The sequence below is a fragment of the Gleimia europaea ACS-120-V-Col10b genome (assembly GCF_000411155.1).
Taxonomy (GTDB): domain Bacteria; phylum Actinomycetota; class Actinomycetes; order Actinomycetales; family Actinomycetaceae; genus Gleimia; species Gleimia europaea_B.
The window spans coordinates 57,672-115,342 of sequence record NZ_KE150267.1 but is presented as its reverse complement, the minus strand read 5'-3'; the positions used below and the strand labels follow the sequence as shown (position 1 = coordinate 115,342).

52 protein-coding genes, 1 tRNA gene and 1 pseudogene (2 of these 54 cut by a window edge) are annotated in these 57,671 nt (G+C 54.1%); 18 read left to right on the top strand and 36 right to left on the bottom strand.

Features of this window, described 5'->3' with window-relative positions; translation table 11 throughout:
- Both dapC and fdxA read right to left on the bottom strand, forming a co-directional pair.
- A protein-coding gene (gene dapC / locus HMPREF9238_RS07585; protein ID WP_016444875.1) for a succinyldiaminopimelate transaminase crosses the window boundary here: on the bottom strand, positions 1 to 805 show its 5' portion. Its footprint begins 428 nt before the window's first position; only the first 805 of its 1,233 coding nucleotides appear in the window; it begins with the start codon at positions 803 to 805; the stop codon falls past the left edge of the window.
- 192 nt (positions 806 to 997) lie between these two features.
- Positions 998 to 1,321, bottom strand: coding sequence for a ferredoxin (gene fdxA / locus HMPREF9238_RS07580; RefSeq protein WP_016444874.1), 324 nt, complete (start codon positions 1,319 to 1,321; stop codon positions 998 to 1,000).
- Positions 1,322 to 1,412: 91 nt separating this feature from the next.
- Between fdxA and HMPREF9238_RS07575 the strand changes: the two genes are divergently transcribed.
- Positions 1,413 to 1,658, top strand: coding sequence for a putative acetyltransferase (locus HMPREF9238_RS07575; RefSeq protein ID WP_016444873.1), 246 nt, complete (start codon positions 1,413 to 1,415; stop codon positions 1,656 to 1,658).
- A gap of 166 nt (positions 1,659 to 1,824) precedes the next feature.
- Here HMPREF9238_RS07575 and typA read toward each other — a convergent pair whose 3' ends face one another.
- Positions 1,825 to 3,744, bottom strand: a complete 1,920-nt coding sequence (gene typA, locus HMPREF9238_RS07570) for a translational GTPase TypA (RefSeq protein WP_016444872.1) — start codon at positions 3,742 to 3,744, stop codon at positions 1,825 to 1,827.
- A 156-nt stretch (positions 3,745 to 3,900) separates the two neighbouring features.
- On the opposite strand from typA, the gene HMPREF9238_RS07565 reads away from it, so the two are divergent.
- Positions 3,901 to 4,479: a PH domain-containing protein gene (locus HMPREF9238_RS07565; RefSeq protein WP_016444871.1), complete on the top strand. Its 579-nt coding sequence runs from the start codon at positions 3,901 to 3,903 to the stop codon at positions 4,477 to 4,479.
- A gap of 596 nt (positions 4,480 to 5,075) precedes the next feature.
- On the opposite strand, the gene HMPREF9238_RS07560 is transcribed toward HMPREF9238_RS07565, so the two are convergent.
- The 4 genes from HMPREF9238_RS07560 to HMPREF9238_RS07545 form a co-directional block, all read right to left on the bottom strand.
- On the bottom strand, positions 5,076 to 6,752 hold the full coding sequence (locus tag HMPREF9238_RS07560) for an ABC transporter family substrate-binding protein (protein WP_016444870.1): 1,677 nt from the start codon (positions 6,750 to 6,752) through the stop codon (positions 5,076 to 5,078).
- Positions 6,753 to 7,146: 394 nt separating this feature from the next.
- Entirely contained in the window at positions 7,147 to 9,282 is a 2,136-nt protein-coding gene (locus HMPREF9238_RS07555) for an ABC transporter ATP-binding protein (RefSeq protein ID WP_016444869.1), read from the bottom strand.
- Entirely contained in the window at positions 9,279 to 10,286 is a 1,008-nt protein-coding gene (locus HMPREF9238_RS07550; RefSeq protein WP_016444868.1) for an ABC transporter permease, read from the bottom strand. Before HMPREF9238_RS07550 ends, HMPREF9238_RS07555 begins: the two co-directional genes overlap by 4 nt.
- 1 nt (position 10,287) lies before the next feature.
- Positions 10,288 to 11,271, bottom strand: coding sequence for an ABC transporter permease (locus tag HMPREF9238_RS07545; RefSeq protein ID WP_016444867.1), 984 nt, complete (start codon positions 11,269 to 11,271; stop codon positions 10,288 to 10,290).
- A gap of 658 nt (positions 11,272 to 11,929) precedes the next feature.
- Between HMPREF9238_RS07545 and HMPREF9238_RS07540 the strand changes: the two genes are divergently transcribed.
- From HMPREF9238_RS07540 to HMPREF9238_RS07515, 6 genes are all read left to right on the top strand, one after another.
- Positions 11,930 to 13,435 carry a xylulokinase gene (locus HMPREF9238_RS07540; protein WP_016444866.1) on the top strand — a complete coding sequence of 502 codons (1,506 nt, stop codon included), beginning with the start codon at positions 11,930 to 11,932 and terminating at the stop codon, positions 13,433 to 13,435.
- Between the two features lie 8 nt (positions 13,436 to 13,443).
- Positions 13,444 to 14,505, top strand: a complete 1,062-nt coding sequence (locus tag HMPREF9238_RS07535) for an NAD(P)H-dependent glycerol-3-phosphate dehydrogenase (protein ID WP_016444865.1) — start codon at positions 13,444 to 13,446, stop codon at positions 14,503 to 14,505.
- 295 nt (positions 14,506 to 14,800) lie between these two features.
- Positions 14,801 to 15,862: a galactitol-1-phosphate 5-dehydrogenase gene (locus tag HMPREF9238_RS07530; RefSeq protein ID WP_016444864.1), complete on the top strand. Its 1,062-nt coding sequence runs from the start codon at positions 14,801 to 14,803 to the stop codon at positions 15,860 to 15,862.
- Positions 15,863 to 15,865: 3 nt separating this feature from the next.
- Positions 15,866 to 16,822 (top strand): sugar-binding transcriptional regulator, encoded by a 957-nt coding sequence (locus HMPREF9238_RS07525; RefSeq protein WP_016444863.1) that lies wholly within the window; start codon positions 15,866 to 15,868, stop codon positions 16,820 to 16,822.
- 2 nt (positions 16,823 to 16,824) lie between these two features.
- Positions 16,825 to 17,469, top strand: a complete 645-nt coding sequence (gene deoC / locus HMPREF9238_RS07520; RefSeq protein ID WP_016444862.1) for a deoxyribose-phosphate aldolase — start codon at positions 16,825 to 16,827, stop codon at positions 17,467 to 17,469.
- 90 nt (positions 17,470 to 17,559) lie between these two features.
- Positions 17,560 to 19,224, top strand: a complete 1,665-nt coding sequence (locus HMPREF9238_RS07515; RefSeq protein ID WP_016444861.1) for a ribulokinase — start codon at positions 17,560 to 17,562, stop codon at positions 19,222 to 19,224.
- Between the two features lie 104 nt (positions 19,225 to 19,328).
- Here the strand turns inward: HMPREF9238_RS07515 and HMPREF9238_RS07510 are convergent, their stop codons facing one another.
- From HMPREF9238_RS07510 to HMPREF9238_RS07450, 13 genes are all read right to left on the bottom strand, one after another.
- On the bottom strand, positions 19,329 to 19,892 hold the full coding sequence (locus HMPREF9238_RS07510; RefSeq protein WP_016444860.1) for an NADPH-dependent FMN reductase: 564 nt from the start codon (positions 19,890 to 19,892) through the stop codon (positions 19,329 to 19,331).
- A gap of 147 nt (positions 19,893 to 20,039) precedes the next feature.
- Positions 20,040 to 20,618, bottom strand: coding sequence for a class I SAM-dependent methyltransferase (locus tag HMPREF9238_RS07505; protein ID WP_016444859.1), 579 nt, complete (start codon positions 20,616 to 20,618; stop codon positions 20,040 to 20,042).
- Positions 20,619 to 20,864: 246 nt separating this feature from the next.
- Positions 20,865 to 21,551 carry an ABC transporter ATP-binding protein gene (locus HMPREF9238_RS07500; protein ID WP_016444858.1) on the bottom strand — a complete coding sequence of 229 codons (687 nt, stop codon included), beginning with the start codon at positions 21,549 to 21,551 and terminating at the stop codon, positions 20,865 to 20,867.
- Between the two features lie 11 nt (positions 21,552 to 21,562).
- Positions 21,563 to 22,783 carry an ABC transporter permease gene (locus HMPREF9238_RS07495; RefSeq protein WP_016444857.1) on the bottom strand — a complete coding sequence of 407 codons (1,221 nt, stop codon included), beginning with the start codon at positions 22,781 to 22,783 and terminating at the stop codon, positions 21,563 to 21,565.
- Positions 22,784 to 22,827: 44 nt separating this feature from the next.
- Positions 22,828 to 23,235, bottom strand: a complete 408-nt coding sequence (locus tag HMPREF9238_RS09200) for a DUF4418 family protein (protein ID WP_016444856.1) — start codon at positions 23,233 to 23,235, stop codon at positions 22,828 to 22,830.
- 683 nt (positions 23,236 to 23,918) lie between these two features.
- Positions 23,919 to 24,905 carry an FAD:protein FMN transferase gene (locus tag HMPREF9238_RS07485; protein WP_016444854.1) on the bottom strand — a complete coding sequence of 329 codons (987 nt, stop codon included), beginning with the start codon at positions 24,903 to 24,905 and terminating at the stop codon, positions 23,919 to 23,921.
- 48 nt (positions 24,906 to 24,953) lie between these two features.
- Complete coding sequence (locus HMPREF9238_RS07480) at positions 24,954 to 25,397, bottom strand: FMN-binding protein (RefSeq protein WP_016444853.1); 444 nt, start codon at positions 25,395 to 25,397, stop codon at positions 24,954 to 24,956.
- A 60-nt stretch (positions 25,398 to 25,457) separates the two neighbouring features.
- Positions 25,458 to 26,171 (bottom strand): ABC transporter ATP-binding protein, encoded by a 714-nt coding sequence (locus HMPREF9238_RS07475; RefSeq protein WP_016444852.1) that lies wholly within the window; start codon positions 26,169 to 26,171, stop codon positions 25,458 to 25,460.
- Entirely contained in the window at positions 26,171 to 27,301 is a 1,131-nt protein-coding gene (locus tag HMPREF9238_RS07470; protein WP_016444851.1) for an ABC transporter permease, read from the bottom strand. The genes HMPREF9238_RS07475 and HMPREF9238_RS07470 overlap by 1 nt, the downstream gene beginning before the upstream one ends.
- Positions 27,302 to 27,303: 2 nt before the next feature.
- A complete protein-coding gene (locus tag HMPREF9238_RS07465) occupies positions 27,304 to 28,578 on the bottom strand; it encodes an ABC transporter permease (RefSeq protein ID WP_016444850.1) in 1,275 nt (424 codons plus the stop codon).
- 1 nt (position 28,579) lies between these two features.
- A complete protein-coding gene (locus HMPREF9238_RS07460) occupies positions 28,580 to 29,842 on the bottom strand; it encodes a DUF2318 domain-containing protein (RefSeq protein WP_016444849.1) in 1,263 nt (420 codons plus the stop codon).
- A gap of 122 nt (positions 29,843 to 29,964) precedes the next feature.
- The gene (locus tag HMPREF9238_RS07455) at positions 29,965 to 30,618 is read right to left on the bottom strand and encodes an iron transporter (protein WP_016444848.1); all 654 of its coding nucleotides are present in this window, start codon (positions 30,616 to 30,618) and stop codon (positions 29,965 to 29,967) included.
- A gap of 72 nt (positions 30,619 to 30,690) precedes the next feature.
- Entirely contained in the window at positions 30,691 to 32,325 is a 1,635-nt protein-coding gene (locus tag HMPREF9238_RS07450) for an FTR1 family iron permease (protein WP_016444847.1), read from the bottom strand.
- 197 nt (positions 32,326 to 32,522) lie between these two features.
- Here HMPREF9238_RS07450 and HMPREF9238_RS09195 point away from each other — a divergent pair.
- Positions 32,523 to 32,985 (top strand): annotated as a pseudogene (locus HMPREF9238_RS09195) (DNA methyltransferase).
- A 22-nt stretch (positions 32,986 to 33,007) separates the two neighbouring features.
- Entirely contained in the window at positions 33,008 to 33,289 is a 282-nt protein-coding gene (locus HMPREF9238_RS09190; RefSeq protein WP_016444846.1) for a type IIL restriction-modification enzyme MmeI, read from the top strand.
- A gap of 20 nt (positions 33,290 to 33,309) precedes the next feature.
- Here HMPREF9238_RS09190 and ychF read toward each other — a convergent pair whose 3' ends face one another.
- On the bottom strand, positions 33,310 to 34,395 hold the full coding sequence (gene ychF, locus HMPREF9238_RS07445) for a redox-regulated ATPase YchF (protein WP_040316838.1): 1,086 nt from the start codon (positions 34,393 to 34,395) through the stop codon (positions 33,310 to 33,312).
- Positions 34,396 to 34,483: 88 nt separating this feature from the next.
- Between ychF and HMPREF9238_RS07440 the strand changes: the two genes are divergently transcribed.
- A complete protein-coding gene (locus tag HMPREF9238_RS07440) occupies positions 34,484 to 35,524 on the top strand; it encodes a DNA recombination protein RmuC (protein WP_051109828.1) in 1,041 nt (346 codons plus the stop codon).
- A gap of 33 nt (positions 35,525 to 35,557) precedes the next feature.
- On the opposite strand, the gene HMPREF9238_RS07435 is transcribed toward HMPREF9238_RS07440, so the two are convergent.
- Positions 35,558 to 36,574: a 4-hydroxy-3-methylbut-2-enyl diphosphate reductase gene (locus HMPREF9238_RS07435; RefSeq protein WP_232217641.1), complete on the bottom strand. Its 1,017-nt coding sequence runs from the start codon at positions 36,572 to 36,574 to the stop codon at positions 35,558 to 35,560.
- A gap of 128 nt (positions 36,575 to 36,702) precedes the next feature.
- Between HMPREF9238_RS07435 and xseA the strand changes: the two genes are divergently transcribed.
- Genes xseA through HMPREF9238_RS07420 form a run of 3 tightly spaced genes read left to right on the top strand, consistent with a single transcriptional unit; the run spans position 36,703 to position 39,244 of the window.
- Entirely contained in the window at positions 36,703 to 38,010 is a 1,308-nt protein-coding gene (gene xseA, locus HMPREF9238_RS07430; RefSeq protein ID WP_016444842.1) for an exodeoxyribonuclease VII large subunit, read from the top strand.
- A gap of 48 nt (positions 38,011 to 38,058) precedes the next feature.
- On the top strand, positions 38,059 to 38,295 hold the full coding sequence (locus HMPREF9238_RS07425) for an exodeoxyribonuclease VII small subunit (RefSeq protein ID WP_016444841.1): 237 nt from the start codon (positions 38,059 to 38,061) through the stop codon (positions 38,293 to 38,295).
- A gap of 34 nt (positions 38,296 to 38,329) precedes the next feature.
- Positions 38,330 to 39,244 carry a carbohydrate kinase family protein gene (locus tag HMPREF9238_RS07420; protein ID WP_016444840.1) on the top strand — a complete coding sequence of 305 codons (915 nt, stop codon included), beginning with the start codon at positions 38,330 to 38,332 and terminating at the stop codon, positions 39,242 to 39,244.
- A 111-nt stretch (positions 39,245 to 39,355) separates the two neighbouring features.
- On the opposite strand, the gene pflA is transcribed toward HMPREF9238_RS07420, so the two are convergent.
- The 4 genes from pflA to HMPREF9238_RS07400 form a co-directional block, all read right to left on the bottom strand.
- Positions 39,356 to 40,270, bottom strand: coding sequence for a pyruvate formate-lyase-activating protein (gene pflA, locus HMPREF9238_RS07415; protein WP_016444839.1), 915 nt, complete (start codon positions 40,268 to 40,270; stop codon positions 39,356 to 39,358).
- A gap of 5 nt (positions 40,271 to 40,275) precedes the next feature.
- Complete coding sequence (gene grcA2, locus HMPREF9238_RS09155; RefSeq protein WP_016444838.1) at positions 40,276 to 40,527, bottom strand: autonomous glycyl radical cofactor GrcA2; 252 nt, start codon at positions 40,525 to 40,527, stop codon at positions 40,276 to 40,278.
- A gap of 4 nt (positions 40,528 to 40,531) precedes the next feature.
- Complete coding sequence (gene pflB, locus HMPREF9238_RS07405) at positions 40,532 to 42,640, bottom strand: formate C-acetyltransferase (RefSeq protein WP_083938959.1); 2,109 nt, start codon at positions 42,638 to 42,640, stop codon at positions 40,532 to 40,534.
- A gap of 164 nt (positions 42,641 to 42,804) precedes the next feature.
- Positions 42,805 to 43,569 carry an isoprenyl transferase gene (locus tag HMPREF9238_RS07400; protein ID WP_016444836.1) on the bottom strand — a complete coding sequence of 255 codons (765 nt, stop codon included), beginning with the start codon at positions 43,567 to 43,569 and terminating at the stop codon, positions 42,805 to 42,807.
- A 145-nt stretch (positions 43,570 to 43,714) separates the two neighbouring features.
- On the opposite strand from HMPREF9238_RS07400, the gene trhA reads away from it, so the two are divergent.
- Positions 43,715 to 44,425, top strand: a complete 711-nt coding sequence (trhA, locus tag HMPREF9238_RS07395; RefSeq protein WP_016444835.1) for a PAQR family membrane homeostasis protein TrhA — start codon at positions 43,715 to 43,717, stop codon at positions 44,423 to 44,425.
- A 96-nt stretch (positions 44,426 to 44,521) separates the two neighbouring features.
- The gene (gene greA / locus HMPREF9238_RS07390; protein WP_016444834.1) at positions 44,522 to 45,001 is read left to right on the top strand and encodes a transcription elongation factor GreA; all 480 of its coding nucleotides are present in this window, start codon (positions 44,522 to 44,524) and stop codon (positions 44,999 to 45,001) included.
- A gap of 197 nt (positions 45,002 to 45,198) precedes the next feature.
- Here greA and HMPREF9238_RS07385 read toward each other — a convergent pair whose 3' ends face one another.
- A complete protein-coding gene (locus HMPREF9238_RS07385; RefSeq protein WP_016444833.1) occupies positions 45,199 to 46,629 on the bottom strand; it encodes an AI-2E family transporter in 1,431 nt (476 codons plus the stop codon).
- Positions 46,630 to 46,750: 121 nt separating this feature from the next.
- On the opposite strand from HMPREF9238_RS07385, the gene msrA reads away from it, so the two are divergent.
- Positions 46,751 to 47,380 carry a peptide-methionine (S)-S-oxide reductase MsrA gene (gene msrA, locus HMPREF9238_RS07380; protein WP_016444832.1) on the top strand — a complete coding sequence of 210 codons (630 nt, stop codon included), beginning with the start codon at positions 46,751 to 46,753 and terminating at the stop codon, positions 47,378 to 47,380.
- 83 nt (positions 47,381 to 47,463) lie between these two features.
- On the opposite strand, the gene HMPREF9238_RS07375 is transcribed toward msrA, so the two are convergent.
- The 3 genes from HMPREF9238_RS07375 to HMPREF9238_RS07365 all read right to left on the bottom strand — a co-directional run bounded on the left by HMPREF9238_RS07375 (position 47,464) and on the right by HMPREF9238_RS07365 (position 48,978).
- The gene (locus HMPREF9238_RS07375; RefSeq protein ID WP_016444831.1) at positions 47,464 to 47,865 is read right to left on the bottom strand and encodes an FKBP-type peptidyl-prolyl cis-trans isomerase; all 402 of its coding nucleotides are present in this window, start codon (positions 47,863 to 47,865) and stop codon (positions 47,464 to 47,466) included.
- Between the two features lie 13 nt (positions 47,866 to 47,878).
- On the bottom strand, positions 47,879 to 48,814 hold the full coding sequence (locus HMPREF9238_RS07370) for a Bax inhibitor-1/YccA family protein (RefSeq protein WP_016444830.1): 936 nt from the start codon (positions 48,812 to 48,814) through the stop codon (positions 47,879 to 47,881).
- Between the two features lie 87 nt (positions 48,815 to 48,901).
- A tRNA-Leu gene (locus tag HMPREF9238_RS07365) sits at positions 48,902 to 48,978 on the bottom strand.
- A 218-nt stretch (positions 48,979 to 49,196) separates the two neighbouring features.
- On the opposite strand from HMPREF9238_RS07365, the gene nhaA reads away from it, so the two are divergent.
- On the top strand, positions 49,197 to 50,591 hold the full coding sequence (nhaA, locus tag HMPREF9238_RS07360) for a Na+/H+ antiporter NhaA (protein ID WP_016444829.1): 1,395 nt from the start codon (positions 49,197 to 49,199) through the stop codon (positions 50,589 to 50,591).
- An 18-nt stretch (positions 50,592 to 50,609) separates the two neighbouring features.
- On the opposite strand, the gene HMPREF9238_RS07355 is transcribed toward nhaA, so the two are convergent.
- The 6 genes from HMPREF9238_RS07355 to mfd all read right to left on the bottom strand — a co-directional run.
- The gene (locus tag HMPREF9238_RS07355) at positions 50,610 to 51,575 is read right to left on the bottom strand and encodes a Ppx/GppA phosphatase family protein (protein ID WP_016444828.1); all 966 of its coding nucleotides are present in this window, start codon (positions 51,573 to 51,575) and stop codon (positions 50,610 to 50,612) included.
- A complete protein-coding gene (locus tag HMPREF9238_RS07350) occupies positions 51,572 to 52,108 on the bottom strand; it encodes a DUF501 domain-containing protein (protein WP_016444827.1) in 537 nt (178 codons plus the stop codon). The genes HMPREF9238_RS07355 and HMPREF9238_RS07350 overlap by 4 nt, the downstream gene beginning before the upstream one ends.
- Before the next feature lie 3 nt (positions 52,109 to 52,111).
- Positions 52,112 to 52,510 (bottom strand): FtsB family cell division protein, encoded by a 399-nt coding sequence (locus tag HMPREF9238_RS08990; RefSeq protein WP_198009505.1) that lies wholly within the window; start codon positions 52,508 to 52,510, stop codon positions 52,112 to 52,114.
- A 365-nt stretch (positions 52,511 to 52,875) separates the two neighbouring features.
- Entirely contained in the window at positions 52,876 to 54,156 is a 1,281-nt protein-coding gene (eno, locus tag HMPREF9238_RS07340) for a phosphopyruvate hydratase (RefSeq protein ID WP_016444825.1), read from the bottom strand.
- Positions 54,157 to 54,315: 159 nt separating this feature from the next.
- Positions 54,316 to 54,840 carry a hypothetical protein gene (locus HMPREF9238_RS07335; RefSeq protein WP_016444824.1) on the bottom strand — a complete coding sequence of 175 codons (525 nt, stop codon included), beginning with the start codon at positions 54,838 to 54,840 and terminating at the stop codon, positions 54,316 to 54,318.
- Positions 54,841 to 54,920: 80 nt separating this feature from the next.
- Positions 54,921 to 57,671, bottom strand: partial view of a transcription-repair coupling factor gene (gene mfd / locus HMPREF9238_RS07330; protein WP_016444823.1) — the 3' portion only. 843 nt of this gene lie beyond the right edge of the window; only the last 2,751 of its 3,594 coding nucleotides appear in the window; its start codon lies off the right edge, out of view — the gene reads right to left on this strand; it ends in the stop codon at positions 54,921 to 54,923.

Below are 57,671 nucleotides of genomic sequence, written 5' to 3'. Positions count from 1 at the left end.
TAACAGGCGAAGATACCATCATTCCTGCATGTTTACGCACGGCTACCGCCGCCTCAACCAGTTTCGGGTCCCCCATCATAATGCCCGCGCGGTATCCGGCCATGTTGGACTGTTTTGACAGCGAATACAACGTCAGCAGGCCACTCGCGTCCTCCTCACACACCGCGTCGGACAGCAAAGAGGGAACTCCCTCGTCAAGCAGGGATTCATCCCAGACGAGGGCGGCGTAGCACTCATCCGACGCCACAATCGCGCCGCGTTGCCTGGCCCACGCAACGATTTGCCGTAACTGCTCCACGTCGAGCACGTGCCCGTTGGGGTTGCCCGGCGAGTTGATCCAAACCATCTGAGCGTCTGGCCACTGCGCGGGGTCCTCATCCACCGCGATGGGCTGGGCACCGGCCAGGCGCACCCCGATGTCGTAGGTCGGGTATGCGCACCTCGGGATCAACACACGGTCTCCCGGCCTCACCCCCAGAATAAAGGGAAGCCACGCAACCATTTCTTTTGATCCGATGGTGGGAATCGCCGCCGCTCCCTCGTCAAGGGCGGAGATTCCGCGGGCACGCGCCCAAATCTTGGTAGCTTCAAAAACCTCCGCGGTTCCAACCACCGTGGGGTATCCCGGCGCATTTGCCGCCTCTTTCAAAGCATCTTGGATTATCTGCGGCGTTTCATCTACGGGCGTGCCGATGGACAGATCCACGATTCCATCCGGATGCGCGCTGGCCAGTTTCTTCGCATCAGCCAGCGTGTCCCACGGAAACTGCGGCAGATCAACGCCGCGCGGTAGTGAGCTTTCCATAGCTTGCCCTCTTCTTCCTGTTGTACCTGGTTGCACTCTACCGGCCATTTGCGCTCGCCTCGACATATGCGCAAGAGACCCGAGGGCATTCCCCGTTAGGCTCAAGCGCACAGCCCCGGCCAAGCAAATCCTCACAACTGGAAATGCGACGAGGGCCCGACATAACGCCGGGCCCATCATAAAAAGATCTTGCTAGTCCTGATTTTGTGGAGGTAGCTTCGCAATCACCTCGTGATCGTAATCCACAGCGCCCGTGCGGGCGGCGCCACCGGGCGAACCGAGTTTGTCGAAGAAGTTCACGTTCGCCTCGTAGTATTCAGACCATTCTTCAGGCAGGTCATCTTCGTAAAAGATCGCCTCAACCGGGCAAACTGGCTCGCAAGCACCGCAATCTACGCACTCATCCGGGTGGATATATAGGCTACGCGCGCCTTCATAAATGCAGTCAACTGGGCATTCATCAACACATGCGCGATCTTTTACGTCTACACAAGGTTGCGCGATAACGTAGGTCAAAACGGTCTCCTTAAGTTCTTTTACGCCGAAAATCCGCGGGCTGAAACTCCCGGCCGCTTTTCGTGTCCCATATGGGGTTTATTATCTCACCATGAGCAGTTTTTCGACACCCAAGCCAGGCGCGTCTCCCCCAAACTTGCCGTGGATGCAGTGGCGGGTTGGCCAGCGCGTGGTTGTGCGTTACCGCAAACCCGATGGGCTGTACGATGCCCTCGGCCACCTAACTGAAGTAGCACCAACCCACGTCACAGTGAACACGCGCAAAGGCCTGGTTACCGTTCCAGCAAGCGTCATGGTCACCGGCAAGCGCGTACCCGAATCACCGTTCGGCAACTAGGCGGCTCTGTCCCTTTGCAAGCCCGCTTACCAGACACGTGTCGACTCTCGCGAAATCCGATACCAACCAAACGGGCCCACACAGCCACCAGGCCCATTCCACCATGCGCATAGCATGGCGCCGAACTTGTTCGCGATGCTGGCCTTGTAGCCTCGAATACTTTAAACTACTTGGATTCGCGGCGTGCGCGCGCGGCGATCTTGAAACGATCCTGAGTGGACAGCACGTTCTTACGGATACGAACAGCGCTCGGCGTGACTTCCACACACTCATCCTCGGCGGCGAACTCTAACGATTCTTCAAGCGTGAGCGTGCGCGGCGTGTTCAACCCCTCGTAGGAGTCTGCGGATGCGGCACGCATATTCGTTTGCTTCTTTTCACGCGTAAGATTCACATCCATATCCTCATTGCGCGAGTTTTCGCCCACAACCTGACCCTCGTAAACCTGGCTACCAGGCTGTACGAGGAACGTTCCGCGTTCTTGCAGATTGATCATCGCGTATGGCGTTGCCTGGCCGGCACGATCCGCAACAAGTGAGCCCGTGTTGCGCGAAATGATGGTGCCTTGCCACGGCTCGTAGCCCGCAGCGTAGGAGGAGGCGATGCCGGTACCGCGCGTTTCGGTGAGGAAGCGCGTGCGGAAGCCGATCAGGCCGCGAGCGGGAACCAGAAACTCTAGGCGCACCCAGCCAGACCCGTGGTTGGCAATGCTTTCCATGCGGCCTTTACGGGCGGCCAGCAGCTGCGTGACCTCGCCCATGTATTCTTCGGGCACGTCGATGGTCATGTGTTCCATGGGCTCGCATTTAACTCCATCAATAACGCGCGTGACAACCTGCGGCTTGCCAACGGTTAGTTCAAAGCCCTCGCGGCGCATTTGTTCAACGAGGATAGCGAGGGCAAGCTCGCCGCGCCCCTGCACCTCCCAAGAATCCGGCCTTTCGGTGGGCAGGACGCGCAGCGAAACGTTGCCAACCAGCTCGCGGTCCAGGCGATCTTTCACCTGGCGCGCGGTGACCTTGGTGTTCTTCTCGCGGCCAGCCATCGGCGAGGTGTTCGTACCGATGGTCATGGAAATTGCCGGCTCGTCAACCGTGATCAGCGGTAGCGGACGCGGATCTTCCAAATCCACGAGGCTTTCACCAATCGTGATGTCTGGAATACCGGCAACCGCAACGATGTCACCGGCCTTCGCGGTCTGGGCGGGCACGCGATCCAGGCCCTCGGTGCGAAGCAGTTCCGTGATCTTCACGGACGTGAGGGAGCCGTCAGCGTGCGCCCAGCCCACGTTCTGCCCCTTGTGGAGTTCACCGTTGTGAATGCGCAGGAGGGCAATCCTGCCCAGGAATGGGGAAGCATCCAAGTTAGTGACGTGAGCCTGCAAGGGCGCGCCCTCGTCGTAGGAGGGGCCAGGAATGCGGGAAAGCAGGGTTTCGAACAGCGGCTCCAGGCCAGACGTGGGAACTTCCCCAAGAGCGGGCTGCTCAAGTGAGGATTTACCAAGCTTGGCTGACGCGTAAAGCACGGGAACTTCCAGCAGGCCATCCACGTCAACCTCGCGCCCCTCATTTTGCAGGTCTTCCGCGATGGATAGCAGCAAGTCCATGGTCTCTTCCACGACCTCCGCAATACGCTGATCCGGGCGGTCAACCTTGTTCACCACCACAACAACCGGTAGCTGCGATTCCAGCGCCTTACGGAGCACAAAACGCGTCTGCGGGAGCGGGCCTTCTGCCGCGTCCACCAAAAGGAGCACGCCATCAACCATGGAGAGCGCACGCTCAACCTCGCCTCCAAAATCTGCGTGTCCAGGCGTATCAATCACGTTAATCGTGATGCCTTCAGGCAGGCCTAGCTTTTGCGCGGCAGGGCCCCGATAGTGCACCGCCGTGTTCTTGGCGAGGATCGTAATGCCCTTTTCCCGCTCAAGATCACCAGAATCCATAACGCGCTCACCACGCGACTCTACGGTGTCATGATCAGAGAAGGCTCCGGATTGCCACAGCATTGCATCCACGAGAGTCGTCTTACCGTGATCCACGTGGGCAACGATCGCGACGTTGCGAATATCTTCGCGAATAGTCATTTTGCCTCCAGGTCTCCTCTTCTAAGCGTGCGCGCCGGCGTGGTTTCGCCAAAAGGTGCGCTCTACTACCTTATGCCCCGAACCTTTCGATCACGCACTTCGGGTTCTGCGAAGTTCGCCACTACCCGATTCCGCACCGCCCTCTAAAATGGGAGCATGCATCCAACTATCCGGGTCGCGTCTGCCCCAGCACGCTACGGAACGTACTTTTTTGCCGTGTTGGCGGTAGCCGTTTCGATTGTGACCATTACGCGTGATGGCGTATCCGTCGCTGTTGCAGCCTTGCCGTATGTTTGGCTCGTATTTTGGGCGGTTTTCATGCTGTGGTGGATGCCGCGCCTCACCATTGCGCCAGACAAGATCACGGTGCGTAACATGATTTTCTCGTGGATCGTTCCGTGGGAGAGGTACACGGGCGCGCGTTTGAACCTCGGCCTCATCTTAGAGACGCGCGACGTTGATATCCGCGCATCCGCCGCTCGTCCTCGCACCGGCATTCGAAATATGAAAGCGCAGTATGGCCCCTTGCAGCTTCCTCACATTGACGAGGAGGTGCCGAGCCAACTTCTTGACTTAGATTCATCTCAAACCGCCGAGTTGCTCCGCATGTACTATGAGCGACACCTCGAGGCGGGGCTAACAGACACCACTGCGAAGGTCGAGCGGAAGCTTAACACCGCTCCCCTGCTGGCTCTGCTCGTGCTACTTCTGGCCACCTTCATTCCCCGGTTCTAACCGGGATCCGATTTCGCACCCCTGCCGAGGATCCAGGCTCATAGCTATCTGCTGACGCGGATCCAGCTTCATGCTTGACTCCTGACTGAAGTCCGACTGAAACTCCTCGCCTATAACACCCCGGCCTCGCGCATTCGGCCAGGCTCTTTGCAACAACCGTGAGGGAAACTGCCAAATCAGCATCCCGTTTCCACCAGTTTGGGTCGGAATACCGATCACACCACCCACCCAAGCCACAACCGTGAGGGAAAGCACCAGTTTCGAACCCCAATTCTGCCAGTTCCCGTCTGAATACTGTCAAGAACCAACACAGCAACCACAACCGTGAGGGGAACTGCCAAATCAGCATCCTGTTTCCGCCAGTTTGGGTCGGAATACCGATCACACCACCCAACCAAGCCACAACCGTGAGGGAAACTGCCAAATCAGCATCCTGTTTCCGCCAGTTTGGGTCGGAATACCAAAAGTAGCCTTCCGAACTTCCTCAACCTCGTCGAGGTGCAGGCCGGCAATTTCATAAGGATCGCCCCGCACGGTGTGCGGGGCGATCCTCTCGCGTTAGCTATTCAGCTACACTTGGTTTCACTTCGTGAGTGCTACTCCGAGACAAAGCCGATGTCCTCAACCTTGAAACTGGAGAGACCTTTAGCACCGTAGTTGGCGAGGTTCTTCGGAACGGCAACGTACTCGATGCGGCGGTACAACGGGACAGTCATGACACGATCCCAGACGATCTTGTCAATTTCGTTGGTATAGTCAACACGCTTCTGGTAGTCCATCTCAACGTCGATCTTCTTGATCAGTTCGCTGATCTCGTCATCACAAATACCCGAGTAGTTCGATTTCGAGTCACAACCGTAGATCTGGCCAACATTCGCCATCGGGTACTGGGTACCCTCCCACGTGAACGAGGTGATGCCGAAGGTGCCTTGCTTCACGAAATCAGGGAAGTCATCCGGCGATTTGTTCACCATCTTGACCTTTACGCCAATGTTGGCCATGTCAGACTGAAGGAGCTTACCTTCGTTTTCAGAGGTTGGGATGCCCTGGAGCAGCTGGTATTCGACCTCGAGGGTCTGGCCGTCCTTGGTGCGGAACTCTGCGCCGTCTTCCAGCTTCCAACCGAGCTCGTCAAGTTGCTTTCCTGCAGCCTCGGGATCGAACTTGAAGTCTTCGGCGTTATCGACGTAGCCTTCCTGACCAGGCATGAAGAAGTGGTTACCCAGCATCAGCTCGGACGGCTCAACCGGGAGACCAGCAAGGTCAGATGCTGCGATAGCTTCACGATTCAGCCCCTTGACGATTGCCTGGCGGACGCCCTTGTCCTGCAAAACGCCGGAGTTTGAGTTGAACGTGAAGTGACGCCACTGCTTGCCACCTGCTTCGCGGATTTCCGCATCTGCACGGCCGGCAGCAGTCTGGTATTGGTCAGCATTGATTAGGCCAGAAACGACGTCGATTTCCTTGTTAGCGAAGGAGCGGGTCGAGGTCGACGGGTCGAGCTCGCGGAAGCTGACATTGTCGAGCTTCGGAGCGTCGCCCCACCAGGTGTCGGATGGGACGAGGGTTACGACGCGCTGCGAGTGGTCTACCTCACCGAACTTGAACGGACCTGCGGTGAAGTCGTTGTTCGGGTTTTCCTTACGAGCGTTGTCGAAGTCCTCGGGCGTGGAAATAGCAGCCTTCGATTCAACGCCGGACCAGGTTGCAGACCAGTCAGCGTAGGTCGATTTGTATGTGATTACAACCTGGAACTCGTCCTTACCCTTCTCAACCTTGGCGATTTCACGGAAACCGTCGGTGGAAGCTACCTGGTAGTCAGGGTTGGAGCCGTTGCCGGCCTTCCAGGTTGCCTCGTAGTCTTCCCACGTGATCGGCTCACCGTTGCCCCAGTGCGCTTCTGGGTTTAACGTAAGGGTCACTACCTGCGGAGGCCCGTCCACTACCTCGTATTCGAGGACGTAGTTCTTATTCGGCTCGAAGCTGGCGTCTTCTGCGTAAATCCAGTTGGATGGCATTACCCATTCGTTGATATCCCTGTTATCCACCTGGCTTCCGGAAGCATGCATGTGATTCCACTGCTCAGGGAACTGGCTGATCGCGAAACGTAGTTCGCCACCGTCCTGCACTTTGTCGCGGGCTTGGGCATTAATATCGGAAAGTGCTGGCATATTTGCATTGCCTGATCCCGATTCGCCGCCACCTGCACACCCTGCGAGTACGAGGGTTGCGGCGGCGGCTACTGCAGCGAATGAACGTAGTGAACGCTTCACTGTTGTACCTCCATTTTGTTGACATTTCTTGCCGGGCGTACCCGGCCATGTTGGATAGGCTACGTTAGCAAACAGGTTTCTAGATAGTTGAAAGCCCCCTTTTCTACTTCTCCTTGTTCTAATCGCAACAAAAGTTTCAAATACTGAGAAAACAAGCATTCGCCAATATTTTCGTATACACCTGTGCCGCACTATTCCGCGGTTAGCTATGAGTCTGCTCATCCGATTTCTAACAAGTGATCAGAATGTGGACATATACAGACTCTTCTTGCCTTTTGGGTCTCGACATTGAATCAGAAAAACCGGCGGCCTGCATCCGTTTCCTGGTTGCAGACCATCGGCTTTTGAAGTTGTTCAGTGCGAAATATTGCGTACGAGGATGCCGCTTGCACCTTTAGAACATGTGCGCCTCTTCGGGGTAGTGGCAGGCGTTCATCGAGTCCACGTCGCCGTCCCCCTCGAGTTCGGGGTGCTCATTGACGCACCGCTGTTGATCTGTCTCACTTAGGGTGAGGAACTTAGGGCAACGCGTCCTGAAGCGGCAACCCGAAGGCGGATTTGCGGGCGACGGGAGATCCCCTTCAAGCAAGATACGTTCACGCGAACGCTCCTTACGCGGATCGGGAATCGGGATAGCCGAGAGCAAGGCTTGCGTGTAAGGGTGACGCGGCCGGTCGAAGACCTCTTTAACCGCACCAATTTCAACGATCTTGCCCAAGTACATGACGGCCACACGGTCCGCAATATGGCGAACCACAGAGAGATCGTGAGCAACAAACAGGTATGAGAGGCCAAGCTTGGCACGTAGCTCCTCAAGCAGGTTAATGACACCAGCTTGAATCGAAACGTCGAGCGCTGAGACAGGCTCGTCAAGCACGAGGAGGCGCGGACTCAATGCGAGTGCACGCGCAATACCAATCCTTTGGCGCTGGCCGCCCGAGAAGTGGCGCGGGTAGCGGTTGAGGTGTGCGGGCTCAAGACCAACGAGTGTCATGAGCTCCTCAACCCGCGCATCAACCTGATCCTTCGGATAGTTGTTGTACTTCAAAGGCTCCGCGATGATGTCGAAAATCGGCATGCGCGGATCCAGTGAAGCCATCGGGTCTTGGAACACAACCTGCAGGTCCTCGCGCACCTTGCGGCGCTCCCGGCCAGACATGGAGGCCGCATCTTTACCAAACACTACGATGGTGCCACCCTGCGGTTTTTGCAGGTTCAGCACTTCAAGCAGGGTCGTGGTTTTGCCGGAACCGGATTCGCCTACCAGCGCCAGGGTCTCGCCCTCGCGAATATCTAGCGAGATCTCATCGACGGCATGAACCGTACCAACCTGCCTCTTGAATACTGCGCCCTTCATGAGGGGGAAGTATTTCTTCAGGCCGGTTACACGCATGACTTCATCACGCTTCATGCGATCTTCGTCTGCAATCGGCGAACTGAAGGCTTCCGGCATCGGGTAGATGTTGGCGTGATCCCAGTTGTTTTCAACGATGTCTTCAGCACGCACACAAGCAACGGTGTGATCGACGCCGTCGTTCGGATTGTTATTGGGTGAGACGCGAAGTTCCGGCTCACCGTTCAGACACGCGTCCGTGGAGATCGGACAACGAGGCGCAAACGGGCATCCCGTTGGTTCTTGCAGCATCGAAGGCGGGTTACCTTCAACGGAGGCGAGGGGCTCGGAAGAGTCTTGATCCGGACGCGGCAGGGATCCGAGAAGTCCAACCGTGTACGGCATCGTCGAGTGGTAGAAGATGTCATCGACCGAACCGTATTCAACGCAACGCCCCGCATACATAACGGCAACGCGATCAGCCATGCCCGCAACGACGCCGAGGTCGTGGGTGATCATGAGGACAGCCGCGTTCGTTTCCCGCTGCGCTTTCTTTAGCAGATCGAGGATCTGCGCTTGGATGGTCACGTCTAGCGCGGTGGTTGGCTCGTCCGCGATAATCAGGTCAGGGTCGTTCGCAATCGCAATTGCGATCATCACACGCTGGCGCATACCGCCGGAAAATTCGTGCGGGAATGCCTTGAAGCGAACCTCAGGGTTTGGAATGCCAACCAGTTCAAGGAGCTCAACCGCTCGCTCTCGTGCCGCTGTCTTGCTCATCTTCTGGTGGATCGTTAAGGCTTCTACAATCTGATCCCCGATCGTGTACACGGGAGTGAGTGCAGATAGGGGGTCTTGGAAAACCATCGCAACTTTTTTGCCACGAATCTTTGACATCCACGCGTCGGACTTACCGAGGATCTCAGTTCCGTGTAGCTTCACCGAACCTTCAACACTGGCAGACTCGTCAAGCAGTCCCATGACGGCCAGGGAGGTGACGGACTTACCGGAGCCGGACTCGCCAACAATGCCTAACACTTCACCGGGGTACACTTTTAGGTTGACACCGCGAACAGCGCGCACAACGCCATCTTCGGAGGGGAAGCTGACGTTTAGGTCTTGGATGTCAAGAACTGGAACGCCTTCTTGGCGCTGAGGTACCGGCGTATTGTCTAGCTTACGGTTTTTGCGGCTCATGCTTGACCTCCAGACTTTGAGGACGGGTCGATTGCGTCGCGCAGTCCGTCGCCGATGAAGTTAACAAAAATAAGGGTCAGGGTAAGAATGGTGGCCGGGGCCATGAAGATCCATGGCGAGGTCGTGGCCATGCCCTGTCCTTCCGCGATGAGAACACCAAGTGACGTCTCTGGTGGTTGCACGCCAAATCCGAAGTATGAAAGCACGGTCTCTGACATGACCGCTGCAACAAAGCCAAGCGCGGCGTCGATGATCAGGTAGGACGCTACGTTCGGAATGATGTGCTTTGTGATGATGACGTGCGAGGGAACCGACATGTAGCGCGCAGCCGTCACATATTCGAGGTTCTTCACTGAAAGTGTCATCGACCGCACGACACGCGCAGTAAGCATCCAGCCGAAACCCGCGAGCAGGAGGATGAACAGTAACGTCGAGGAGTTCGTTCCACCGGTCTTTTGCGAGATAACAGCGATGATGAGGAACGATGGGATCACGAGTAGGAGGTCGATCACCCACAGCGCGGCCTTTTCAAAGAAGCCACCGAAGTAGGCTGCGGAAGCACCAACGATCGCAGCAACGGTTACCTGGATAACGGATACCGAGACGCCGATGACTAGCGACTTACGCAAGCCTTCCAAGGTTAGCGCCAGAACGTCGCGGCCGCCCTGGGTGGTGCCAAACCAGTGTTCCGCATTTGGCGGTTTAAGGAAGGAAGTTGTTACTTCTTGGTAGTCCCACGGAACCAGCATGGGGCCAAAGATTGCGATGAGTACAACTACTGCGAATCCGATGAGGCCGATTTTCGAGGTGGTTGAACGCATGAAACGCCGGCGGATTAGAGCACCGCGAGAAAGGCGCTTGGATTTACCCTTGTCGGGCTTGCCACCCGCACCCTCGGGTGTGGTTTCTTTGGTCAGATCCGATCCGGTTGCGAGGGCCGTTTCGCCGCCAACTGTTTCGGCGTTGCGAACATCGCGTTCTTGCGGTTGGGGTTGGTTAGACATGTTAGCTCACCCTTACACGCGGGTCGATAACGACGACGAGGAGGTCAGACAGGAGCGCACCGGCTAGTGTACAGGCGCCCGAGAAGGCAACTACCGCAGTGGTGCCGTTGATGTCTTGGCCGCGAATGGACGAGACACCGAAGATGCCCATGCCGTGCCAGCCGAACACCTGCTCGGTTACGGTGGCACCGAGGAACAGGGTGGCCACGGCGAAGGCGAAGAATGTTGCCATAGGAACTAGCGAGGTGCGTAGCGCGTGACGAGTTACAGCCTTCGATTTGACGAGGCCCTTGGCGCGCGCGGTGCGCACGTAGTCAGCTCCGAGAGTGTCAAGCATCAGGTTGCGCTGGTAACGCGAGTAGGAGGCAATACCAGTTAGTGACATGGAAATAGTGGGCAGGAGTAGGTGCTGCATCCGGTCGACCAGAGCCGCGCCGAAGTAGTTACCCACGGTGCCTGTCTCGCCGGTAAATTCGAAGAACTGCGTGCCGGTTGCGACGTTGAACTGGGTGGCTCCGATCTGCAATAGGTTTGCAAGAACAATAACCGGCGTAGAGATGATAACGAGGGCGAGGATTGAGACGATACGGTCGGTTTTGGAGTACTGCTTGGTTGCAGTCCAAGCACCAACGGCAACGCCGCCAACCATGCCGATGATCGAGCCGATGATAATAAGCCTGACAGAGACCCAGACGCGGATGCTGATAATGGAGTTTACGGAGGCGCCGGTTGGCGTCATCCCCCAGTCCCATTCGGTGAATATTTTACCGAGCCATATGGTGTACCTATCCCACACGGGCACGGTATCTGAGATGTTGTATGCGATAAACATTCGCTCGAGCGCGTCCCAGTCACGGGTCGGGTCCGTGAGGTCGTAAGCAGCCTTCGGGTCTAGCGCGTTGGAGGCGATGAAGTACGCCAGCGACACGGCAATGAACAGCAGGAGAGCATAGTTAGCAAGCCTGCGTGCCAGGTAGTAGAACATAGGCTCTGACTTTCTTCAGGTCATGTTTGTCGCATAAGGCGTTTTGTGTTCCTCTTAGCTCGCAAATATTTCCTGATGGTCTCAGAATTATTGTCAAAACTGTGTATTGACTCTAGTTAATTTCGTGTCAAATGAGAAACCAATAAGGCCTTTTATTGAGGTTTTAGTATCTTTCATCCTGTCTTTGAGACCTTCCTCTTAGTGTTCTGCAGGATGTTTTTGCAACCTCTACGGTTCCTAATTGAGCATTTAACCGCCAAATTCTCAGACAGTTGCCACATTCCGCTCCCGTTGTCTGAATCCTCCTCAAGGCTCGCAACAGTTCGGATGTGGTCTTCTAGACATTTATTTGCCCAAGGGGTTAAGCGCCTGGCGCAGTTGATGCACCATTCCGGCGAGGTCAGCGACCTCCTCTTAAGACACCTACTTTCTTGTGGTTTGGGGCATGAGTTCGTTAGGACACCGAACGTAATCTAACGCGCTGAAATACCTGATTATGAGTTACTAATAACAACAAAAATGTTAATCTGTCGTTGGATAGCTTGATCCACAATATGTGAAGTACTTCGGGGAAGTATCCATCACTTAGGGGTGTTTAGCTACTGATTAGATCACTGCAGTCGAAAAATACGACGGTGTAAAGATTGGACATAAGCAGATGAGCAACCCATTAGTAATTGCTATTGATTCTTCAACGACCGCAACGAAGGCGGTTGTGATCGACACGTCTGGAGACGTTGTCTCTATGGGACGGGCGGAGATTGATCTCCTCTCCCCGCAAATAAATCACTACGAGCATGATCCGCGCCAGTGGTGGGATTCCACGCATCAGGCAATCACAGAGGCAGTCAGTGGTCTGAGCGAGCGCGATAGGGCGCGTATTGCCGCTATCGGGATTACGCACCAGCGCGAATCGTTTGCTCTTATCGACGCGGATGGCAACCCGATTCGCCCGGCAATCTTGTGGCTCGATTCGCGAGCGGGTGAGCAGATCAAGGAGTTCGGGTCCGACCACATCCACGAGTTGTCCGGTAAGCCCGCTGATACGACTCCCGCCCTGTATAAGCTGGCGTGGCTTAAGCAACACGAACCGGAAACTCTAAGTGGAGCTTTCAAATTGGTTGACGTGCATGCATATCTTTCTCATGCGCTTACCGGAAAGTGGGTTTCTGCAGAGGGGTCTATTGACACTCTTAACTTGTTCGACATCGCGGCGCGAACATTTTCTGATGAGCTACTTGAGATTGCGGGGTTGCGCCCCGATCAGATGGTGGAGTTCACCAGGGCTGGTGATGTGATTGGTACGCTGCTACCGAGCCTCGCTAACGAATGGGGTTTGAGCCCGGAGGTTGTACTGGTTGCGGGTGTTGGAGACGGGCAGGCAGCGGGTCTTGGTACGGCGGCGATTGACCCTGACTTGGCTTACGTGAATATTGGTACCTCGGTTGTGTCGGGCACGCATTCGAAGGAGTATCAGTTCGATCGCGCTTACCGCACGCTGATCGGCGGAATTCCGGGCACTTACGTGTTGGAGATCGTGCAAAACTCTGGTTCGGTGCTCTACAACTGGTTTAGGAAGAACCTCGGCGATCCTGCTTTAGAGGGAGGTTTGGACCCAGCTTTGGAGTCGGAGGCGAGCCGTATTGCCCCTGGTTCTGATGCCTTGTTGACGCTCCCGCATTGGAATGCGGGCCAGTCACCGGATTGGGATCCGTTTGCGACTGGCGCGATGGTGGGATTCACCACGGGACACACTCGCGCGCACGTTTTCAGGTCTATCGTTGAGGGCACTGCAATGTTGCTGGCTGAGAACCTGAATCGCGTGCAAGAGGTCACGGGCCGCAAGCTGGTGGAGCTTCGCGCCACGGGAGGCTCGGCCAGGTCCCCCTTTATTAGGCAGATTTTTGCAGACGCTACGGGATTACCAATCGTAATGTCTGAGGTTGATGAGCTATCCGCACACGGGGCGGCCATGATCGCAATGGCTGGCGTTGGAGCATACCCCGATGTTGAATCGGCTGCGCGGGCAATGGCTCATCTGGGTGAGAGGACGGAGCCGAATCCGCAAGCTCACGAAAAATACGTTAGTTGGATGCGGCTACACAGCCGTATTTACCCACTCCTTGCGGAGCTTATGACCGATATGAAGAATGCTGAGAACTAGGAGAAGCTATGGCGAAAATTGTCGTATTTGGTTCGGGAATTATGGGAACGGCGCTTGCCTTCCCGTCGGCAGAGAACGGTAACGAGGTGCATCTTGTTGGCACCTTCTTGGATCGCGAGATCATTGAGTCGATCCAGACCACGGGCGTGCACCCAAATCTTGATTTGAAGGTCCCCGAGTCTGTTCAGGCGCACCAGCTTGAAGAGGCCGCAGAGGTCATCAAGGACGCGGACGTTGTGATGGGTGGTGTGAACTCGTTTGGCGTTGAGTGGGCGGGCGAACAGCTTGCCGCAATGATGCAGCCGGGTCAGCACTTCCTGTGCGTGACTAAGGGTATGCGCGCGGATGAGGACGGCAACTTGAAGTTGCTACCCGATGTTTACCGTTCCTATTTTGATCCGAAGCTCGCTGAGTCGATCACGTGGAATGCTGTTGTTGGCCCCTCCATCGCAGGCGAGGTCGCGGTTCACCACGACACCGCGGTTGTATTCACCGGTGAGGATAAGGAAGCTTTGGAGTACCTGGCTGGCCTTTACCGTACGGACTACTACCATGTGTGGACGTCAACTGACTTTGTTGGCCACGAGACTGGCGCTGCGACGAAGAACATTTACGCTTTTGCTGCTGGCTTCGCGGATGGCCTGCTTCGCAGCCAAGGCAAGGAAAACGACCGTTACGTCATGTACAACATGGGGGCTGCTCTCTTTGCTCAGGGCCAGAAGGAGCTGCGCTCGTTCGTTAAGTTCATGGGCGGCAAGCCGGAAACGGCTGACGGTCTAGGCGGCGTTGGCGACATGTTCGTCACCTCGATGGGTGGCCGCAACGTGAAGGCGGGCGGCTACGTTGGTGAAGGCATCCCGTTCTCTCGCGTGCGCGACGAGCTAATGAAGGGCGTCACGCTCGAGGGCGTTGCCGCGATCAACGTTGTTGGCGCGGCTTTGCGCAAGCTGACCGAGCGCGGCGTGGTTCGCGAGGAGGAGTACCCGCTGTGCCGCTTCCTCTACTCCGTGGTTGCCGAGGACGCTCCCCTAGATATTCCGTGGGAGAAGTTCTTCGCAGATCTGAGCTAGCTCTTTAGAAGCGACAAACACACGTCAAAGGGGTCGGTGGTGCGACAATACGTTGCACCACCGACCCCTTTGACAAACCAATATTCAACTAATCGGCCGCAAGCTTTCACCAAGAGCCAACCGTCGATTTTTCCAGAACTTCAAAGCGCTCCAGCAACTAAACATCCGCTCAATCGAGCTTACGACCCGCTCATTTGTTGGTTTTATCAACATTTGTTGAAAACGCCATTACTGACACCTATCCTGAAATTGCCGGCAAATGTGACTCAAATCATGACCGTCAAAGGTGAGGGATATGACGAAGAAAATGCAAGTAGTGCAAATGCACGATGTTGGAGATATCCGCTTGGAAGAGATGGATATTCCTAGTCCCGTCCCGGGAGAAGTTCTACTGAAAATCGCGGCTTGCGGGGTCTGCGGATCCGACCTTGCACGCATGTATAAGAAGGGGCCACACAAGCTCCCTCTCGTGACCGGACACGAGTTCTCTGCTTACATTGCCGAGCTGGGGGAAGGCGTAGAAGGGTTCGAAGTCGGCGATCTTGTTACCGTGCCTCCTATGCTCCCCTGTTTTGAATGTGCCCCGTGCGTACAAGGCCATTTTTCCTTGTGTGAAAACTACGATTACTATGGCTCACGCCGTCACGGCGCTTACGCGCAATACGTCGCAGGCCCTGCGAAGCTACTACTCAAAGTTCCAGCAGGATTAGATGCTCGCGCTGCTGCCATGGTCGACCCAGCTGCAATTGCGCTCCACGCTATTTGGCGCACTAATCTTACGGCCGGTTCTTCAGTGCTGGTAATGGGCGGTGGAGGACCAATCGGGCTTTTTGCTGTTCAGTGGGCGAGGATCATGGGAGCTACCCGCATCGTTGCTTGCGACGTTAGCGAAGAAAAAGCGAAGCTCGCTCTGGAGGCTGGAGCCGACGAAGCTGTCACTTCGTATGATGACCTTCTAGCGGTCGCTGATAAGGGATTTGATGTCGTGGTGGAGACTACGGGCGTTGCAAAAGTCGCAGATCAAGCGGTATCTGTAACAGCTCGGCATGGATCTGTAACACTAATTGGCATCCCCCCGGCTGAGGTAGAAATCTCTGCGGCCAGCTGGGCGCGCCTCATGCGACTAGAAATTAACATCTGCGGATCTTGGAACTCGTTCTCTGCCCCGTTCCCCGGTAAGGAGTGGACAACGACGCTTGAGCACATGGCACGCGGAAATCTCAAGTGGAAATTTATGATTACTCACGAACTGCCGTTGGATAAGGTCGACGAGACTATCCGTTCCATGTACGAGCGAATCATCCACTCGTCGAAGGTTCTGTTCCTTCCTAATGGCGCGGATTTACCAACAAATTAGGCGATGAACTTAAGTAGCAACGATGATCTGCTGATGGTTCGAGCGGCTGAGCTCTACTACAACGACGGATATAACCAATCTCAAGTTGCAGATAGACTGATGCTCTCGCGCTGGCAAGTGGGCCGTCTACTTGAGAAGGCGCGCGAGACCGGGTTGGTGGAAATCCGGATCCACCATCCGGCCTCCCGCCGGCGCGATTTGGAGTCCGCCCTCAGGAATAAATTTGGCGATGTTCACCCTATAGTTGTGGACACCCAGGCAACCCAAGCGGCAACGTTGAATCTCGCAGCTCGTGTTGCAGCGAATCACGTAGCAGAACTACGGCCGGCACCATCATTAATTGGCTTGTCCTGGGGGCGGTCAGTCTCTGCGATCGCGAATGCCCTTCCTAATAACGTGTTTCACAAACCCGTTATCGTGCAGCTGAACGGCAGCGCACTATCAGTCGAACTTACCGTTGATGCGGCCAGCATCATCGCAACGGTCGCGAAACGATCTGTACAACCAACTACTCTTTTGTTGCCAGCGCCAGCAATAGCGGGCAGCCAAGGTCTTGTAGATCATTTCTTTGCTGATCCACATGTACAAAAAACAATCGAACTCGGAGAAAAAGCCGATCTTGCCATTTATTCTCTCGGCGCATTAACACCGAATTCAGTTTTGGCACAGTCCGGAAGTATATCCACGCACGAGCAAATTACTCTTAAACAGAGAGGCTGCGTTGGCGACATCCTCGGCCACTATATCGACAACAAGGGGGCGATAGTCGATCTTACTTTGGAGGCGCGAACTATCTCTATAAACCTAGAGTCCTTGCGAGACTGTGATCGCGCGCTTGCTATAGCCATCGGCTCGGAAAAGAGTGAAGTCACCTTTGGGGCCCTCCATGCCGGACTCTGCAGGACACTTATCACCGAATCAGCCATTGCAAAACGTGTACTTGAAATGGGGAATGAATAGTTATGAATTCTGAAGAAGTCGCTAAAATGATTGACCATACTCTACTTGCACCTGAGGCAACAAGGAGCGACATACTTGCTCTCATTGACGAGGCAGAGCACCTTGGAACTTACTCGGTCTGCGTCTCTCCCAACCAGGTTCCACTACCTCGAGAAACCACCCTGAAAGTCGCTGCCGTTTGTGGTTTCCCGTCCGGCGCCCACACCATGTCGGTTAAGGCAGCAGAAGCGGCAGAACTAGCTACTGCCGGTGTTGACGAGATCGATATGGTAATAAACGTCGGCGCAGTGAAAGAAGGAAACTTCGACTACACAGAAAAAGAGATCAAAGCGGTCCGCGATGCTGCTCCAAACGTAGTCTTGAAGGTCATCATAGAATCTGCCGCTCTAACTGATGATGAAATAGTTGGAGCTTGCAACGCCGCTAGAGCTGCTAAAGCAGACTTTGTAAAAACGTCAACAGGCTTCCACAAAGCAGGGGGAGCTAGTGTGCGTGCTGTGCGTTTGATGAGATCCACTGTGGGGAACGAACTCGGAGTCAAGGCTTCGGGCGGAATCCGCGACGGAAAATTCGCATCCGAGCTGATCGAAGCTGGGGCGACCCGTTTAGGACTGTCTTCATCTAAGAACGTTCTCGATACGCTCTAACAGCTTCGGCAACTTTCAAATCCTGGCGGACAAACGCAACCTCCTAGTTGCACCGCATTAACAACCACTTTGAATCAAAGGAGATTCTTCATGGGTGATAAGTTCGTAATCGGTATTGATTTTGGCACTCTATCTGGGCGAGCGACTGTTGTTCGGGTATCAGATGGTAAGGAAATGGGCTCGTGCATTTCAGAATATGCTCACGGCGTGATGGATTCTAGTCTCACTGCAGGTGACAACCAGCCACTACCACCAGACTTCGCGCTCCAAGTACCCGCAGACTATATAGAAGTACTAGGAAAGGTCGTCCCCGCAGCAGTGCAAAAAGCACAGGTCGATGTTGACGACATCGTAGGTATCGGAACTGACTTTACGTCAGCTACGGTGATTGCTGCCAATAAGGATGGTAAGCCATTATGCGAATTCGATGAGTTCAAGAACAACCCACATGCCTATGCAAAACTATGGAAGCATCATGGGGCGTCCGAACAAGCGGAACGGTGTATTGCAGTAGCAGAAGAACGCGGTGAAAAATGGCTTGGCCGGTACGGAGGGCGTATTTCCTCTGAAATCGTCATTCCGAAGGCATTGGAAACCCTAGAAAAAGCCCCTGAAGTATACGACACAATGGAAGTCTGCATCGAAGCAGTCGACTGGATCGTTTGGCAGTTGTGTGGACGTCGCATCCAAGCAGCTTCTTCCGCTGGCTACAAGGCCCTGTTACAAGATGGCAGTTATCCGTCAAGAGAATACTTTGCCGCGTTGAACCCAAAGTTCGCCAACTTTATCGAAGAAAAATACACGGCACCAGTTCTGCAACTAGGAGAACGAGCGGGCGGTCTAACTGAGGAAGCCGCAAAATTAACCGGCCTCAACGCTGGAATCGCAGTTTCGGTTGGACAGATTGATGCCCACGTAACTGCGCCAGCAGCACAGGCCATCGAAGTTGGCCAAATGACCGCGATCATGGGAACTTCAAATGTCTACATTGTGAACGGCAAGGAAGCCCAGGATATTCCTGGCGTATTCGGCATTACTCTCGGTGGGATTTCTCCCGGATTGTGGGGCTTTGAGGGTGGCCAGACAGGTGTAGGAGATATCTTCGCGTGGATAGTCGACAACATTGTTCCGGCTGACTACTTCGAAGAAGCCAAAGAAAAAGGTATCTCGGTTCACGAGTTGCTAACAAACAAGGCAGAAAAACAAGAGATTGGGGAAAATGGTCTGTTAGCCCTCGACTGGCATTCCGGAAACCGATCAATTTTAAATGATGCTAACCTCTCCGGCACTCTTTTCGGAATGTCGCTCACTACACGCCCAGAAGACATCTATCGCGCTTATCTAGAAGCGACTGCCTTCGGGTTGCGTTCGATCATTGAAAACTTTGTGAGCCACGGTGTCGAGATTAAAGAAGTAGTGGGCGCTGGTGGCTTGTTGAAGAATAAGTTCCTGATGCAGATGTACGCGGATGTAACTCGCATTCCACTGTCAATTTCAGGTTCTGCTCTAGCCGGTTCGCTAGGCTCCGCGATTCTTGGTGCGGTTGCCGCTGGAGAGTATCCAGACACATACGCGGCCGCTAAAGCAATGGGCTCTAAGATTCCCAATGCGTATATTCCAAACGAAGAGAATTCGGAGAAATACGACAAACTCTATGCTGAATACATCAAACTGCATGATTATTTCGGCAGGGGTGGGAATGATGTAATGCACCACCTCAAGCAGATCCAACGAGAAGTCCACTCAAAAAAGTAGACTAATACAGTTGTTGCCGGCACCTTTTGGTGCCGGCAACAAACTTTACCCTGGCGTTTGCTCGGTTCGTCCTCGGACACGAAACAGATTGGCCATATCAGGTTTTAGCGTAGCGAGGCGAGCGCGCCTTCCAGCTTGGCCAGCTCATCAAGAGCGGGCGCCACAGATTCGGTGATGATCTCATTGGGCACAAACTTGCCGTCCACAAGATGTGCGCCAATCATCGGAATCATGACCTGCTCGACGATCGGAACCATCCTCAGCGCCGAAAGCACTGGCTTCAACTGCTGCACAGCACGGAGGCCAGCGGAAATACCGCCGTATGAAACAAAGCTGACCGGCTTGTACGCCCACTCATTAAATAGATAGTCAATCGCATTCTTGAGTGGCGCCGGGTAGCCGTGATCATACTCGGGCACAACAAAAACGAATGCATCCGAACGTTCCACAATCTTTGCCCAACGCTTAGTATGTTCGTGCTGGTATGCCTGCATTATAGGGTGATTCGGCTCGTCCATAAGCGGCAGGTTAAGCTCCGCCAGATCGGCAACTTCAACTTCAAAAGCGCCGTGTTTACGCGCCTCGTCCGCAAACCATTCGGCCACTATCGGGCTCACGCGACCGAGGCGAACACTTGAAACAACAACCTGCAATACGGGCTTAGACATCCCTGTTCCTCTCAAAACGAATGCGGTTCTGTTCAAATTTAAACCAACTTACCCGAAGTGGCATTACGGGTGCCACCTTGCGACCGTTGGAATCGTCACAGTTCCTACAGCCACCGCCGCTAGGTTCGGCGCAACCTGTTTCCACCACTATTCGAGTTTTCGGGCGCGCACCAGCTCGTCACAGGGGTGCTTTGAGCGGTCCCCTCGTTCAATAACTTCATATTTCTCGATCGTCCACTTTGGCGATAGATTTTCGAGGACTTCACGCGCACTCATAACCTTCGAAAAGTCCGGGCCGTGCCCGCGTAGCCCATCCGGGTCAGGCATGTGGTGCACAAACAGGAGAGTTCCGCCTGGTTTCACGAGCGCACAAAGATGATCGAAGAGGTCAGACTCCTTGTAAACCACAGGGTAGAGGGCGCTCACCAAGTCGTATTCTCCACTAACTTCACGCGCGTCAGCGACAATCCACTGCACTTTCACTGAAGCCTTGTGAGCCGCACTCTCTGCTCGGTCTATAGCAACCTGCGAAATGTCCACGGCACTCACCTGCCAGCCTTGCTGGGCCAGCCAGATCGCGTCTGCCCCCTCGCCCGCCCCAACATCGAGGACGGTGCCGGGCTTCATGCCTTCGATTTCTTGTTTCAAAAGAGCATTAACTCTGCCGCTCCACAGCTGCCCTTCCGAGGCGTAGCGTGCGTCCCATTCCTGCGCTTCAGTACTCACGGGAATAAGGTTATCGAAATCCGCACCCTATAGCGCTAGCCAGCACCCTAAATAAAATTCAACGCGAAATAACGTTAGATATAGATGCTGATGAAAATGCCGTAATAACCCAAGTTATCAAGGGATGCGAAAACAAAACTCCACTTATATTCACCGACACCGAAGGCAAGGTGCAATTATTCGAATCGAAAGTGTCGGATACGTGCAGTACAATTCAGGGAACACTAGACGCGTCGGATTTGGATTCTATTTCAGCACGCCTTTGGTTATTGTGTATATCTGATCGGCAAAGCTAGATGTGTCCGAATCGTGTGTAACCACTATCACCGCGGCACCGTCATCAGTAGCTGATCGCAACAAATTCATTACCAATCCGGTAGACTCCTCATCTAGATCTCCCGTGGGCTCGTCTGCTATGACCACCTCAGGGAGGTTTATCAATGTGCGCGCAATTATTACACGGCGCGTCTCACCCCCAGATAGTTCCCGCGGGTAAACCTCGCTTAGGCCCTCAATTTGCAAAGCTTTCATTAGTGATTCAGCCCGCGCATTGACGTCGTAAGGTTTTTCTATACCCCGTTCTTTAGCGATCAACGCCGGTAACAAAATATTTTCACGAACGTTAAGACTAGCGATAAGAGTTTCCTGTTGCGTAGCATATCCAATTCTGCTGCCACGCAAAGTCGAAAGCTCAGAATCATCCAAGTCGCCTAAAAGCTGGCCGCATATGCGCACCTGCCCTCTAGTTGGTTGCAACAATCCAGCAAGCATATTAAGCAAGGTGCTCTTCCCATTGCCGGATCTGCCCTGAATCATTACCATCTGCCCGCTACTAACCTGTAAATTTGCCTCTTCCACAGCGTTAAAATAGCTTCCACGCCGGTAAAACTCGCGGGTTAATCCACTGGCTTGCACAACGACAGAATTCGCCATTTTCCCTCCCTTTACCTTGCCGCACGCAAAGTCAAATAAGTCTCATTTTTCAAGGTTTTACCAGCAGCTATTATCGCTGCGAGTATGGAAATGAGCAGGGCTCCGATTACACAGCAAGCAACTATTACAGACGCTGTTGCAAAACTTATATCAACATAGGGAAGCTCCAACTTGGCACGTATAAGATTGGCAAAGGGATACATTATTACCTCCCCTAATACGCCACCAATCAATCCACCACCCAAGCCGATGAAAAAGCACTCTTTCCCTAGCATAAACATGAGGTTCTTACGAGTCGCTCCCATTATTCGTAATGATGCCAATTCCTTTTTACGTTCACCTACGGATGTGGCCACAACTGCTACCAAAACTATCAGGCCAACCAACCAAAACATTGCAACTATCAACCAAATGTAACCGATTATAGTTATTGCATTAGCCTTTACCTGCGATGCCATTCCCGCAGAGGAAACTACACCCACATGTTGCATTTTATTGGCCAAAGCATCCCCTACGGCTTCTGCCGGATAGTTCGGATCAACTTTTACCAAGATAGACGAAATTGCTCTACCGTTTGGAGGGTTGTGAATATACTCCACTTGCGAAGAATATTTAAACATTTTCTCCACTGTGTTTTGATTTACGAACACAACGGTGTCATACGAAGTTCCTGTACGCGCTAACTTAGCAGCAACATGCCAAAACTCATTAAAAAGACGCACCTGCCCATTTGGGTCAGCAAACACGTCAGCGCCTACTATAACTTCGTCATCTTTAAGCTCACCAGCATACTCAGTGGCTATCCACGGTTGCACTACAAAGTCGGTTTTTGGGTTGAATCCAATGATCTGTACATCCACCGCGCAACAGCCAGCATCAAGTGAGGTCAAGTAGGTTTCAGGGGTTGCAGCTTTAACTCCCTCTACCTTACGTACCTCTTCCAATATAGAGTCATCGTTAAAATAAAATTTTTCTTTGGACTTACCAAGTAGAAAGCTTTCGGCTGCCTGCTGGTGTTCGTTTGGAAACACAATCAGATCAGCCCCCATGCGTTCCTCCATAGCAGAAAACCCTCGGCTAAGAGCTAATGACATGAAGGTACCGGAGAAAAAAATAACACTTAAAACAATTACTGTGATTGAAAGACCTAACGTACGTCCCGAGTAATATTTAAGATTTTCCTGTGGAAGCTTTCGTAGCCCGACACCTACCGACGAACTTTTTCCTGCCATGGAACAACCCTTCTTGAGTGCCTATTTACAGTGTTTACGCACTTTTATTTCGCGATCTTTTCACTACGGCAGTCAAACCATATAGCCACAAGCGCACACAGCAACGCCAAAACGCTCACTATTACGAGAGTTGGCAACATTACCTGCCTGCAATGCATGGTTGGCATATCACATACGCCTATGAGCAACGTAACCACTAATATTTCCAATACCGCAGTGGCTGCTACTGAGATATTTAGGCCAATGCGTGTTGGAGCCTTTACTAAGAAGTTAATAAGACCCAGTACGACTATCATAGCGCCAATACCGAGCGAGGCTTTAGCGCTCCAGTGACAAGCCATCATCGGATGGTCACCATGAATTGGACAAGGCTGAGCGATTGTCATAGGCGCTATCGCTATCATCGTCCCAAAAAGAACTGCTGGGATTCCAGCTATATATTTGTTTTTCATGTGTCTCTTACTTCTACTTCAGTGTCGATTAGAAACGCATTGTGCGAGTCTAAGGCTTCACCCGTCGCGAGCCAAGGCTATAATAGCCTGTTAGGTAAGCCTTACCAATGTCTTTAAGGTGTTTGGTGCGAATCTAAATGATCATAAAAATAGCTTTCCCCTGCAAACAAACACATCACACACCAGCTCGCCCCCAGCAAGCTACGCTTTTCACTTCACACACGATACTGTAAAGACCACTTAACCATTTGAGGATTAAAATCCCATGCTGGTTACTTACCTCGCGCTTTGCTCACCAACACTGCTCGTATTGTAGGATGATTTTAGGGATGCCTGGTCGTCAAGTTTATGCAAAAGGGTTTTCACGATCGGCTTGCGGGTGCTTTTAATCTGGCGCACCCTGGAGTGTCCTAGGTTTTTAGGTCCAGGTGACTTGAGTGTGGTCCATTGATGCCCCGCCACTAGGTGGGGAGAATGGAGCAATGGTGAAAAAGTTCAGTAAACACGCGCCCGAACAAATTGTTCGCAAGCTCGACAAAGCGCGGGAGTTGGGGGAATCAGGATCGACGACAGCTCAGACTTCAATCTTCTTGTGCGGTGCAAATTCGGAATATGCCAGCCTATCTAATACCGCTGTATTTAACAGTGTTTAAATCAGCATTACACCCAAAACTAAAAGCTTTTTATTGAGTCCTAACTCGCTGTGCTTCCAGCCACTGCTGCACTCCCGGATGAGCAGTAATCTGCAAATTAGGACTAGCCAGCACCCGACCATCTGCCGTGAAAAAAACCGTGTCTATGTGCTGTTGAGTCGCATCCAAATCCATAGCTCTTTCCAAACCCAACACTAAGAACGCGGTTGCCCAAGCCTCACACTCCATACCATCAGCCGTACAAACTAAAACGGCAACAAGGTCCGTAAATGCCGGTTTTCCAGTACTTGGATCTAAAACATGGCTAACGCGCTTACCCGAACCTATTCGCGTAGCTGTATCAGCACTAACAGAAAGCGCCGGATGAGTAAGCAACAAGTGCCCAAACTCTTCCAATCCCTCCCAAGGGCTTTGCAGGCCAACGCATACTGGGTCACCCGCAATCGAAATAGAGGAGGAACCAAATGACGCCACCACGTTTTTTCCCCCCTTAGAAACTACCAAATCACGCACCTGATCTGCCGCATACCCCTTGGCGATACCTCCAAAATCAATTATGGAATCACTAAGCTCAAATTCTCTATTCGCCCTTTCAGCCACCAATTTTTTCCAATCATGCATTTGACGGCCCAAAAACGGGTAAAATGCACCTTGAGTCAAATTCGCGAATTTTACGGATGCTTCCATGACTCGTGCCAGATCGGAAGAAAACCGATTTGCTTGCAATATCTCTTCCAATCGGAAAAGTAATTCAGCTCCAGCATCATGATTTTCCAAACCAACTTCCGCGCTCCCTGCCAAGCTGTAAACGTTGGAAGAATGCAATAGGGAGCTTCTGAATTTTTTCAAAATATCTTCCGAACCAGCATTTAAAATACGGCTAAGTGCGACCACCTGCGAAGTTTGCTTAAATATGCTAAGCCTATTTTCTAGTTCCCTAACTCGTTGACGAATAAGACGCTGAATTTCTTCAACATTCCCCGCCGGTTCCCAAGTGGCGCACACCAGCGTACCCATAGCGGGAAAGCTACATGAACCATGCCCGATCACTCAGATTACCGGGTCTTACTTTTCGGCGCCAGCGTTAAGCACGGCGTCTTCAACCGCCTGCATGAATAATCTGTGTGAAAGAGATCCACCAGCGATGCGCTCAACCTGATTTTGATCCGACGTCTCCTGGAACTTTTGCACATAGCTATTTTCGTGCTTTATCGCGTCTTGCGCTCTTTGATAAAAAATCGGATCATGTGCTTTGCCATCGGTTCCCAAACCATAATCTTCATCATGGGGCGTACCATCAGCATCCTTTACTAAAAAGTTTGCCTTAGTGACTTTTCCTCCACTAATTGTGAAATTCACTGTGCCGTAAGAACCATCAGCTTCTTTTTGTGAAACTCCTTCATATTCCCCATCTGGCAAAGTGTTTGCAGCCGGCACATCGGCCGAGCACCCGCCAAGTACTGCAACTCCCACAATCGCTGCTATAGCTAACAATCGGGAACTTCCCATAAGGCCCTCCAAGTTTTCTAACTTTTAAATATTTGGCATTTTGTGATTATTCGGCTCCTGTTAATAAGTTTCACCGAAACGTAATTCTTTTATAGGAGAATCGGCCAGATCGGTAACCTCTTGGGCAATTCGCCCGTGCTCTAAAATTATTTGCCGCTGCCCTTGTGCAGCCACTTCGGCATCATGCGTTACCACTACCAAAGTTGTTCCCTCTTCATGCAGGCGATGAAAGAAATCTATAACTATTTTTTCATTAGTCTCATCTAAATTTCCGGTGGGTTCATCAGCGAGTATCACGGCCGGACGATTTATCAAAGCTCTGGCCACACAAACACGCTGTTGCTCCCCTCCAGAAAGTTCATGAGGTAGATGCGTAGCTCTGTCTTTCATCCCCACCTGTTCCAGTGCTTCAAGCGCTTCCTGCTCATCAGGAACCGAATGATAGTACTGCGCCAACATCACGTTTTCCACAGCTGTTAGGTGTTTAACAAGATGGAACTGTTGGAACACTAGGCCGATTTTATGACGGCGTACATCTGCCAGCTCCACCTCGCCCATTTTATCTAGGCGGTCGCCTTCTAAAAGAACCTCACCCGAAGTGGGTGAATCCAAACAACCCAAAATATTCATCAGGGTCGATTTCCCCGAACCAGATGGGCCCACTATGGAAAGCCATTGACCACGCGGAATTTCCAAGCTCACGTTGTCGAGTGCCGCAAGATCGCCGTAGTGCCGACTAGCCGAGCGTACTGAATATATAGAATCTGCGGGCATTATTCTCCCCCTAGAACTTGTGAAGGATCTATTTTGGTGATTCTGCGTGCTGGCATCAAACAGCCCAGCATCGCTATGACTATTGAAAATATGAGTGTTATTGGCACGACCCACCAATTTATATTCAGGTTTATGGCAAACACACGGCGTGATATTTCCGCTGCGATCCACACCCCTGTAGCTGCACCTAACGTCCCCCCGAATACTCCCAGCATAAGCGATTCTCCTACGAATTCGCGCATAACATCACCGGGCAGTGCACCAAGAGCCTTCTTCAATCCGATTTCCTTGGAGCGTTCAGAAATTATCGAATTAAGAGTTGTGGAAACCGCTATCAAGGTGAGCAGCGATATTATTGCCGAAACTATCCAAATTAAGGTACGCAAAGTGGTGGCGATTCCGGTTTCCGCCTCTGAAATACGGCGTACTACTTGAGCGTCAGCATTTTTTACTTTAGTGTTTATTTGTTTGGCGTATTGCGCAATTACTTTAGAGTCTGCATCTATTGAGTACTCGATGATGTCATAACCACGATCTCCTAAAAATTCACTTAGTGTTTTAGTGCTCATTACTATCTGCTCGTCTTCCGGCCCTCCGGTGTGAATAATTCCGGAAACCTTCATCTGTTTAGAGACCGCATTTTCAGACGTGGGTTGCATCAGACCAACCTCATCCCCAATTGAGAAACGATAACGCGTAGCCACATCTGCGCCCACCAAGAATTCATCATCATTAGCAGGCATTTTCCCATCTAAGTTCCAATATGGGCGGACACCTTGCACAGCGTCCAAATCCGTTGCCATTACCTGCAATGGCTGCTGATTGTATAGTAGGTTTCCATACTGGTATCCGGCGCGTTTAAGTACGCTGTTGCCAACTATGGAATCAGTTTCCTGCAATGTGCCATCCGTAAGGTTTTCTGAAGAATCAGGCAATATAACCATATTGGCACCAAACGCACGCAACTCCTTACTCATTTGGGCCGGAACAGTGAAGGCCACCAAACCCAATGCGGCCAAAGTTGTACCCCCCACCGCTATTGACAGGGAGGCAATGAAAACACGGGTAATCCGATTTAAAAACGCCTTCCAGATCATGCGCAAATACATCGCAGTATGCTTATTCTTCACGGTTACCTCCCGTGCAACACTTGGGCCGGCTGCACACGTACCAGTGAACGGATGGCAGGCAAAGATCCCAAAAGTACGGTTACAAACACAATTAACGCCATTAGAGGGGCCACAATTGGCCGCATAGCTATAGCGGATCCAAAAACAATGTGTCCGATTAGTTGAGCCAATCCGAAACCTAAAGCAAATCCAACAACTCCGCCAAACAACCCAACGATAAGAACCTCTGCCAACATGAGTCGAATAATTTCTCGGTTTCGTGCACCTATAGCCTTCATTAAACCAATTTCACGTGAACGCTCCATAACCGAAGCGAACACCAAATTCGCAATCCCTAAAGACGATCCAATCACTGCAAATAGGGCAACAAAAGCCATAATAAGCTCAGTTTTATTAAGTATCTCCCCCTCAGTATCTGCAACTTGACGTACGGGCTTAGCCACTGCGTTGGTCATAACTTCCTCTATCTGATAGGCAATAGAGGAAACATAGGCCGTGCAATACCATGTTTCCCACTCGTCCAAAGTGAGCAATGTAGGATCTTCAGCAGCTTTACGAGACAGATCATTATCCGGCGTAGTAATTGCGCGTACCTCTACCCGATCAACCTCATTATCCCGCCCGGTAAGCTGTTGAACCAGATCAAGATCTGCATATATTTGCGAATCTTCTGCATCTCCGCCCGTAAAAATTCCGGAAATAACTACATCGACAACATCACCGTTTTTATCACGAATTTGTAAAGTATCGTCAACTTTCCAATCATTCTTTGTAGCAATACGGGAACCCACTATTACCTCTTTAGGCGTCTTTCCCCAAGTTCCCTCCCATTTCCACCATTCCCGCATGCCGTCCATACCCGTCATAACCTTTTCTCCGGTTGGAATGGCGAGTTCTTTATCAAACCAGGTACCCCGCACCTGCTCCTCTTTACCGTCTACTTCAAGCTTTGTTTCCAAATAGGGAGTGAAGTTTTCAATATTGTACGTCCAAAATATGGTTTTCATATTCGGTAATTCATCTTCCCGCAGCGCGCCGCCACCCTGCTCGGAAGAGTCAATATTGTACAAATCCGCGGCCATTGCCCTACCTTGGGGAAGAACCTGCAAATTGGAACCATAAGAGCTGAGTTCTTCTTGTACTTTATCTCCAACATCAAACATCACCGCCAGCATCGATGTTGTAAGGGAAGCACCCAACATTACTGTCACAGCTATCATCAGGCGTTTAACTGCCTGCCTACGCAATGCGCGGGCTATCATAATCCAGAAAAACATATCAGCTAAACACCTTCTCGTGGCTTTCTAACTCTTCAGCGAAAAACTTTAAGCGAGTATCTTCCACCTCATATTTGATTGGGATCGGGTTGCAACCGCCAGGGAATCCAATGGTTTGCACGTTCATCATCACGTCACACTTAGAACAAATTATTTTTCCCTTATCTTCGTAATATCCCGAATCTCCGCAAATTTCACAGGCATCTAAACCTACGCCAAAAGCGACCTCATTTTTGCGCACCACCAAAAATCTAACTTCCACTCCGTTTGCTGTTTTGTACCCAAAACGATGTAGGTGACCATCAGAAACCAGCAGACGATCCACGTATACAAAATCGCCTTCCAAGGTCGTGGCTTCCAAATCTGTTAGTTCAGGAACATACTCTGAGCGTCTCTTTCCATCCGTCAACGACCAGGCAAACGCAATTGCAAGGACCGAAGATAAACCAAAAAATTGACGGCGGCTTATGGTGTCTGCTTTTTGTAAACGGCGCTCTGCAGGATTATGTGGAGGTTTTTTAACCTGCGTCCACAGCGCTATAAAACCAGGGAAAGCAATTAGAAACACTAGTATCAGCTGAGTCATCGCCTCATTGCGTTGAATCCACAAAACTATGTCAAATAGGCCGGGGAAAGACGGCACTATCCGCCTCGTAGCGAACTGTTGATACAGTAAAATCATGCGGGGCAGTATCATCGCCATGAAAACTACCGAAGTGACTAGGGTGCGCACCCACCAAGGAACTTTTTTCGCACATTGGACATATCCCCAACAGGCAACCACCGCCAAAATTGTTCCTAAAGAAAACCCGGCCAAACGTAAAAGGGAGGCGGTTTCAAAAACTGATCCACCCGTGTGCACAATCGAATCGGTGGAATAAAAATATGGAACCGCATAGTAAAGAGCAGAGGTACATATAGCCAATATCGCGGTTATGGTCAGCCCCCGGTGGCGCATTCCCTGGTTTATATCATGCAAATCCCTATCGCCAAACAACCAAAGCATTACCAAAAACGCGAACATGGTAATAAACAGCGCGATTCCCGCCCAGGCGGTAAAAACAGGAATATCAACGTGCGGGGTGTTCAACCGCAACCATGTGAAAACACCCGCGCCCAAAAGGCCAATAGCGGTTGAAGCAAAAGTTAGTTTGGCAACCGTTTGTCGCTCCATAGGTGCATGAGCTCGGCTGGCTACCAAAATACCCACCGCTAGACACAAAGGAAGCGCCGTTTGAATTGAAACAATGAACAATTCCAACATGTAAATCCCTGCAAAAAGTTAAAAATAGCTACTAAATTATTTAGTTAAAATAACCGATCATGAAACTGTACATAAGTGTGAGAGCTCGGCGGCAATGCCCCGAGCTCTCACACGCGGTTAGCTTAAAGCAGCTGGCCGTCCCACTTCCAGTTTTCGAAAGTGAACTTCAGTGGCTCGGTCCAGAAACGCCCGTCAACAGCGGAGGTATCTTTTCCAGTGTGCAGCATGAACTTGTCAGCAGGTGAAGGAATCTCAACTTCAACACGGTACTCGCCCGGTTCCAGCTTGATGTTATTTCCGTAGTGCGGGCCGTCAGAAGCCACCATGGGCATCATCGTCCCTAAATCCTTGACCAAGCCACCCGTGGCCTGATCATAAATTTTCACGTTTATCTCCAAGTAAGGCATGAACTGATCGGCTTCATAACCGATTTCAGCAGCCTTCTCATTGGTAGCAACGTCAACTTCGAAGTGCATGTCAGATTCGGAAGCCGGCGGTACTAGCACCGAGCCTTGCTCCATGTCGATTGCCTGGAAGTAAACCAAATCAACAGTTAACGGACCACTGGTCTGCGGGCCTGAATCGCCAACCGGAATTTCGTTAATTCCTACTGCCTGCCCTTTTTCAGCAGAGCTCTTCTTTTCGTCGGCGGTATTCTGCACAGAAGTACCCTTTTCATCCTTGGGCTTGTCACCAGAATCATTCGAGCAACCAGCAAGACTCAAGGTAAGCGCGAATGCCGCTCCAAGAGCAACCATTGCTTTCTTGATCTTCATTTATTTTTCCTTTCGTGTTTCGGGATTTTCCGGCCAAAATTGGAGATGTTAGAACTGATGTAACGTTACTGACTAAACAGAAGTTGTATCTTTCACCGATCTTTGTTCGTTATTTGTTGCGCTAGCACAGCTCTCCCGTTTTGTGTTTTTGCTGATGCGATATTGCACAACAGCCAAAATTATGAGAATTACAACCACAATTGCCTGTGCCACCAAAGTCTGAACAGTTGGGTAAAGACCAAGCACAGCTATTTCCGGTACGCCCGGAACGTCAGTTGTATGCAGCCAAGTTGCATCCTGGAACTCTTTAGCAGCACCACCCGCAATGGTAACTGCCAACACGCCCAACAGAACCGAAGTCCACCGGAAGAACTTCCTGATTGGTAGACGAACTCCAAATACCCACACCAGTAGGAATAGGATTATCAAAATGACTAGTGCAACTCCCACCCCAAGCCAAATGAATGCGTAATCCGAACCGGAACGCGCCGCGGTGAGTATAGGAGAGAAGAACAATATGGTTTCCGCGCCCTCACGCAACACCGCCAGGAACGCAACCAACGCTAGTCCGAATACGCCACCCGACTGAGTCTTAGATCCGGCAACAGATTGCATGTACTCATTCCATTTGGCCCCATGAGACTTGGAGAAGATCCAGTTGGAAACGTATATGAGCATCAGCACCGCAGCAATACCGGTAAAGCCCTCGATCAACTCTTGTGCCAACCCTGAAACGTTTGATGTGAGGCGAGCCAGCACTATAGCGATCATTACCGACAAGACGATGGCTGCGACCACGCCGACTATGATTCCAGCTACCTGATCCTTACGCTTTGCCTTCATAGCATAGGTAATAACAGCAGCCACAACCAGGAGGGCTTCAGCACCCTCACGCAGCAGAATTAGGAACGAGGCAAAGAATCCTTTCCACCCAAGTCCCTCATTGGAACCAGCCAGCTTGTCCAGCTCAGTGGCGTCCTCATTCACCATTGACTTTAAGTTTTCAGCTATCTTGACAACTTCATCGTGTGCCAATCCGCCACGAATTCCCTGACGCAGATCTCGGAATCCGTTTTCAACTTCAGAAACTCGCCCCTGCCCTATGTAGGAGATTGTTGCCTTCTCTAGCCCCTCGGCTTCATAGTGTTGTAAGTAGGCAGCGGTAGCGTGCTTGTAGCCCTTATCCACATCACCCGCGCCGTACTCTTTAACAGAGGTGTCAATATTTTCCACGATTGCTTGGGCTACCCTAGTCCACTGATCTGAAATAGTCTTAGTGGTGGCAAGTTCGGCAACGTCTTTATTTAGATGGTCAATGGCAGTTTTTACCGCTTGTGCGACCTCGTCTTGAGGTGCCCCCGCATTGGAAAGCGTGCGCACGTTTAGCAAAACTGCAACAAAGTCTTCTTGCCTGTCCCGCCCGAGCCTGTGGCGAATTTGATCTTCAAGGCCGGAAACCTGGTAAGTATCATAGTAAGCTTTTCTGATGGAGTGTTGAACTGCCTTAGAATCTCCCGAAGCATACTCGGCAGGAATACCCTCCAGGTACTCTTCCATTTTTGTTACTACCGGCTGCCAATCCTCTTCTTCTTGTGCATTCGCCGTAAGAGACGAAGAAAGAGCGAAGAACACTCCCACAAAGAGGAAAATCGCTAAAATCTTCGATATTCGCACGCCCGATGCACTGCTAGGCGAAAACGCCATCATTCGCCCTCCAGCTTTTGTTAGCCTAACCTAATAACCAGTATGAGCATACGCGCTACCACTTTAATTGCGCAAGGCCGGCATGTTGAAAATAGGATATTTGAGAACAAGTGCTCAAAGGGATACTCCAAATGAACCGCGAGTTCAAGAAGCAGTTCGGCATCTCCATCCCCCTCATCCCCTTGAAAGAAACAGGTTAGATCCACGCTGGTAACGCCACGCACCTAGACTGGGACGAGGCCTGCCCGAACAACGGCGAAGACGAGATCTACCTGATCGGCAACCCACCATATGTGGGATCGAGCATGCAGACCACAGAGCAGAAGGCGGATTACCCGGTGGTTTTCGGTAGCTCCAAGTACCCGAAGAAGCTCGACTACATTTCTCTCTGGTTTATCAAGGGCGCCGCTACATCTCCGGCACCCGTGCCGAGCTGGCCTTTGTTTCTACCAACTCCATTCCCCAGGGCGAACACGTCGGTCTCCTGTCCCCCTGCTTCACGAACAAGACGTAGAGATCGGGTACGCCTATACCTCATTTAAATGGGGGAATAATGCCAAGTTCAACGCCGGCGTCACGGTTGTGGTTGTAAGCCTGCGTCCCATCTCAAATGCGCCCAAGCATATTTCCATGAGGATATTCGCACAAACGTATCCCAAATAAATGGATACTTATTAGATGCACCGTGTGTATACGTTGGGCCTCGATCGCGCCCGGTGAGCTCAGAGCTACCAAAATAATAAAAGGCTCTCAGGCTACGTATGGGGGGGGGAATCTCCTACTCACGGTGCCGGAGAAAGAGCACCTTAACGGCATTTCATCGCTAGCCTCGTCTTGGATCCGTAATTATGTGGGATCCGACGAGTTTATTAACGGTTCACAACGATACTGTCTTCGCGTTCCGGATGCAGACCTTGAGCGAGCGCAGGACGCAAAAGGCGGCCTCGGAAACCCGAAGCCGCCCTAGGCGAAAAACCGGATTGAGTCCTAAACGTTGAACTTGAACTCCACCACGTCGCCGTCTTGCATCACGTAGTCTTTGCCTTCCAGGCGTAGCAGGCCTTCAGCGCGGGCCTCCGCGATCGAGCCGGCCTTCACTAGATCCGCGAACGAGACGACCTCGGCCTTAATAAAGCCGCGCTCAAAGTCCGTGTGAATCACGCCAGCAGCCTGGGGCGCCGTCCAGCCTTTGCGGATCGTCCACGCGCGAGCTTCCTTCGGGCCAGCCGTCAAATAGGTTTGCAAACCAAGCGTGTCAAAACCAACTCGCGCAAGCTTATCCAAGCCGGATTCTTCCTGGCCAACCTCGCCAAGCATCTCGCGAGCCTCGTCCTCGTCAAGCTCCACCAGCTCCGACTCAAACTGGGCGTCCAAGAACACGGCCTCCGCTGGAGCAACAAGCTCGCGCAGCTCCGCCATTTTCGTCTCGTCCTCAAGGCCCTCGCTGTCCGTGTTAAATACATAGATAAAAGGCTTCGCCGTCATCAGCTGGAACGACTTAACGATGGCCGGGTCAAGGCCAGCAGCCTTCATACCTGCGGAGATGAGTGTGCCTCGCTCCAGCATTTCGAGACACGCCTGCGCGGTAGACAAGTACTCCGGCTCAATGCGCTTGCCCCGCACTTCTTTTTCAAGCTTCGGTAGCTGACGTTCAAGGGTTTGCATGTCGGCAAGCATGAGCTCAGTTGAGACCGTCTCGATATCGTCCTTGGGCGACACTTTACCGTCGACGTGGACAACATCAGGATCGGCAAACGCGCGCGTCACCTGGCAAATCGCGTCGGCCTCACGAATATTAGCGAGGAACTGGTTACCCAAGCCTTCACCTTCGGAAGCACCCCGCACAATCCCCGCAATATCAACAAAAGACACAGTCGCATTAATGATCTTTTCGGACCCGAAAATGTCGGCAAGCTCTTTCAACCGTTCATCCGGAAGTGGAACCACACCAATATTCGGCTCAATCGTTGCGAATGGGTAGTTCGCCGCCAAAACGGTTGCGCGAGTCAGCGCATTGAACAACGTCGACTTCCCAACGTTAGGAAGTCCTGCAATACCAATAGTCAAAGCCACGCCTATAGTTTAGGCTACGCGCGTTGATTAAAAAATTGCGAGGCAGGGCGTCCAGAATTTTGTCCGCCCCATCCGGTCTAATAGAAGCATGACAACAATTGGCTGGATCATTTCCTTAACAATGCTGGTATTCGGACTCATTGCCGGGTACTTTGCGGGCCGGCACTCCCAGCCGCGCCCGAGTACCCTCGAAAACGAGGGCGTGGCGCGTGACGCTTTGGCTTACCAGATTTCTAAAGAGCTAGCGCCGCTAAATCAAACACTGCATGCTATTGATGCGCGGGTTGGGCAAATGGATGCGGCGCAAAAGCATCAACTCGATTGGGTTATCTCGGAGCTTGGTCTCAGCCAGAAAACCGGGCGCGAGGTTCTTGCCGCCACCCAAAAGCTCGACACAGCGCTAAGGTCCTCTCCCACTCGCGGATCTTGGGGCGAGCTCTCCTTGCGCCGCGTGCTTGAAATGTCGGGCCTGACTAACCGCATTGACTTCCTCGAACAAATGCAGGTTGGCACAGCGCGGCCAGACGTCGTAGTGAACCTACCGGGCGGGGGCGCTCTCGTAATCGACGCGAAAGTTCCCCTAGATGCCTACCTGAAAGCCATTGACGAGGAGGATCCGAGCGCTCTAAGAGCACACGCCAGTGCGGTGCGCTCCCACGTGAATCAGCTGGCAAACCGGCGCTACAGCGAGGTGATTGCCGGCTCTTTAGACCTCGTGGTCTTATACATGCCGTCCGAGGCGCTGATCTCTGCCTCACTCGAAGCTGACCCGACGTTGTTTGAGGACGCCCTTCAAAAAGGCATCATAGTTGCTGGCCCCTCCGCCCTCCACACGCTGCTACGAGTGGTTGGATACGCGTGGGCAAAGGACTCTTTGGAGCAGGACGCCCGCGACATTCTTGAGCTCGGGCGTACCCTCACCGAACGCATAAATGTGCTTGGCGAACACCTCGGGAAACTGGGTAGCTCCCTTCAATCCGCAGTTGACAACTACAATCGGACCGTCGGATCTTTCGAGACTCGCCTGGGTGTAACCGCCATCAACATCGCCAGCCTAGAGCACTCAATCAAACCTGCTCCCCAACCTATCGACAAGGCCACCCGACGCCTACCGCCGCCCCAAGAATAGTGCTGTCCGTGTCAGAAAACAGTGTCGGCAGTGTCAGCAGGTGTGGTCTGGTCCCGGTGTACGCCTACCCGTCGCATCCTCCGCATCCGCGCCCTCACGCTTGAGCGCCTGACGCAAGTTGCGCGGAAGCGCAAACGTGATCGTCTCCGTGCGCGTCCGCACCTCCTCGGCCTCTCCAAAGCCCAGTGACTGCAAACGCTCAATCACTTCGCGCACCAAGATGTCAGGCACCGAAGCACCCGAGGTGATGCCAACCGTTTCAACGCCGTCTAGCCAGGCCAGGTCGAGCTCGGCGGCCTCATCGATCCGGTAGGCCGCCTTTGCTCCCGCGTCCAGCGCAACCTCAACTAAACGCACCGAATTCGAAGAGTTCGCTGAGCCCACCACAATCATCAGATCAGCCTGCGGCGCAATGGTCTTGACAACCTCTTGCCGGTTCTGCGTTGCGTAACAAATGTCATCCGACGGCGGATCCATGAGCATCGGGAAACGTTCACGTAGCCTGCGTACAGTCTCCATTGTTTCATCTACCGAAAGCGTGGTTTGAGACAGCCACACAACCTTCTCGGGGTCGCGCACCACCACGTTATCCACCTCGTCCGGAGTGCCCACAATCTGAATGTGGTCAGGCGCTTCACCGTACGTGCCCTCAACCTCCTCGTGGCCCTCATGGCCAACAAGAATGATGTCGTAATCCTGTTTTGCGAAGCGCACTGCCTCCTTATGCACCTTTGTCACCAGCGGACACGTCGCATCAATCGTGGAAAGACCGCGCTGCGCCGCCTCCTCGTGCACCTGTGGAGACACGCCATGCGCGGAAAACACCACGCGCGCCCCCTCGGGTACTTCGTGCGTCTCCTCCACAAAAATCGCGCCGCGCCGAGACAGGGTCTGCACCACGTAGCGGTTATGCACAATCTCTTTACGCACGTAAATCGGCGGCCCGTACAGGTCCAATGCCTTCTCCACCGCATCTACAGCGCGATCCACGCCCGCGCAGTATCCGCGCGGGGAGGCCAACAGAATTCTTTTACCGGAAACGTCACTCACGCCTCTAAGATAACCGCAAACCACCAAACTTGCCGCCCGGAACAGGCTGGAACAATTAATGTCCCACCGTTTTCGTAAACTAGAAGACATCAACACGTCTTGGCGCGTGAGCGCCCGCAGGGGGAAGTATGGAAGTTAGTGCCACGTCGCACCGCAGCGCAGACAGGCCGGCACTCGCAAAAGTAGCGCGCGAAACCACGCGGGAAAACCCGTGGCCGCTCGCCTTGCTGTCCAAAAATATGAAGCAGTACATCGACCGCATGTCCGCCCTGTGGATTGAAGGCCAAATCGTTCAACTCAATGAGCGTCCTTCCACCCGCATGTCGTTCCTAACCATCAGAGACGTGAATGAAGACATCTCAATGGATGTAACAGTATTTGGCGGTGTCCTCCAAAAAACGGGTGGCGCTGTTCAGGCAGGCACGCGTGTCGTTGCCTACGTGAAGCCCACATTCTGGGAGCGTTCAGGGCGTCTCAACCTGCAAGCCTCCGAAATTCACCCGGTTGGGGTTGGAGATCTACTTGCGCAAATTGAACAACTGCGCCAAAAGCTACAAGCCGAGGGCCTGTTCAACGCCGAACATAAGAAGCCCCTGCCTTTCCTCCCCCGCACTATTGGACTCATTTGCGGGCGGGGCGCCAAAGCTAAAGATGACGTGCTCGTGAATGCTATGGCTCGCTGGCCGGGCGCACGCTTCGAAATCCGCGAGGTGCTCGTGCAAGGCCCCAACTGTCCTCCCGAAGTCAGTGCAGCCATTGCAGAGCTCGACGCAATCGAAACCGTGGACGTCATCATTGTTGCGCGTGGAGGTGGTTCTGTTGAAGACCTCCTTCCCTTTTCCGATGAGCGCATCATCCGAGCCGCTTTCAAGGCACAAAAGCCCGTAGTTTCCGCAATCGGTCATGAGGGTGATGCTCCGCTACTGGATCTCGTTGCGGACGTGCGCGCCTCCACCCCAACTGATGCGGCGCGCAAAGTCGTACCCGATCTAAAAGAGGAACACGCAAATCTTGCCCGCGCAATCGAAACCATTCGTTCGCGCGCGCAAATGCAGATCAAACGCGAACGCGAATACTTGAGCCTACTGAAAGACAGGCCAGTGTTGAAAGAACCAACCGGCTCCCTACAGATATACAAAACTAACCTGTCTCAAACGCTTACGAACATGCGCCACGTTGTGAGCGCACGCATCGACCGCGAGCGCGGCGGGCTTGTTGAGGCTGCCGCAACATTGCGAGCACTGTCCCCGCAGGCCACTTTGGAGCGTGGCTACTCGATTGTTAAGGCACCCGGCGTTGGAGTGGTTAAAGACGCTGCGAGTGTGAAGAAGGGCGACATTTTAGAAGTCATGCTTGCCCGTGGCTCCATGATCGCAACCGTTTTCGGAACCCAGCCGGCACGGGCATCACAAGAGTCCAACGAATCATCAGAGTGAAACTCCCCTACTTTGAACTAGATACTTGGCATGAAAAGAGAGGTAAATATGGAAAAGGAAGAGTTGATTGATCCCGGTCAGCTTTCATACGAGCAGGCTCGCGACGAACTGGTGCAGATAGTAAAGATGCTTGAAAGTGGGAAAACTCCGCTAGAAGAGACACTTTCCCTATGGGAGCGAGGAGAAGCGCTTGCCGCTCGCTGCCACGCCGTGCTGAGCGCGGCTGAGCAGCGCATCGAACAGGCTCGCGCCGGCTCGGCCTCCACACCCGAGACCAACATATAAACTGAGAGGTAAATCTCGAGAGTTTGGACGGGTAATGATTAATCCAAATGCACTGGTAGTCGGTGAAGCCCTGGTGGACATCGTTGTTCCCCTACGCGGTGAGTCAAAGGAGATTCCTGGCGGTTCCCCCGCAAACGTTGCTCTTACGCTCGGCCGGCTTGAACGCACCGCTCGCCTACTCACCTGGCTGGGCTCGGATGCGCGCGGGCAGCTCGTGCGCAAACACCTCGAAGAATCCAACGTGATTGTGGGCGAAGAATCGCTACGCGCCGAGAAAACCTCTACCGCTCTTGCCCGGCTGGATGAAACGGGCGCCGCCACCTACACGTTCGACATCGAGTGGAAACTGCCGGACTGTGAAATCGCTGAAGATACCGTTGTTGTGCACTCCGGTTCCATTGCCGCCACCTTGGAACCGGGCGGTAGCGGCGTCGTGCGGCTTTTGGAAAAAGCGCGAGACGTGGCCATCGTAACCTACGACCCGAACGCGCGTCCCACCATCATGGGCGATCCTGCTAAAGCATACGAACGCGTCAAAGAGTGCGTTCGTCTCGCCGATGTTGTGAAAATGTCGGATGAGGACGCCGAGTGGCTCACAGGTAACTCCAATATCGAGCAGGTGGCGCGCGAGTGGCTAGAGCTAGGCCCCTCCCTGGTGGTTGTAACCAGAGGCGGTGACGGGGTAAGCGCATACTTCGGGGATGAGACCGTACACCTTCCCGCAGCCGACGTGAAAGTCGTGGACACGGTTGGGGCGGGGGACTCGTTCATGGGCGGCCTGATCGACGCGCTCTGGAGCGAAAACCTGCTCGGGGCAAACAACCGCTACGCTCTTGCCCACATTGACCGCGAATGCGTGATCCGTTTACTGGGCCGGGCCGGCTCCATCTCTGCAATCACCGTTTCACGCGCCGGAGCCAACCCTCCGTGGAAGAAAGAACTCATCTAAACAACGCGTAAGCGTTGCAAAGCCAAACGGCGGTTCAATATTTTGAACCGCCGTTTCTCTGAGCGTGAATCTGAACAAGCACGGCGAGTGCTAGAACCGTTACCGGTTTGGTTAGTGGGTTTCAATCCCACGGGACCGAAACACCTCGCGCGCGGCTTCAGTTTTTTCTGGCGTGGGAGGCTCCACGTCTTCCAACTCATACTCCATGCCCAGCACGTCCCACTTGTCCCGCGCCATCTGGTGGAACGGAAGCACCTCAACACGCTCAACATTAGGCCACCTCGCCACGATGTCAGCCACGGTCTCAATGTTTTCTTTTTTGTCCGTAAGACCTGGAACCAGCACGAAACGAACCCACACCCGCTTACCGAGCTGCGCCAACCTGTCACCAAACGCGATAGTCGGTTCCAGCTGTGCCTTAGTGGTCTTGAAGTACGTCTGCTGATCCCCTGCCTTAACATCCAAAAGCACCAGATCAATGTCGGCAAGCATTTCATCCGAGCAGTTCACACCCAGATTTCCCGAAGTGTCGATCGTGGTGTGAATCCCCTCTTCCTTGCACGCGCGAAGCAGGTTTGCCAGGAACGCAGGCTGCATCAAAGGCTCGCCGCCAGAGAACGTTACACCACCGTCCGTTACTTTGAAGATCGTCTTGTACCGACGCAAACGATCCATGAGGTCTTCAAGCAAAACTGGAGTGCCCTTACGCATGTACAGTGTGTCCGGATTATGGCAGTACACGCAGCGCAGGGGGCATCCCGAGAAGAACACGGTTGCCCGCGTTCCTGGCCCATCCATCGCGGTGACAAGCTCCCACGAATGAACCGAGCCTAGCCTGCCCTCGCGAACGGCCTGAAAGTGCTCAGCTCGCTCCATGTGCGGGGCCGGAGCAATACCGTTCAGCCCCGCACCTTGCGCGCGGGGAACCTCATATTCCAAAGGATCGGGGCGGTACTCCCCCGTTGAACCTTCCGAATACCCGGAAGACCCAGCAAGCGAAGCCCGCCCCGAAGTTACGTCACTCAATCTGCTTACATACCTGCATGGAAGGTACGAGAGAGCACGTCAAGCTGCTGCTCGCGCGTAAGGCGCACGAAGTTAACGGCGTAGCCAGACACGCGCACCGTAAGCTGTGGGTACTTCTCCGGGTTCTCCATTGCGTCCTCAAGGGTATCTCGGTTCAACACGTTGATGTTGGCGTGGTACAGACCCTCAACACCGCCAGTGGCTTCACGGCTTGCCTTCATCGATGCGAGGCGTTCATCAAAGCTCTTTACAGTCATTTTGCTAGTCCTTCTTGATAAAGCCGGCATCCATGATACCGACGAGGTTCTCAATCTGTTCTTCCAAGTTTCGTCCCAAGGACGAAGGAATGATCGTGTTGGTAAGCGAAATACCGTCCAACGCGTCGGAGTAGTCGAGCTTGCCAACCGAAAGCATAGAGGCGAGCATTCCGTGCGTGTCCGCACCATTTTCTGGGTTTGCCCCCGGAGCGAACGGCGTGCCAGCCTGGTGACCCGACGGGAACGAACCCGTGGCCTTGCCATAAACCACGTTTGAAGTGATCGTCAGCACCGACTGGGTGGGGATTGCGTTGCGGTACATCGGGATGGCCTTGATTTTCTCCATCACAGTGTGAACGATCGTTGCCGCGATGTCATCAGCACGGTCATCGTCATTACCGTAACGCGGGAAGTCGCCCTCAGTGACGTAATCGACCACGAGGCCAGTTTCGTCACGAACAGGGGTTACCTTCGCGTACTTGATTGCAGACAGTGAGTCCGCAACAATCGACAGGCCGGCAATGCCACAACCCATCGTGCGGGTGATCTCAGAGTCATGCAGCGCCATTTCCATAGACTCGTACGCGTAGCGATCGTGGCAGTAGTGGATGATGTTCAGCGCCTCAACGTAGGTGCCGATCACCCAATCGAGCATTTGCTCATACTTTTCCCACACGTCGTCAAAGTCCAGCGGGCCGTCCCCCTCAACCGGAGCGTGGTCAGGCACAATCAGCTTGCCTGAAACCTCGTCGCGACCACCGTTAATGGCGTATAGGAGGGCTTTGGCCGAGTTTACGCGGGCGCCAAAGAACTGCATCTGCTTGCCGACCTTCATCGGGGATACGCAGCATGCAATAGCGGCGTCATCGCCCCAACGGTCACGGATCTGGTGATCTGATTCGTACTGGATTGAGGACGTCTCAATCGAGACTTTAGCGCAGAACTTCTTGTATCCCTCGGGAAGCTCGTGGGACCAGAAGATCGTGATGTTCGGCTCGGGAGCAGGGCCGAGGTTCACCAGCGTCTGCAACAGACGGAACGAGGTCTTGGTTACGAGCGTGCGCCCGTCCGTGCCAAAACCACCGTCAGACCAGGTTGCCCAGTACGGGTCACCGGAGAAAATCTGGTCGTAAGCTTCGGTACGCAAAAAACGGACGATGCGCAACTTGATGACCAACGCATCGATGATTTCCTGAGCCTCTTCCTCCGTGAGGATGCCGCGAGCGAAGTCACGCTCAAAGTAGATGTCGAAGAAACCAGAGAGACGGCCAAACGACATTGCGGCGCCATCTTGCGATTTAATCGAACCGAGGTAGCCGAAGTAGGTCCATTGCACGGCTTCCTTAGCCGTATTTGCCGGACGCGAAATATCGAATCCGTACTTTGAGGCCATGTTCTTCAGCTTGTTCAAAGCCTTAATCTGCTCCGCAATTTCTTCGCGATCACGCGCCCAATCCTCCGAGAAAGGCTGATTCGCAAAGCGATCCTTGTCAGCCTGCTTCTGCGCGATCAGGTAGTCAACACCGTAAAGCGCTACGCGACGGTAATCACCGATAATGCGGCCGCGTCCGTACGCGTCGGGCAGACCGGTGATGATGTGCGAGGAGCGGGCCGCGCGAATACGCGGCGTGTAAATGTCGAACACCGCATCGTTGTGAGTCTTACGGTACTTCGTGAAGATCTTCTTCACTTCTTCGTTCGGCTCTTTGCCAGCTTCCCTGATGGCGGTTTCCACCATGCGCCACCCACCGGCGGGCATCATCGCGCGCTTCAGCGGAACATCGGTCTGGAGGCCAACGACAACATCGTCATCTTCGCTGATGTAGCCCGCTTCGAAAGCATCAACGTCGGCCGGAGTGTCAAGATCGACATCGTAGACGCGGCGCTTACGTTCTTCCGAGAGGTACTTTTCCTCAAGCGTCTGCCATAGACGCAAAGTTTTTTCCGTGGGACCAGAGAGGAAATCTGCTTCACCCAGGTAGGGGGTGTAGTTACGTTGTATAAAGTCTCGGACATCGATTTCCCAGTCCCAGTTTCCGGTGTTGAAACCTTCCCACTCGGCAAAATCGACTTTTTCACGGCCAGCGTGCTCGTCGACGGAGATAAATGACATTAAACCCTCCGATTTCACATATTCGATACCATTTTCATTCACCACGATACCCAACATAACGACCAATTGGTCAGACATGTGTGCAAAGTTACTCACTTACCCACTGAGAACATGCTTTTCGCGCTCCACTCCAACGAAAAGTCAGGGTGGGAAACAAAGTGATTTTACTTACCGAGGCGGCGTTCACGCTGCCCGAAGTCACGTAGCGCGCGCAGGAAGTCAACTCGCCTAAAGTCGGGCCAGTAAGCCTCGGTGAAATAGAACTCCGAATGTACTGACTGCCAGAGCAGGAATCCCGAGAGTCGCTGCTCTCCAGACGTTCGAATCACCAGGTCAGGATCCGGCACTCCGGCAGTGTAAAGGTGATCAGTGATGTCATCCACGGTCAAGACATCCGCGACCTCATCAATGCTCAAGCCCTTTTGTGAGTATGCACGAAGGAGCGCACGAACAGCGTCGGTAATCTCGTGGCGACCGCCGTAGCCGACGGCAATGTTGACATCCAGAGACCCTGGCCCACGGTCTTTCGTAGAAACCAGACAGTCTTCAAGTTCTTCTCGAATGTCATCGGGCAGCAGCGAAAGGTCACCAACAAACTTTAGATTCCATCGCCCATCGTCTGCCAGGCGCCGGGCAGCTTCCGCGATGATTTTAAGCAGTGGGCGAAGCTCGGCCTCATCCCTATCCAAATTGTCGGTTGACAGCATCCAGAGGGTGACTATCTTAATGCCAAGCTCCTCGGCCCACTGCAAGAACTCGGTGATCTTATCGGCGCCTTTGCGGTGTCCATAAGCGGTAGCATTGCCGCCCTCGCGCGCCCACCTGCGATTTCCATCCAAGATCACGCCCACATGTTTAGGCAGTCGTTCTGGAGCGAGTTCAGACACCAGCCGTTTTTCGTACAGGCTGTATAGCAAACGGTTTTCCATCCCTCACTCCTTCTCAATACGATTTTACGCTCCCCTTGCTTCGATAGTAGATGAGGTTCGATCGGGATTGAAGATAATACCTTCTTGACCGCTAACTTACGCGCGCGTAACCTTAAGTTACGACACCGTAAGTTATGGAGCAGAAATGCAAATTCAAACCCATACTGACACTGCCCTATCGGCGCGCGGTTCAATGCTGGCTAGGCCGTCTGCACCTGCCTCAGTCAAACCCCTGATGCGCGGCTGGATTCACCTTGTAACAACTCCTCTGGCGTTTTTCGCTGCCCTCGTCCTGTTGATCCTTGCTCCCACAATGGGAACGAGGTGGGCGTCAGCTGTTTACCTGGTGTGTAGCATGCTTCTGTTCGGCATGTCCGCGCTATATCACCGCGGGAATTGGGGCCCCAAGACCAACGCACTGCTACGCCGCTTTGACCATTCAAATATTTTCCTACTCATCGCGGGCACGTACACGCCGATCTGTGTGGCGCTACTAACCCCGGCGCAAGCCACCAAGGTGTTACTGATCGTGTGGATCGGGGCGGCGCTTGGTATCGGCACAGCCGTGTTCTGGCCCAGCGCTCCCCGGTGGTTCACCACCCCGATTTACGTGGTACTCGGCTGGGTAGCTCTGTGGTACCTACCAGACATGTGGCAATCGGGCGGCCCGGCGGTTGTGTGGCTACTTGTTGCCGGCGGTATCTGCTATACGCTCGGCGCCCTCGTGTACGGATTCAAATGGCCCGGTCCTAGTGCTCGCATTTTCGGATTCCACGAAGTGTTTCACTCACTCACGGTTGCCGGATGGGTAACTCATTGCGTTGCGGCGTTTATCGCGGTGCTGTCAGCTACCTAAACCCCGTTTTCCTTGCTAGAGTGATCACGTCTCGCGCCTGCGGCTTGGATTTTCTTTTCCAAGTCGCGGCGTCGTTCGTTTTATAGGGAGGGCCCAATGGCCGAAAAAACTTGGTTGACGCAGGAAGCATACGACCGGCTCAAGGAAGAGCTCACGCACCGTTCCACGCAGTTGCGCGCTGAGATTGCGCGCAAAATCGACGAGGCACGTCAAGAAGGCGACCTCAAAGAGAACGGCGGATACCATGCTGCTCGTGACGAGCAGTCGATGAACGAGACGCGTATCCAGCAGCTTGAGAATCTTCTTAAAGAAGCTGAGGTTGGAGAAACGCCCGCTGATGACGGCGTTGTTGAGCTCGGCATGATGGTTACCGCTGAGATCATGGGTGAGCGTTCAGAGTTCCTACTCGGTTCACGCATGACCGGCACCGGCCTGGGCGTCGAGGTGTACTCACCTGACGCTCCACTTGGCGAAGCCATCATGGGTGCGAAGAAGGGCGACACCGTCTCTTACTACGCCCCCAACGGCAAGGAAATCGCGGTGAAAATCATCGACGCCGTCCCGTACAAGGGTTAATGCGCAAATAACACGCATCCAAATGGTGGCGGTTCCAGGAAACTTCCTTTTCCTTGGAATCGCCACCATTTTATTTATTATCCGAATTATTATCCGCAGCTGCGGCGCGCTACGTTGCGCCAGGCTAACCCACGCGTAACGCCCGGTACGCGAAGATCACGCTATCTTCTACCTTGGGCTACCCCGCGAGGGTCGAACTATTCGCTGGGCGCATCGCTACTTTCAGCTGGAGCCTCCTCGAGCCCATCCTGCGTAGCCCCAGATAGTACTTCGCTGGGTTTCGTTTCGCTTGCTTCATCCTCGTCGACTGTTTCTGTCGGCTCGGCCTCGGGATTGACGCGGCGCATGTTGGGAGCGTAGGAGGTCAAAATCTGTTCCTCCAAAGATCCTGGAGGCCCGCCCGCGCGCTCGTTATCGGTAGCCAAATTGGGGAACTTGTCATAACCATACAGGTACAGGATAGAGGTGTTGAGGAAGGCCAGAACCGGAACGGCAAACAGAGCGCCCGCAATACCGAATAGGAGCGAGCCGGCCGCAACCGCGAGTAGCACGGCAACAGGGTGAAGCGAGACCGCGTTAGACATGAGCCACGGTTGTAGCACGTTACCCTCCACCTGTTGGACAACCAAAATAACTATCAGCATGAACACTGCGGTCATGAAGCCCTGATCCACCAACGCCACCAACACTGCGATAGTGCCGGTAAAGAACGCGCCCACAATCGGAATGAACGAGCCTAAGAACACTAGAACGGCCAGCGGAATAGCGAGGGGAACCCCGAGGAAGTAAGCGCCCAAACCAATACCCGTAGCGTCAATCGCAGCCACGAGGATCTGCGCCTTCGCGTACGAGCCGAGCGTGGTCCAACCGCGAACCGCAGCCTCGTGAAGAGGAACGCGTGCCGGCTGCGGCATACAACGCAAGAACCAGATCCAAATCTTGCGTCCGTCTTTCAGCAAGAAGAACAGGACGAACAGCGCAATCAGAGTGCCCGTGAATACGTTGCCCACCGTGATCGTGATGGACAGAGCACCAGAGGCGAGGCGCTGAGAGTTGTGTTGAACCGCATTAATGATCTCGTCATTTAGCGAGTTTAAGTACTTATCTACCGCTTCGCTCTCAATGGGAAGAGGCCCCGTCTTCAGCCATTCGGTTAGGCGCGTGAAGCCGTCCGTTGCGCGCGAAACGAGATCCCCAAACTGCGAAATGATTTGCGAGGAAGAAAGCGAAATCAGGCCGGCCACAACCCCAACACCAATTAGCAAACTGAGCGTGGCACTGGCGGCCTTCGGGAGGCCAAGCTTGCGGTAAAACAGACGATTAACAGGATCGAGCAACACGGCAAGTAGCAGTGCTAGCGCCACCGGGATAGCGATGACTGTAACGTATGACAGTCCGTAGGCGATCAGACCGAGGGCGAAGACAACAATTACCATCCGCCAAGACCAGGCGGCCGCCACCTGTAGCGGCCAACTCACATGATCTTGCACTCGCCTATCCGGATGTGGCATGGACTCAATCCGCTCCACTCGTACCGGTTCGGGCTGGATTGACTCGCGAGCCCGTAAGAGGGGCTCGGAAAATCTGTCGAAGAGATCGCTCACTCGCGTGGCGCGACGCTTGGCCATGTGACCTCCAAAGTCTTTATACCGCCGTCAAGGAAGTATACCGCCTTCCCTGTTTTTAAGCGTATGCCCTCGCGGAGGGCGCCTCATGGATGTAATTTGTGAGTCAAAAGAAAGGACGAGCATGGCTACTCACAGCGGCACTATTGCAGGCAGGCAAACACCGGTTGCCTCTAACCTTGGAAACCACCCCGTTTTGAACACTCCCGTGGAGGGGCCCTGGGACGAACCGTACGAAGTGATCTACGTTGGCATGGGTTGCTTCTGGGGTGCGGAGCGCATCATGTGGAACCTGCCCGGCGTTATCGCAACGGCCGTTGGATACATGGGCGGAACAACTCTGAACCCCACGTATGAGGAGGTGTGTACGGGTCAGACCGGCCACGCCGAAATCGTCCGCGTAGTTTATGACCCGCGCAAGATCAGTGGCGAACAAATTCTTAAGACGTTCTGGGAAAACCACGACCCCACTACTCTCAACCGGCAGGGCAATGACCAGGGCACGCAGTACCGCTCCGCGATCTACTACACGAATGAGAACCAGCGCGAGGCCGCCCTTGCTACGCGCAACGCGTTCCAAAGCGTACTCAACGAGCACGGCAAGGGCCAGATCACCACGGAAATCGTGAGCGCGAAGGAGGCCGGCACGTTCTACTTGGCTGAACGCTACCACCAGGCCTACCTACACCACATTCCAAACGGGTACTGCAACCACGGGCCAAACGGCATGACCTGCCCTATTGGCATCGTGTAATACACGCTAAGCCGCGCAACTTAGCGCACAACAAAGCGGCGGCCCCACTAAATGGATTGGAGGCCGCCGCTTTTAAGGCTGGTTTAGCTGACTCGCACCACGTCGGTAACGAACACGAGGGTGTCACCGCCACCAATGCCAGCCTGCGGCACGCCCGCGTCACCGTAGCCAAGGTCAGACGGAATAGACAACACCACGCGCGAGCCTTCACGAATACCGATCAGCCCCTCGTCCCAACCGCGGATAACCATACCAACACCCACGGTGAAAGACAGCGGCTCACCACGATCGTAGGAGTTATCAAACACGTTGCCGTTCCAAACCTGACCGATGTAGTGCGCATCAATCTGGTTGCCTGGCGTGATGGGCGCACCCGCGCCCTCGCGAATCACTTCCACATGCAGGCCGGCGGGAGGCTCCTCGGTAAGGAACTCAATGGTGGGCTTGCGCAGGAAGTTATCGGATACTTTCAGATATTCACTCATGGCGCCAGTCTACTTAATCCCCGGCAACAGAGCGCAGTATTGCCAGCAGGCGCAGCACCTCAACATAAATCCACACGGCCGTTACCGTGATTCCAAATGCAACGCGCCAAGCGAAAGCGGCGGGCACGCCGGCCTCGACGCCGCGCTTGGCTATATCGAAATCACCAATTAGGCTGTACGTGCCGATCACAATGGCGAACCCGCCCACGATCACGCCGAGGGGGATACCAAACACGCTGAAAGATCCCATGCCAAACGGCGTAGTTAGAGCCCCCGTCCACACCAGAATCATATTCACCAGGTTGTATCCCAGCACCGAGAACAGGCCAATCAGCACGAAACGGTTTGTGCGCGACGTGTAGCGCACCTTGCCGGAAGCAAACAGGGCAAGAGCCACACCGATCACCACGAACGTGGCGATAACCGCCTGTAAAACGATACCCGGATAAAGGATCTCGAACAGCAGTGAGAGCGCACCCAGCAGGAGGCCTTCTGCAATCGCGTAAGCTGCGATCAGACCGGGACGAATGGTCTTCGAGAAGATGTTCACCATTGCCAGGACGAGACTGGCGATCATGCCCCCAAATACGAGCGGAAGCGCAAGCCCTGGCGACATGCGGATCCCGAACCAGCCCACAGCCGCGCCAAGGAGCACCAGGGCAAACATTGAGCCGGTCTTCACGATCACATCGTCATAAGTCATGCGGCCCGTATTAGCCGCGTCCGCAGCCGGAGCTCGGTAAGCGTCCTCAAACTCGCCCATGGGCTGCGTGCCCGGTGCGGTTTCGTATGAACTGTGCGGCGTCGCGTGCCGGCCAGAGTGCCGCACGCCCGAAGTCTGGGTGCCAGTACCAGATTTGCCCGGCTCGTAGCCCGGCATCGATGGGTATCCGGCCGGAGTTCGAGAAATCTCTTTATCGAGCTCGACCATCACGGGGTTACTACTCATATCCATCCGCTCCTAAATATTGGTATCGCGTGAATTGCTACGAATATAGCGGACTTTGCACATGGCCGAAACATTTAACTGCGAAGTTGGTACCCCCAGCCGGGCTCGAACCGGCACTCGGTCGATTTTAAGTCGACTGCCTCTACCAATTGGGCTATGGGGGCTTGCGCCCATTCTAAGGCGAAAACGCCTGGTTACGCCAAACTCACTTACCCAGCTTACTTTCGCAAAATAGCGCGAAGCTCGCAAAAAGTGTTACATATTGCACCGTTTTCGCCCAAATCTTATCCTCTTCCCTTCAAGAACCATTCAAATTGATTAAAGTCGAACCTAAGGCACGCCTCGCATGAGGCACCGATTATCTGAAAGAAAGGTGAGCCGTATGTGGTCTGACGGCCGTAGAAGACCCGGCGTGAACCCTGATCCCAGTATTAAACGCAGGTCCACACACAACCTGCCCGGAAATATGGGAATGCAACGCCCGTTCGCTCTCTCGTCGTCGCAGATTAGACAAATCGAGAGAGAACGTAACGCCGCTAGACCGCACGCACTAAAGAGCGTCAAGGACCTCCCGAAGTCTTTTGTTCGCTTCGTTTCAGATGAAACGAAGGCGGGCATGCTATTGGTGGTGGCGGCATTGCTTGCACTCGCGTGGGCGAACTCGCCGATCGGGTTCATCTACGAGAACATGGCTAACTTCACCTTCGGCCCAGAAGCGTGGCATCTGCATTTGCCGGTCTCCGCCTGGGCAGCGGACGGCGTGTTGACCATCTTCTTCTTCGTGGTTGGCCTGGAGCTTAAAACCGAATTTGTGACCGGCGCGCTGCGCGATATCCGCGAGGCCGCGTTACCTATGCTCGCCGCAGTGTTCGGCATGATCGGCCCGGCCGTTGTGTACCTGCTGGTACAAGTCTTTACAGGCTCCGAAGCGTTCTCCGGGTGGGCAATCCCCGCAGCCACCGACATTGCGTTCGCCGTTGCGCTTCTCGGCGTGTTCGGCAAGGGCATGCCCCCGGCGTCACGCACCTTCCTTCTCACTCTGGCGGTAGTTGATGACCTCCTCGCAATTATCATCATTGCCGTGGTTTACTCGACGGACCTGAACTTCCTCGCCCTGGGTATTTCTATTGCGCTGATTGCTCTGTTCGGCTTCTTTGTTCAGCGCCGCTACATGCACTGGTGGCTCCTTATTCCCGTGGCTACCGTCGCGTGGGGCTTCATGCACGTGTCCGGTGTGCACGCCACGATCGCGGGCGTTGCGATGGGTCTGCTGGTGCCGGCAGCGCGTAGACGCGGCGAACCGCAGTGGTCCCACTACCTGGCCGAAAAGATCAATCCTATTTCAGCCGGCATTGTGGTTCCCTTCTTCGCTTTCTTTGCTGCTGGCGTGAACGTTTCGGAGTCCGGCGGCGTTGTGGAGACGCTGGCCGACCCGGTAGCGATCGGTGTTTCCCTTGGTCTGCCCCTGGGTAAGCTAATCGGTATCGCGGGCTCCGTTTGGCTCCTCACGAAGTTCACCCGCCTGCGCCTGGGCGCCGGTGTAGATATGCCCGATATTGTGGCCATCGCCACGCTTGCCGGCATTGGCTTCACCGTGGCGCTACTGATCGCCGGGCTCGCATTCCCTGCCGATTCGGTTCACATTCCGCACGCCAAGATGGGAGTCATGATGGGCACCGCGATTGCGGCCATCGCCGGTGGATACGCGGTGCACTACCGCGCGAACCTGCATGCGCGCGGCGCGGCTGCGAACCGTTTACGCGCGTTCTCCTCGTGATCGCAGCCTAAGGATCAACTAGATAATCGACAGCGCGATTCCATCGAGGATGTCGTGCTCCGAAACCCAGTTGCCGCGTAGCTTCGGATTGTCCGTTGCTGCGCGGCAAACTATTTGCCGCCAAATGAGTGCGCCACCGCTAATGACGTCCTCACGCCCAGCCGGCATGTACGGCAGGCGAGCAAGTTCATCCACGCTGGCATTAATCATGTAGTCACAGGACGCGATCATCTGCTCGAGGCTAAAGTGCGACGCATGCACAGCCTCGGGATCCCATTTGTCAAGGCCGAGGGCGTGGCAGGTGATAGTCGTGACCGTACCGGCAACCCCAACTAGCGAGTTAACTCCCGAAAACGGGACAACCGTTGCCGCCTCGTCAATCAAACTGTCAATCCACGCCGCCGCCGCGCTTGTATCCGGATTCGCGGTTGCGATTTGCGGAAACTTTTCGGTCACGCGCACCGACCCCATATTCATTGAGACAGCACCGAGCAGGCCATCTTCAGCGCTACCCGCTACGAACTCGGTGGAGCCTCCCCCAATGTCAATCACCATTACGGGGTTTTCAGCTTCAGGTAGGCTAGAGACCGCACCGTTGAATGAGAGTGCGGCCTCCTCGCTACCTTCCACGACCTCGGGCTCAATACCCACCGCGTTCTTGATGGCGGCGCGGAAGTCATCGCGATTTTGTGCATCACGGCTCGCAGACGTGGCTACAAACCGTAATCTGTTCACCCCGGCATCGCGACAAATGCGCGCATACTCCTTTGCCTGCTTCGCAGTGCGCGCAATCGCGGCCTCAGACAGCCGGCCCGTGCGATCCACGCCCTCACCCAGCCGCACGATTTCCATCGTGCGCAGGTCGTCAACAAACGAACCCGCCTCCATGTGCCCGATCAGAAGCCTGATGGAGTTGGTGCCACAATCAATCGCCGCCACTTTGCCGCCCTCGCGGCCCGAAAGCCACGGGAAGTCTTCGCTCACGCGCGTTCTCCTTCAAAATCAGCGGGAGTTTGACCGGCCAGACAGGAACACTTCTGCCTCTCCCACAGCCCCATCTCTTCCAGCTTGGCCAGCGTCCAGTCTCCAATCGGGTTCACGCCCGGGCCCGCAGCGAGTGCGTGGCCGAGGAGGGCATGCAGGCACTTCACACGCTCGGGCATGCCTCCGGCCGAAAAGCCACTGATTTCGTCTACCTTCTCTACCGCGTCGCGGGCCGCGATGTAGGCGCGGTGGGCGGCGGCGTATTTGGCGCGGAGTTGCTCGTCCTGTGCAAGCTGCTCATTCAAGTGTTCCATCCACTGATTAGACTCGAGCACGGAACAGCCCTTAACAGCCGCAGGATGCGTCAGATAATACAGGGTTGGGAACGGGCTTCCATTTTCCAAACGAGGTGCGGTAGCCACCACCAAAGGAGCGCCGCATACACACCTGGCTGCAATACCTAAAACGCCGCGCGGTTCGCGCCCCAACTGAAGCTCAAGAATCGTCAGATCAACATCTTGCGTCCTATCCAATGCTTATTCCTCGCTCTTCTTCACACGGACCGACGGATCAAGCAAAACCGGTTGGTTCACATCATCGGCCGCATCTGCAGTATCAGCCACAACTAGGTACCACGGGCGGGGCGGGCCCTGCTCTTCAACAGGCTTGGTATCTGCCATCCCATCCGCGAGGCCGGGCGCATCAAGCACCTGATATTGGGTCTCCCCCGGCTGGACGTACTGCAGTCGCGCCCGCGCCTGCGATGCCACGTACGATTTGTCGCTCCAGCGATCCAACTGGTCTTGCAACTCAGCATTAGTCTGCTTTGCCTGCTCGATCTGGGCTAGAACCGAGCGGTATTCGCGTTGCTGTGACCACCACTGGTGGAGCGGCTGTGACACGCCCAAAAGAGCAACCACTAAAGTCAGAGTCAAGGCAAACGCCTTCAGTGATACCTTGCGCTCTGCAACAGGGGCTTGCGGTACTACAGTAACGCTGTTTTTTCTTGCCTGCGGGCGCGGCCTGCTGCTTCTAGAAGACGAGTTGAGTCGCGAACTCTTCCGGACGATACCGGCAGTCTTGGGTTGCGGGGTAGCTTTCTTCGCACCGCTCCCCATGCCTTTTGGCATGGTTGGACGACGAAATCCGTTAACCCGACGCTCACTCATGTCTCTAGTTTTACAAAACTTAAGCAAACTTGCCTAAACCGCGCCGAGAGCAGGGGAACAAAAGAAACGGGGCCCGAAGGCCCCGTTTCAATGCTCTATCAGCGCGCGGTCAAACCGCCTGCTGTAAAGGCTTAGAAGTTTGCGCGCGGGAAGGCGCTACGACCAGCGTAAACAGCTGCGTCGGCAAGCTCTTCCTCAATGCGAAGAAGCTGGTTGTACTTAGCAACGCGCTCAGAACGAGCCGGAGCGCCAGTCTTGATCTGACCGGAGTTCGTTGCAACAGCGAGATCAGCAATCGTGGTGTCCTCGGTCTCACCAGAACGGTGCGAAGTCATCGACTTGAAGCCGGCGCGGTGTGCAGCCTCAACAGCGTCAAGCGTCTCGGTGAGGGTACCAATCTGGTTCACCTTAACGAGCAGAGCGTTAGCGGCGTGCTCCTTAATGCCGCGTGCAAGACGAGCCGGGTTCGTTACGAACAGGTCGTCACCAACCAGCTGCACCTTGTCACCAATCTCGCTCGTAATCTTGACCCAAGAATCCCACTCGTCCTCAGAAAGCGGATCCTCAATCGAAACTAGCGGGTACTGCGCCATTAGCTTCTCGTAGTACTTCACCATGAACTCGGTATCACGGCCCTCACCCTCAAGCATGTACTTGCCATCCTTGAAGAACTCGGTAGAAGCAACGTCAAGAGCAAGCGCAACGTCCTTGCCCGGCTTGTAGCCAGCCTTCTCGATTGCCTCAATGATGAGGTCAAGCGCAGCAGCGTTCGACTCGAGCGACGGCGCGAAACCACCCTCGTCACCAAGGCCGGTGGATAGGCCACGACCCTTAATGACGCCCTTGAGGGTGTGGTAGACCTCAGCACCCCACTGGAGGGCCTCGCGGAACGAGCCGGCGCCGATCGGAGCAATCATGAACTCCTGGATGTCAACGTTCGTGTCGGCGTGCGAACCACCGTTGAGGATGTTCATCATCGGAACGGGCAGAACGTGTGCGTTCGGGCCGCCAATGTAACGGTATAGCGGAAGGCCGGAGGACTCCGCAGCTGCCTTCGCAACAGCCAGTGAAACACCAAGAATGGCGTTTGCGCCAATCTTGCCCTTGTTGTCCGTGCCGTCAAGGTCGATCATGACCTCATCGATCAGGCGCTGTTCCGTGGCATCTTCATCGATCAGCTCAGGAGCAATAACGTGCGTTACTGCCTCAACAGCATCCTCGACACCCTTACCCATGTAGCGGTTGTCGTCGCCATCACGACGCTCAACGGCCTCAAACGCGCCGGTAGAAGCACCCGACGGAACGGCTGCACGTGAAACGGTGCCATCGTCAAGCAAAACTTCAACTTCAACAGTCGGGTTGCCACGAGAGTCAAGAATCTCGCGAGCACCAATGGCCTCAATGTGTGCCATGTTTTTCTCCTTCTATAGATCCGGTAATGTCGCGGACTATTTTTAACGAGTTATCGTTCCCTCATTAGGGTTTTGCAGACGGTCTGCATCCCCCTCAGGTCTAGGTTGAAGATCAGCGGGGTGCAAGTCCTTCGAGGGCCCCGCCAATGCTTCTTAAACTTACTGTTGAGGCGGGAGCACAACACCTTGGAGATTCGGCGCGTAAACGACGTTATTCTCGTCTAGCGCCCCGTACCTCGGGTTTAGCTCAACGTCCTTGTTCTTCTGCGCTTCAGCAACTTCCTGTGCCAACACCTGTTGATCCTGATTGCCCTGTAGCAGTACCAAAAGCTGGTTGATGCGGACAACGCCAACGGCAGCGGCGTCAACCGGCCCGCCGGGAGACTGCACTGAGGCCAGCGCGTTGCGAGCGTCTTCATCGGAGAATTCAACACCGTGCTTGCTTGCAACCTCGCGGACGGCCGCCCCTTGCGCCAACACATAAACCACGCCTGCGGTTGGGAATGGCTGGCCGCTGATTTGCGAAAGCTGTTGCGCGGCTGCACTCACTTCGTCTTCCGTATAGGTGGTCCCGTCGATTTTCAGCGCTACACCCGGCTGGGCGGAACAGGCTGCGAGGGCAACCGTCGCTATAACTGCAGACGCACCAACTACAATGCGTTTCCATGCTGACTTAAGTGTCACGGTTACGCGTCCTTTCGTTTTCAACCATCTGGTACAGATTCTACGCTGTTTCCCTTAACATTTTCTTGCCCCTACCTGGGTTAACCTTTAGATTCTTGTGAATAATCAACGATTGTCCGCAAAAAGTTGTGTGTCCAATCAAGTAGTTCCTGATCCACGATGGCCGGTCCACCCAGTTTTTTCGACTTGGGAGCAGGAACTAGAACCTGGCGGACGGCGCCTTTAATTATCGAACCCGGGTACAGTCGCTTCAAACGTAAAGCCAGAGAATCTCGCAACTCGACTGGGGAAAAACGAATGTAACGCCCCTGTCCCACGATTTCTTTGATACCGAGGTCGCGCGCATACTCACGCAGTTCAGAAATCGCGAACAGAAGGAGCACCTGCTCAGGGATTTTCCCGTAACGATCCACGAGCTCTTCTTGCAAATCGCCAGCCTCCTGAGGGGAGCGTAGCGCCGCAATTTTCGCGTACGTTTCGAGGCGAAGCTGCTCGCCCTCAATATAATCTTGCGGGATGTGCGCATCGACGGGGATTTCGATACGCATTTCTTCGCGTTTAGGAGGTTGCCCATCGCGGTAGGTTGCCACGGCGTCAGCCACCATGCGCACGTACAGGTCAAAACCCACGCCCGCAATGTGGCCAGATTGTTCACCGCCCAGCAGGTTGCCCGCGCCGCGAATCTCTAAATCCTTTTGTGCCACCGCAATGCCGGCACCCAGGTCGGTGTTAGCCGCGATCGTGGAAAGCCGTTCGTGGGCGGTCTCGGTCAAAACCTTGTCGGCCGGATACAAGAAGTACGCGTAGCCCCTATCACGCCCGCGCCCAACACGGCCTCGTAACTGATGGAGCTGCGACAGTCCCATCGCGTCTGCACGGTCTACGATGAGCGTGTTCGCATTCGAAATATCCAAGCCGGTTTCGATAATAGTCGTGCACACAAGGACGTCGAATTCGCGGTTCCAAAAGTCCACGATCACCTGCTCCAGCTGGGCTTCCGCTAGCTTTCCATGCGCGATGCGAACGCGCGCCTCGGGCACTAGTTCTTGAATATGGTCAGCAATCTTGCCGATATCTTCCACCCGATTGTGTACGTAGAACACCTGGCCGTCACGAAGCAGTTCGCGTTTGATAGCAGCACTAACCTGCTGGTCCGAGTAGGCGCCCACAAAGGTAAGGATCGGGTGGCGTTCTTCTGGCGGGGTGGTGAGGAGCGACATCTCCCGGATGCCCGTGATTGCCATTTCGAGCGTACGGGGAATCGGCGTGGCCGACATCGACAAGACATCCACGTCCGTGCGCATCTGCTTCAGAGTTTCCTTATGTTCAACACCGAAACGCTGCTCCTCGTCAATCACAACCAGACCGAGATCCTTGAAACGCACCGAACCTGTAAGCAGCGAATGAGTGCCAATCACCACGTCAATATGGCCGGTGCGAAGCCCCTCGCGGATCCGCTCCCCCTCGGCCGCATTGGTAAACCGAGACAGGGCTGCGACGTCTATAGGAAAGCCCGCGTAACGCTGCTGAAACGTCTCCAAATGCTGCTGTACCAAGAGCGTGGTAGGCACGAGGATCGCCACTTGCTTTCCATCTTGCACTGCCTTGAAGGCGGCCCTAACCGCGATTTCAGTCTTGCCATACCCCACGTCTCCACCAAGCAAGCGATCCATTGGGATCGGCTTTTCCATGTCGGCCTTGACCTCGTCGATAACGGTCAGCTGATCCGGTGTCTCCACATACGGGAAGGCATCTTCAAGCTCTCGTTGCCACGGCGTATCCGGCGAGAACGCATACCCCTTCGCAGACTTGCGCGCGGCGTAGAGACGAACTAGTTCTCCCGCGATTTCTTTAACCGCTTTGCGCGCCTTAGCCTTGGTTTTCGCCCATTCAGCCCCGCCCATCTTTGACAGTTTTGGCTGATCTGAACCCGAATACTTCGACACCTGATCCAGCTGATCCGTTGGCACATACAGGCGATCCCCCGGCTGGCCGCGCCGCGTAGGGGCGTACTCGATCAGCAGGTAATCGCGGGTCACGGCCTCTTCCCCGCGTCCAACGGTTCGTGTAACCATTTCCACGAACTTGCCGATACCGTGCTGTTCGTGAACGATGAGGTCACCCTTTTGCAGGGTCAGCGGATCAATACCTTTGCGCCTACGAGCGGGCATCTTGCGCATTTCCGCAGTTGATGAACCCGCCTTGCCCGTCAGATCCGTTTCGGTAACCACCGCAACCTTGAGCTCTTCAGCTACAAACCCCGGCCCCGAGCCAGCGGCCAGCACTTCGATTACCCCCGGCTCCAGCCCCTCAGTCACGGCCTCGACTATCTTCGCCGGCACAAACGCTTCGTTCAACACCGCCGCAATACGCTTCGCAGGGCCCGGCCCGTCCGTAGTTACAACCAGTTTCCAGTTATCTTTTTGAAGCTTTCCAAGATCAGCCACGGCCTCATCAATCTTGCCGCGATACGACTTCACGTCGCGACTACCAACCTGCATTAGGTTCGGCGTGACAACAATCGAAGCGTGTGCGCTAGGCGCCGCGCTGAGTGCATCAGCCAGCTCCATTGGGGCAAGAGTCGAAATCTCCGCCCACCCGAAATCACGTTCACGTGCGATGGCCCGCATTTGCGTCAGCGTTTTGAAAGATGCATTGCCGGCCTGGAGCGGAATGTCACCGCCGGCCGCCGCCCCCGTCCAGGCGGCCTCAAGGAATTCTTGCGTTGTGGCAACGAGGTCTTCGGTACGCGATTCAACGCGTTGCGGCTCGATGATAACCACCTGCGAATCGACGTCAACCAGATCCAGCACGGTTTCCATTCCGTCTAC

Coding starts and splice junctions, on each gene's coding strand:
- HMPREF9238_RS07575 (WP_016444873.1), top strand. CDS start 1,413: ATGAGCAGTTTTTCGACACCCAAGCCAGGCGCGTCTCCCCCAAACTTG.
- typA (WP_016444872.1), bottom strand. CDS start 3,744: ATGACTATTCGCGAAGATATTCGCAACGTCGCGATCGTTGCCCACGTG.
- HMPREF9238_RS07565 (WP_016444871.1), top strand. CDS start 3,901: ATGCATCCAACTATCCGGGTCGCGTCTGCCCCAGCACGCTACGGAACG.
- HMPREF9238_RS07555 (WP_016444869.1), bottom strand. CDS start 9,282: ATGAGCCGCAAAAACCGTAAGCTAGACAATACGCCGGTACCTCAGCGC.
- HMPREF9238_RS07550 (WP_016444868.1), bottom strand. CDS start 10,286: ATGTCTAACCAACCCCAACCGCAAGAACGCGATGTTCGCAACGCCGAA.
- HMPREF9238_RS07545 (WP_016444867.1), bottom strand. CDS start 11,271: ATGTTCTACTACCTGGCACGCAGGCTTGCTAACTATGCTCTCCTGCTG.
- HMPREF9238_RS07540 (WP_016444866.1), top strand. CDS start 11,930: ATGAGCAACCCATTAGTAATTGCTATTGATTCTTCAACGACCGCAACG.
- HMPREF9238_RS07535 (WP_016444865.1), top strand. CDS start 13,444: ATGGCGAAAATTGTCGTATTTGGTTCGGGAATTATGGGAACGGCGCTT.
- HMPREF9238_RS07530 (WP_016444864.1), top strand. CDS start 14,801: ATGACGAAGAAAATGCAAGTAGTGCAAATGCACGATGTTGGAGATATC.
- HMPREF9238_RS07525 (WP_016444863.1), top strand. CDS start 15,866: ATGAACTTAAGTAGCAACGATGATCTGCTGATGGTTCGAGCGGCTGAG.
- deoC (WP_016444862.1), top strand. CDS start 16,825: ATGAATTCTGAAGAAGTCGCTAAAATGATTGACCATACTCTACTTGCA.
- HMPREF9238_RS07515 (WP_016444861.1), top strand. CDS start 17,560: ATGGGTGATAAGTTCGTAATCGGTATTGATTTTGGCACTCTATCTGGG.
- HMPREF9238_RS07510 (WP_016444860.1), bottom strand. CDS start 19,892: ATGTCTAAGCCCGTATTGCAGGTTGTTGTTTCAAGTGTTCGCCTCGGT.
- HMPREF9238_RS07500 (WP_016444858.1), bottom strand. CDS start 21,551: ATGGCGAATTCTGTCGTTGTGCAAGCCAGTGGATTAACCCGCGAGTTT.
- HMPREF9238_RS07495 (WP_016444857.1), bottom strand. CDS start 22,783: ATGGCAGGAAAAAGTTCGTCGGTAGGTGTCGGGCTACGAAAGCTTCCA.
- HMPREF9238_RS09200 (WP_016444856.1), bottom strand. CDS start 23,235: ATGAAAAACAAATATATAGCTGGAATCCCAGCAGTTCTTTTTGGGACG.
- HMPREF9238_RS07485 (WP_016444854.1), bottom strand. CDS start 24,905: ATGGGTACGCTGGTGTGCGCCACTTGGGAACCGGCGGGGAATGTTGAA.
- HMPREF9238_RS07480 (WP_016444853.1), bottom strand. CDS start 25,397: ATGGGAAGTTCCCGATTGTTAGCTATAGCAGCGATTGTGGGAGTTGCA.
- HMPREF9238_RS07475 (WP_016444852.1), bottom strand. CDS start 26,171: ATGCCCGCAGATTCTATATATTCAGTACGCTCGGCTAGTCGGCACTAC.
- HMPREF9238_RS07465 (WP_016444850.1), bottom strand. CDS start 28,578: ATGTTTTTCTGGATTATGATAGCCCGCGCATTGCGTAGGCAGGCAGTT.
- HMPREF9238_RS07460 (WP_016444849.1), bottom strand. CDS start 29,842: ATGTTGGAATTGTTCATTGTTTCAATTCAAACGGCGCTTCCTTTGTGT.
- HMPREF9238_RS07455 (WP_016444848.1), bottom strand. CDS start 30,618: ATGAAGATCAAGAAAGCAATGGTTGCTCTTGGAGCGGCATTCGCGCTT.
- HMPREF9238_RS07450 (WP_016444847.1), bottom strand. CDS start 32,325: ATGATGGCGTTTTCGCCTAGCAGTGCATCGGGCGTGCGAATATCGAAG.
- HMPREF9238_RS07440 (WP_051109828.1), top strand. CDS start 34,484: ATGACAACAATTGGCTGGATCATTTCCTTAACAATGCTGGTATTCGGA.
- xseA (WP_016444842.1), top strand. CDS start 36,703: ATGGAAGTTAGTGCCACGTCGCACCGCAGCGCAGACAGGCCGGCACTC.
- HMPREF9238_RS07425 (WP_016444841.1), top strand. CDS start 38,059: ATGGAAAAGGAAGAGTTGATTGATCCCGGTCAGCTTTCATACGAGCAG.
- HMPREF9238_RS07420 (WP_016444840.1), top strand. CDS start 38,330: ATGATTAATCCAAATGCACTGGTAGTCGGTGAAGCCCTGGTGGACATC.
- grcA2 (WP_016444838.1), bottom strand. CDS start 40,527: ATGACTGTAAAGAGCTTTGATGAACGCCTCGCATCGATGAAGGCAAGC.
- pflB (WP_083938959.1), bottom strand. CDS start 42,640: ATGTCATTTATCTCCGTCGACGAGCACGCTGGCCGTGAAAAAGTCGAT.
- HMPREF9238_RS07400 (WP_016444836.1), bottom strand. CDS start 43,569: ATGGAAAACCGTTTGCTATACAGCCTGTACGAAAAACGGCTGGTGTCT.
- trhA (WP_016444835.1), top strand. CDS start 43,715: ATGCAAATTCAAACCCATACTGACACTGCCCTATCGGCGCGCGGTTCA.
- greA (WP_016444834.1), top strand. CDS start 44,522: ATGGCCGAAAAAACTTGGTTGACGCAGGAAGCATACGACCGGCTCAAG.
- HMPREF9238_RS07385 (WP_016444833.1), bottom strand. CDS start 46,629: ATGGCCAAGCGTCGCGCCACGCGAGTGAGCGATCTCTTCGACAGATTT.
- msrA (WP_016444832.1), top strand. CDS start 46,751: ATGGCTACTCACAGCGGCACTATTGCAGGCAGGCAAACACCGGTTGCC.
- HMPREF9238_RS07375 (WP_016444831.1), bottom strand. CDS start 47,865: ATGAGTGAATATCTGAAAGTATCCGATAACTTCCTGCGCAAGCCCACC.
- HMPREF9238_RS07370 (WP_016444830.1), bottom strand. CDS start 48,814: ATGAGTAGTAACCCCGTGATGGTCGAGCTCGATAAAGAGATTTCTCGA.
- nhaA (WP_016444829.1), top strand. CDS start 49,197: ATGTGGTCTGACGGCCGTAGAAGACCCGGCGTGAACCCTGATCCCAGT.
- eno (WP_016444825.1), bottom strand. CDS start 54,156: ATGGCACACATTGAGGCCATTGGTGCTCGCGAGATTCTTGACTCTCGT.